This is a genomic window from Catellatospora sp. NPDC049609 (genome assembly GCF_040675365.1).
Lineage (GTDB): Bacteria > Actinomycetota > Actinomycetes > Mycobacteriales > Micromonosporaceae > Catellatospora.
The window spans coordinates 1-57,065 of the sequence record NZ_JBFAOU010000034.1 but is presented as its reverse complement, the minus strand read 5'-3'; the positions used below and the strand labels follow the sequence as shown (position 1 = coordinate 57,065).

The window sequence follows — 57,065 nt, the reverse complement described above, 5'->3', positions numbered from 1 at the left end:
TCCGACCTGGTCGTACAGCGGTGGGCGGCCGAGTTTCCGGACTCCGTCGCGGCGTGTGCCTCCTACGGCGAGGTCCGTTATCCCACGTTCCTCACTCTGAGGGGCACTTTTTACTCTTGACGACCCTAGGCAAACGTTGCCCTAGTGCACGCTCACCGTCACAACAACGTCGAACAAGGAGCGGCCCGGACCGATCTCACGAAAGCGCGGATCGGTCCGGACCGCGGCGAGGCAGGCCCTCAGCTTTACGGCATCGGTGCTGCTTCAGCCACGCCGCCACTGCTGGGCAGCGTTGCCGTTGCAGGTGTAGAGCGAGATCCGGGCTCCGTTCGCTGCGTTCCATTCGAAGTTGTCCAGGCACATGTTTCCGGCGACGTTGCGCAGCGAGAACCAGCCGCTGCCCCGGTCGATGATCTGCCACTGCTGGGCCGTCGAGTTGTTGCAGGCGACCAGGCCGACGTCGGCGTTCAGCGCCGTGCTGGCGTTGATGTCGGTCAGGCAGGTGCCGGTGTTGCGGTTGCGGATCTCGTACCAGCTGATGCCCTTGTAGTTGAATTCCCACTCCTGTGCGGCGTTGCCGTTGCAGTCGTACAGCCGGACGAGCGCGCCGGGGGTGGTGTCCAAATTGTAGTTGTCGACGCAGCGGTTGCTGTGCCGGCCGCGAATGCCGGGCGCGGTCATTCCGTTGGGCAGCGGCTGGCCGAAGAACGGGTCGCCGTTGTCGCGGAAGTAGAGCTGCTGGAAGCGGGTGTGCCGGTTCGGGTCGGTGAGCGCGTCCGGCGTCGGGGTGGCGTAGTCACGGGCGTGGTAGACCAGCACGTCCGTGGCGTTGTCCTCGGCCACGGTGAAGCTGCCGTGGCCCGGGCCGTAGACCCCGTTCGCGGTCTGGAACACCGGGTTCGGGTGTTTGTACCAGGAGGCCGGATTCAGCAGGTCTGCGGTGTCGTACGACGACAGCAGGCCCAGCTTGTACCGGGAGTCGGTCGCCGAAGCCGAGTAGGCGATGTACACGCGGCCGTTCTTGACCAGTGGCGACGGCCCTTCGACCACGCCGGCGACGCCTTCCTTCTCCCAGGCGTACGTCGGGCGCGCGATCTCGGTGACCGTGCCGGTGATGGCGGTGGGGCCGTTCATCCGGGCGATGTACATGTGGCTGTTGAAGTTCGTGGACGGGCTGTCCTGGGCCCAGGTGAAGTAGCGCACCCCGCGGTTGACGAACGTCGCCGCGTCGAGCTGGAAGGACTCCCAGCCGGTGTTGAAGCGCTGGGGCGCACTCCACGCGCAGGTCATCGGATTGGCGCAGGTGTTGCGGATCCAGTAGAGCCGCTGGTCGAACCGCGCGGTGCTGGGCGATGCCGAGAAGTACATGTACCAGGCGCCGTCGATGAACTGGATGTCCGGCGCCCAGATCCAACCGCTCAGCGGGCCGCTCGACGGCGCGGTGAACGCGTTGGCCGTCGCGGCGCTGCCGAGGCCCTGCAGGGTCGTGGCGCGCCGCAGTTCGACCCGCTTGTAGTCGGGGACCGAGGCGGTCATGTAGTAGTAGCCGTCGGTGTGCTTGTAGATCGCCGTGTCGGCGCGCTGCCGGATGACCGGGTTGTTGACCGTGATGAACTGTGCGGTGGCCGGCGGGGCGAACGCGGCCAGCAGGACGATGATCATGCCGAGCGCGACCGCGAACCTTTGCCGGACGCGGGTGAACGTTGCCATCGGTGGGCTCCCTTGGGGAGAGGTGGGAGGGGTCGCGCTCGCGGCCGGGGTGGTTCTCCGGGCGTTCTTGCGCGCGAGCGGGCGATTTTGTGACCGCTAACAGGTTCTCCGGCGGTTACGGGGATGTCAACAGCAGGTTTCGATGCTCAGGCCGCGTAGGGCGTTGCTGTGGGCGTCGTGCGTTATCAGGGTGGCAAGCTGCTGTGCACGGAACCATGGGTGTTAGCGTTCACACAGACGGGGTAGGCGGTTGGTCGGCTTGCGGGTGGCCGGTGCTGCCCTCCGGCCACATGTGATTGCACGAAGGTGTTCCAAGTGTCAATCGATCTGGATCGAGCCGAACGCGGCCCGTCGCCGCACCCTGACCAGTGGTAAAGACCGTGTGCCGTTACAGTGAGTGCGGCCCTGTTGCATCGAGTCCGGAGTGCGCTCGTTGGTCCGCGTGTTCGACCTGGAAGAGATCTTCCCGGATGTGGGCGCAGCGCGGTTGCCGCGCCGGCAGGCGGGCTCGCCGCAAGGCCTCGGGATCACCTTGGTCACCGACTACACGCTGAGTGCGCGCGGGTGGCTGCCGTCGGCGGCATTGGTGGAGTTGTTCGGTGAGTTCGGGGTGAGCAGCGCCGCCGCGCGAATGACGATCAGCAGGCTGGCCGCCAGGGGAGTGCTTGAGGGCAGGCGGGAGGGGCGGTACAGCGCTTACCGTCTCACCGACTCCGCGGCTGCGAACCTGTCGCAGGGCGGTCGTGCGATCGCGGGGTTCGGTGCCGATCCTGAACCTTGGGACGGGCGGTGGACGATGGTGGTGTTCTCCATTCCGCAAGAGGAGGCCACGCAGCGGCGCGCCGTTCGGGAGCATCTGCGGTGGCGCGGGTATGCGCCGTTCTTCGACGGGGTGTGGGTGTCGCCGCATCCGTTGACTCCAAAGGAGCGTGCCGACCTGGTGGAGGTGGCCTTCGGTGAGATGAGCGTGTTCCGTGCCGAGCACCTGGAGCTGGCGACCGGCGCCTCCCGCAACCCGGTCGACGCCTGGGATGTCGCGGGCATCGCCGCGGAGTACACCACCTTCATCCGAAGTTGGAGCGGCGTGCTTGACCGTATGACCACAGGCAGCATCCACGGTGCCGCGGCGGTGCGAGCGCGTACGGAGGTGATGGACGTCTATCGCCGATTCCCGGTGCTCGACCCTCTGCTGCCTGCCGACCTTCTGCCGCCCGGCTGGCCGCGCGCCCGGGCGCGGGAGGTGTTCGTCGCCGTGTATGACGGCCTGGCCGAACCGGCGCAGGAACATGTGCGAGGCATCGTCGCCCGTGTCGCCGGCGGGACGCACCCGCAGATCCGCGCCCACACCGTCGCCGAGATGGGCGCTGCTTTCGGCCGCGACGACGCCGACGCGGCGACCACGCGGGCCACCCAGCCGCAGTGAGCCGACCGGGTGACCTGGCGGGTTGGAGGACGGGCTCCGCCATTGCATACTCATCCCCGCGGCCTCGGCGTGATCATGTCGATGTCTCAGCGACATCCACGATCCCGCCGAGGCCGCGCACTGTCCACAGTGAATCGATGGATCGGCAGCCAATCGGCCGGGGAGGTCGAGCGACGGGCATGGGGTGCCGCCGCAGGGGATTGCCGGAGGTCGGTGTTGGTCACCGTCAGTAGACGTATGGCCAGCCGGCGGCGTCGTAGCCGATGCGGTTGATGCCCAGAAGCGACGCGCCGTTGTCGGCGTAGTAGTGGTAGACGAGGTGTTCTCCGTCGGTGTCCTGCAGCACGGCCTGGTGGCCTGGGCCGTGGATCGAACCATGGCCGGCGAGTACCTGAGTGCCGCCGCCGCTGGTGAGGGCGGTTCCGTTACGGTCGACGTACGGGCCGGTGACGCTGGTGGCTCGGCCGACCATGATTCGGTATGTGCTGGCCGCGCCCTGGCAGCAGCGGTCGAACGACATCCACATGTAGTAGTAGCCGCCATGCTTGACGACATGGGGTGCCTCGACGGCGCCGCCGGCGTTCGGGCGTGACACCAGGCTGCGGACCTGCGTGTCGGAGGTCGAGCGCAGGCCGGTGGTGTTGTCGAGGCGGATGAGCTTGAGCCCGGACCAGAACGAGCCGAACGTCAGCCACCAGTTCCCGGAGTCGTCGACGATGGGGTTGGGGTCGATGGCGTTGTAGTTGACCGCGGTCGACGACTCGATCACCAGGCCGCGGTGGGTCCAGGAACCCGACGCCCCGGTGGGTGAGGTTGCCAGGAAGATCGCCGAGCGCTGCGAGCCGAACGAGGAGGCCGAGTAGTACAGCCAGTACTGGCCGTTGCGGTAGGAGATGTCCGGTGCCCACAGGTTGCGGTCGCCGTTGGTGTAGGTCGTCGTCCAGGACGCCCCGTTCGGCCAGACCGCGCCGGCGTTGCGCCACGTGATCCGGTCGCTGGACGTCTTCAGCGACAGGTTGAAGCCGGTCGCCGCGAGGATATAGGTGCCGTCGGGCTTCTTGACCACCGTGGGGTCGTGGGTTCCCACATCACCGGCCACCCGGCCGGGCAGCGGGTACTGCGCGGGCGGCGTGCCGGGGGTGCCGGTCGGCGATGCGGTCGGCGTAGGGCCGCCGCCGACGCGTACCAGCCGGAACTGCTGGTTGGCACCGTTGGAGTCGGTGTACTGGGAGATCCGCGCGCCGTCGGCGGTGGACCACCCCCACAGGTCGAGGGCCTTACCGCTGTTTCGGTTGATCAGCTGGAGGTAGGTGGCATCGATGTCCTGGACCGAGAACTGCTGGTTGGTGCCGTTGAGGTCGGACCACTGCACGATGTCGGCGCCGTCGGCGGTCGAGCGCTCGTACACGTCGAGCACCTTGCCGCTGTGCCGTGCGCGCAGTCGGTAGAAGCCGCCGCCGGAGTCGACGAACTGGAATTGCTGGTTGGCCGCTGCGGAGTTCGGGGTGCGCTGCACCAGCGCGCCGCCATCGGCCGTCGACGAGTTGTTGATCTCCAGGGCTTTGCCGCTGTGCCGGTTTATGAGCTGGTAGTTGGCGGACGTGTCGATGGTGGCCGCGTCGGCGGTGCCGGCGATGGCGACCGTGACGCCGCCGACGGCCGTGACGATCGCGGCTAGGAGGGTTGCCGCACGTGCGCGGCGGGGGAGTCTGTCACTCATGACGGATCCTTCGAAAGGAGACGGAGGGGCGGGGTCAGCGTTCGCCGGACGGCGCGGTCAGCGTGACGCCCGTGCCGACGGGGGTGCCGAAGTCGGGGGTGTCGTCGGCGTTCCAGGTGAACTTCTGCGCCCTGGTGGAGCGGTTCATGTCGCAGCCGCCCGACGCGGAGCTGTTGGCGTGGTAGACGATCCAGTCCTCGGTGCCGTCCGGGGACTTGAAGAAGCCGTTGTGGCCGGGGGCGAAGACCCCGTTGGCGTCGCTGCGCTGGAACACCGGTGTGCTCTTCTTGGCCCAGTGGGCGGCGTTCAGCGGGTCGGTGCCGGTGAGGGTGAGCAGACCGAGCTTGCAGTCCGGGCCCCAGCAGGCGCTCGCCGAGTACACGATCATCGTCTTGCCGTTGCGGTAGAGCGGTTCGGCGCCCTCGTTGACGGCGCCGGAATGCCGCTCCCAGTCGTAGGTCGGGGAGCTGATGAACCGGCGCGCGCCGCTGGGCGTCCACGGGTTGGACAGCGGGGTGATGGACAGGCTCTGCGTCCCGTTGATCGCGCTGCCCAGCAGGTAGAGCCGCCCGTTGTGCTGCAGGATGCTGGCGTCCAGCTCCCAGGTGCTGCCGAGGTCGGCCTTGAACGTGTACGGGCCCATCGGGTCGGTCCCGGCCGACTCGAGCACGTGCAGGCGCTGGGTGGGGTTGTAGTCGGCGACGTTCTGGCCGGCCACGTAGTACAGGTACCAGCGCCGCCCGTTCGGCCCGTCCAGGAGGTGGAACTCGGGAGCCCACATGTTGCAGCATCCGTTGGGTCGCCCGGCCAGATTGAAGATGACCTGATCGCCGGCCGTGGACAGCCCGGCCGGCGTGGTGGCGCGGCGCATGGTGACGGTGGAGCTCCAGGCCGTGGTGGCCAGGTAGTAGTAGCCGTTGTGGTACTGCAGCCATGGGTCGGGGCCGTTGCGCTTGATCGGGTTGGTGAACGTGCGCGCGCCTGTGGTCGGCGTGGCGGTCGGCGTGGTGCCGCCGACACGGATCAGGCGGAACTGCTGGTTGGTGGCATTGGTGTCGGTGTACTGCGAGATGCGTGCGCCGTCGGCGGTGGACCATTCCCAAAGGTCGAGGGCCTTGCCGCTGTGCCGGTTGATCAATTGGAAGTACGTGGGGTCGATGTCCTGGACCGAGAACTGCTGGTTGGTGCCGTTGAGGTCGGGCCACTGCACCACGGAGGCCCCGTCGGCGGTCGACCCGCCGTTGATCTCCAGAGCTTTGCCGCTGTGCCGGTTGACCAGCTGGTAATAGGCCGCCGTGTCGATCGTCGCCGCATTCGCGGTGCTCATCACCGTGATCGCGGACGTGCCGGCGCCGGCCACGACGGCGGCGATCGTCAGAACGGTCCGCAGTCCACGCCGTCGTGGAGTGCCGGCCATGGGCGTGGTCGTCATGGAATGCCAACCTCTGGCTTCTGGCGGCGCGGCCGCCGATCGATGAGGGAGCAGGCGTTCGGGTGCAGTGCCCTCGCCCTCGTGGCGTCGGCGTCGGACGGCCTCGGCTGACGAGGAGCGCTGTCGCCGGTCGAAGCGCCCGGCGGGGTCATCTCGACCGCGTCGGTGCAGCGACGCGGGAACCCGTTGTCGGCCCGGCATGACCGAAGGGGCACGTGAATGGCGTGTTTCGCGAACACGACGAACTGGTGTCCGCTCGTTCGATGGTCGTGATTGTTAGCGGTAACACGCGCAGCTGTCAAGCGGGCGCCGTTACGCAGCGGCGGGACGGGAGTTGTGCCGATCGCCGGACCGTCGGAAGCTGTTCGGAGGTCCGGCTCCTGGTCGACATGCAGCTCAAGGTCGATCGGCCACATAGATAACAGATGTGTTGACAACCGCTCGCGACATCGTTATTTATTTAGTCGGGTGCTTACGTGTGTCGATCTGTCCGGGTGCGGAGCTGAGGATGCCGCTGGGTCTACGGCGGCCATCCCTCGGCCATGACGCGGTAGGTCCAAGTGATTGGCAATGGAGATCATCATGCTCTCGCACAGAAAGCGCCTCGCGTTGCTCTCCGCCTGCACGGCGGTGACGCTTGGCACCATGATGGCCACCGTCACCCGGGCGTCTGCGGCGGTGACCCGCCACGAGGCGGAAACGGCACCCGCCACCTGCGACGGAGTCATCGAGTCCAACCATGCCGGATACTCCGGCAGCGGGTTCTGCAACGCCAACAACGCCGTCGGTGCGGCGGCTCAGTTCACGGTGACGGCTGCCGCCGCCGGGTCGGCCACGGTCTTTGTGCGGTTCGCCAACGGCGCGACCGCGAACCGGCCGGCGGACCTGCTGGTCAACGGGGTGGTCGCACAATCGGCTGCCGCGTTCGATCCGACCGGCGCCTGGTCCACGTGGGCCACCAAGACGTTGACCGTCTCGGTCAACGCCGGCAGCAACACGATCCGGCTGAGCCCCACCACGGCGGCCGGCCTGGCCAACATCGACTACCTCGAGTTCGAAGCCGGCGGGGGTGAGCCTTCGTCGGGCAAGCAGATGGAGGATCTCAACCGCGGCCTGGTCAGTGTGCGTTCGGGGTCGGGCAACCTGGTGTCGTGGCGGCTGTTCGGGTACGAGTCCGCCGCAACGGGGTTCAACGTGTATCGCGGGGGCACGAAGCTGAACGCCGCGCCGATCACCAACTCCACCAACTACCTGGACGGCGGTGCGGCGGCCGACGCGTCCTACACCGTCCGCGCGGTCGTGAACGGGGTGGAGCAGGGCGCCTCCGAGCCGTCGCTGCGCTTCGCCGGGGGCAACTACCTGGACGTGCCGATCTCCCGGCCAGGCACGAATTACACCGCCGGTGACGCCAGCGTCGGCGACGCCGACGGTGACGGCCAGTACGAGATCTTCCTCAAGTGGGATCCCAGCGACCAGAAGGACAACTCGCAGGCAGGTGTCACCAGCAACGTCTACCTCGACGCCTATCGGCTCGACGGGCAGCGGCTGTGGCGCATCAACCTCGGCCGCAACATCCGGGCGGGCGCGCACTACACCCAGTTCCAGGTGTACGACTACGACGGCGACGGCCGGGCCGAGCTGGCGGTCAAGACCGCTGACGGCAGCGTTTCCGGCACCGGGCAGGTGATCGGCAACGCCAGCGCCGACCACCGCAACGCCGACGGCTACATCATCACCGGCCCTGAGTACCTGACCATGTTCAACGGCCTCACCGGCGCGGTGATGTCCACCGTCAACTTCCAGCCGGCGCGCGGCAACATCAGCGACTGGGGCGACAACTACGGCAACCGCGGCGACCGGTTCCTGGCCGGCACCGCGTACCTCGACGGGCAGCGACCCAGCCTCATCATGGGCCGCGGCTACTACGCCAAGAGCGCCATCGCCGCGTGGGACTTCCGCAACGGCCAGCTCACCATGCGCTGGAAGTTCGACTCCAGCAACGCCGGCAGCCAGTGGACCGGCCGCGGCACGCACTCGCTGTCGATCGCCGACGTCGACGGCAACGGCACCGACGAGATCATCTACGGCGGCATGACGATCAACGCCAACGGCACCGGGCGGTACACCACCAACTTCTACGCCCACGGCGACGCCCTGCACGTCAGCGACTTCGTGCCCAGCCGCCCCGGCCAGGAGATCTGGCAGATCCACGAGCAGAGTTCCGGCGCCGCCGCGACGCTGCGCGACGCCAACAACGGCTCGGTCATCATGCAGAAGAACAACAGCTGCGGCTGCGAGGGCCCAGCCCGTGGCGTGGCCGGTGACATCTACGCCGGCAACGCGGGCGCGGAGTTCTGGGGGACGGGCACCGGCCTGGGCAACCTGTTCAACTCCTCCGGCGGCAATGTCGGCCGCAACCCGAGCAGCTACAACTTCCTCGCCTGGTGGGACGCCGACCCGGTGCGGGAACTGCTGGACGGCAACCACGTCGACAAGTACGGCACCGGCGGCGACACCCGCCTGCTCACCGGCTCGGGAGCGCATTCGGTCAACGGCACCAAGTCCACCCCGTCACTGTCCGGTGACCTGTTCGGCGACTGGCGCGAGGAGATCATCCTCCCGCGCGACGACAACGCCGCCCTGCGGATCTACGCCACTCCCACGCAGACCACGACGAGGATCCACACCCTGATGCACGACCCGCAGTACCGGGTCGCCATCGCGTGGCAGAACACCGCCTACAACCAGCCGCCGCACCCGAGCTTCTTCCTCGGCAACGGCATGTCCACCCCGCCCCAGCCCAACATCTACGTCCGTTGAGATCGGCCTCGCTCGGGGCGCGGCGGTGGCAACCAGCCGACGCGCCCCGACCGGGGGCTGGTACCGGCAGGCAACCGCCGAACCCTTCGGCATCCAGGCTTCCTCCCTACGGAAGCATCCGCAGTCCTCGACCGGACCGGCCGCCTCAATCCCCACATCCGGGAACTGCCCTGACGACACCGCCGGTCTCGGCATCGCCGATGTGACCCGTCCATCTACGCCGGCCTTGGTCGCCCGACCAGCACGGGCGGGTCTCATGGCGTCACTCGTCAGATCCTGCACAGCTGAGGAAGTTCGGAGTCATCCGACCTACCGGCAGGAGTTCACCATGCCTTCCTTCAGACAACGCGTCGCGCTGGTGTCGGCCGGTGCGGCGGTCGTCATGACCGGCCTCACCGCGGTCATGACGACTGGGGCCTCCGCGGTCGGGACCCGCTATGAGGCGGAGTCCGCCCCGGCCACCTGCGACGGTGTCATCGCATCCAACCACGCCGGGTACTCCGGCAGTGGGTTCTGCAACGGCGACAACGCGGTCGGCGCGGGCGCGCAGTTCACGGCCACCGCGTCGGCGGCCGGCACGGCGACGCTGATGGTCCGGTGCGCCAACGGCACCACCGCCAACCGCGCCGCGGACGTTCTCGTCAACGGGGTCGTGGCCCACCCGGCAGCCGCTTTCAACGGCACCGGCGCGTGGGCCACCTGGATCACCATGACGCTGACCGTGTCGGTGGACAGCGGCAGCAACACCATCCGGTTGAACCCGACCACTGCCAACGGCCTGCCCAACATCGACTACCTGGAGCTCGAGGTGAACGTCTCGCCCAGCGCGACAGCCTCCCCGCCGCCCGGCCGGCTATTGGCGGTGCCAGTAGATGGTGACCTGCATCACACGCACCAACCTATGCGTCGCCTTAGCAATTGAAGAGGTGTTCAATTGCAACAGCCATTAAGCGGGTGGAGGTGCCGGGCCGTGGGTGTGCCACTCAACGAGCGCAAGTCCGAATTCTTCCGCACGATGGGCCATCCGGTGCGCATCCGCGTGCTGGAGTTGCTCGGCGACGGGCCCAAACCTGTGCGTGACCTGCTCGCCGACGTGGGGATCGAAGCCTCCAGCCTCTCGCAGCAACTCGCGGTGCTGCGCCGCGCGGGGATCGTCGTGTCCTACCGCGAAGGCTCGTCCGTGATGTACGCCCTGTCCGGGCCGGACGTGGCCGAGGTAATGGACGCCGCCCGCCGGTTCCTCACCGCGATGATGGCCGACCAGGCCGAGTTGCTCAAGGAACTGCGCGACTCCGAGCCCGCGACGGTGCCCCGATGAGCGGTGTGGCGGCGGTGTGCCGTGGCGGCTGGGGCCGGGTGTCCGCGCTGCTGCCTGTGCGAGCGGACTGGGCGACGATGCGCCGCCAACCCCGACGTGACCTACTCGCCGGGCTGACCGTCGCGGTGGTCGCGCTGCCTCTGGCTTTGGGGTTCGGCGTGTCCTCTGGGCTCGGCGCCGCAGCCGGCCTGGCGACCGCCGTCGTCGCCGGAGCGCTCGCCGCGCTGCTGGGCGGCTCCAACCTGCAGGTATCCGGACCGACCGGCGCGATGACCGTCGTGCTGGTGCCGATCATGCACCGGTTCGGACCCGGCGGTGTGCTCACCGTCGGCCTGATCGCCGGCGTGCTGCTGGTCGCACTGGCCGTGGCCCGCGCCGGCCGATATGTGCGGTACGTGCCCGCGCCGGTCGTCGAGGGCTTCACAGTCGGCATCGCCGCGGTGATCTTCCTGCAGCAGGTGCCCGCCGCGCTCGGCGTACCGACCCCGGCAGGGGAGCAGGTCACCGGCGTCGCGTGGCAGGCGGTCATCGACTTCGCCGCGCAGCCCCATGGGATCGCGCTGTCCCTGGCCCTTGGGGTGGCGGCGGTCATGCTGATCGGCGGCCGCTGGAAACCGGGTGTGCCGTTCTCGCTGCTGGCCGTCGCGGCAGTGACCGTAGTTGCGTTTATCGCGCACCTCGACGTGGCCCGCATCGGGACGCTGCCCGCGACGCTGCCGGTTCCGTCGCTCGGCTTCCTCGACCCGGCCGCCGTGCCGATGCTGCTCACCTCCGCAGTCGCCGTCGCGGCCCTCGCGGCCCTGGAGAGCCTGCTGTCGGCCACGGTCGCCGACGGCATGACCGTCGGGCAGCGCCACGACCCCGACCGAGAGCTGTTCGGCCAGGGCGTGGCCAACCTCGTCACACCTCTGTTCGGCGGAGTGCCCGCCACGGCCGCGATCGCGCGTACCGCCGTCAACGTCCGCACCGGGGCCGGCTCGCGGCTGGCCGCGCTGTCCCACGCACTGATCCTGGCCGTCATCATGCTCGCCGCGGCACCGCTGGTCGCGCACATCCCGCTCGCAGCGCTCGCCGGGGTGCTGCTGGCGACGGCGATCCGCATGGTCGAGGTGAGCTCGCTGCTCGCTTTGGCCCGCTCGACCCGCTCGGATGCAGTGCTGATGGTGCTGACGGCGGCCGCGACCCTGGCCCTGGATCTGATCGCAGCGGTCGGCATCGGCCTGGTCCTAGCTGCGTTCCTGGCGGTGCGCAAGATCGCCCGGGCGGCGACGCTGGAGCAGGTGCCACTGGACGTGGCCGACCACCACGCCGAGGAGGCGTCGCTGCTGGCCGAGCACATCGTCGCCTACCGGTTCGACGGGCCGCTGTTCTTCGCCGCCGCCCACCGGTTCCTGCTGGAGTTGACAGAGGTCGCCGATGTGCGGGTGGTGATCCTGCGGATGTCGCGGGTGTCGGCGCTCGACGGCACCGGCGCGAGCGTGCTACGTGATGCGATCGAGCGGCTCGAACACCGTGGCGTCGCCGTCTACCTGTCGGGCGTGCGGCCCGAGCACGAAAGGGCACTCGAAGCGATCGGTGTGCTGAAACGGCTGCGGGCACAGGACCGCCTGTGCCTGCACACGCCGGATGCGATCGCGTCCGCCCGTGCGCTGCTGCACCGCGACGGCGTCATCCCCAGCGCCGAACCGGCGCTGAAGGCAGCGTGAAATCGGTGCAGCCGTATAGGCTCGCGGCCTGGCACGCTTACCTGGTGATCGCCACGGACCTGCTGCCCGCGCTGCGGAGCGCAGCCACCACCGAAACAGTCGTGTCGGAGCAGTTCGCGGCGCTGAGTGAACGCATGGCTGGAGGCCACCGGTGGTGGGGCGCCGATGGGCGCCGGATGATGGCGATCGCGGCCCGTGCCGATGCGATGCACCCCTGCGGTGATCATGCGGGGGCGGCGCAGCTGGTGCGGGCGTTGGCGGTGCGGCTCTTCGCGATCTCCAGCAGCACACCGACCGAGTCGCGTGACGGCTGCGATCCGCCCTGACCAGCCCGTGCTGCAACGGCGACGTCCACGTCGCAGCGGCGACGACCGGCAACCAAATCTCCTTCACCGGCGCATGGCACGAGTCGTTCGCTATCGGCGGCGGATGCGTAGGAGCCGCTGACGGGTGAGAATCCGTTGCCCGGCAGGACGGGGCGGCCTGCGCATGGCGTCCTCGCTGGCCGGATCCACGCCCATGCGGTGGCGTATTCTGCGAACCGCAAACGAGGTCGATCAGTTGCGAGCCTGGGCCTGACACCGGTGCCAGTCAGCGCTGTTGACTCACGTGCGCTCGGTGTGGTTCAGCCACCGTGCGAGAACGGCGGCTTGGCTGCGTTCGAGGTCACGTGCCGCCGTAAGCAAGGTCATCTTGTTCTGGGCCGCCGCGTCGCGCAGCTGACGAACGGCCTGACGCCGGGCCGGGTCGCGCAACTCGGCGAGGTACCGGCGGCGGAACTCGGCATACCGCTCCGGGTCGTGGTCGTACCACTGCCGAAGCTCGGTGGAAGGTGCCACATCGCGCATCCACTCATCGAGGTGCGCGTCCTGCTTGCGTACACCTCGCGGCCAGATCCGGTCGACCAGCACTCGCAGGCCGTCCTCGGACGATGCATCGTCGTAGATTCTTCGGTACCTGACCTTCGTGTCCATCACGTCCTCCGTCCCTTCCCACGTGCTGGGTGATCGGGCCCTGGCTGTTGTCACGGGTCACGCCATTTCGCTCAAGCCTGCTGCGCGGCGGTGGTATCGAACAGGCCGGGCGACGGCGACCTTCGACGGCGCATGTTGCCGGTCATCGGCAATGACCGCCTGCCCGGCGAGAGCCGGACCGGCGCTCCAGTCGTTGCCGGCGTCGGGTCAAGCGGGCTCGATGTGTCGCATCGACCCGCCTGGACCACCTCAGTGGTGCCAGGAACGTCGTCCCCGCGTACGTCGCAGGGCGTTGTTCACCCTGAGACCGGTAGTTGCTGAGCCGGCCAGTTAAGGGCGTTGGCGCCCAGCACCGCCGCCTGCAAGGTGAACCGATGGGCCGGGTCGGCCGGGTTGTACCCGGTCAGTGACCTGATCCGGTCCAGGCGATAGGTGACTGTGCGCACCGACAGGTGCAGTCGTTTGGCAGACTCCGTGGCCACACCACCGGTCGCGAAGTAGGCATCGAGTGTGGCGAGCAACGGCGCGGCCCCGCCTCGCGCCTGGGTCAGCGGGCTGAGCACGTCGTGCACCAGGTCGACGATTGCGGGTTGGTCACGTAGCAGGACCCGGAAGATGAGCAGGTCGTGGGCGCGCACCACGGGGGTGTCGAGATGCAGCCGCTCGGCCATGGTGAGCGCTTCGCGGGCTTCTTCGTAGGAACGGGCGATGCCGTACAGGCCGGTGTGGGCCCGCCCGACTGCGACCCGCCAGGGACGTCCGCGCGGCAGCCGGTTGAGCTCGCTGTGCATGAGGCGCCCGAGGTCGTTGGCCGTGTCGGTGGCCGGTGACGTCCGTCCGGCGGTGGTGGCGTCGGCGGGTGCCAGCACGACCAGCAGGCCGTCCTTGGTCGCGACCAGAACGTCGCGGTCGCCGAGCCGGTCGAAGATCACCGCTTCGAGCGCGCTGATGGCCGCGTCGGATTCGGGCAGCCGCCGGCTCGGCGCGGCCAGCGCGACCTGATGGATGCGGGCGAGGTCGAGCCCGAACGGCTCGGCCCGCTCGACCAGGCCGCCCAGATCCGATTCCCCGCGCAGCAGGTCGTCGATCAGCTCCCGACGCAGGTTCTCCTCTCTGCGGACCAAATCGCGGCGGGCGACTGCGTACCCCTCGGCGAGCGTCGCCACGGCGAGGTCGACGACGTGCAGCACCGCCGCTGCGGCCGCGCGCACTACCTCCGAGTCGCGAGAGCGCGCCACCGCAGGCAATTCCTGCCACAGGCGGCGGGCCGCCGACAGGTAGAGCTGAACGGCGCGGCCGGCGGAGACGCCCTGCTCGGCGGCGCGGCTTCCGAGCAGACCCACGGAGTCCAACTCGGCACGCTTGGGTTGGCGCCCCGTGACCGCCGCGTCGGCCAGTAGGCGCAGATAGTCGCCGAGCAGCTCCACGGGGACCCCGCCGGCATCCCGGCTCGCGCCTTCGGCGACATTGACCAGCCAGGAGTCCTCCGAATCCGTCGACCCGGCACGCCTAGTGTCGTCAGCCACGGCCACGCCTCCAGACACAGCGTCGACGGCCTGAGACCTCCGCCGTCCTACTTCGTCATCCGTGATCATAAAGGCTCATCAGGGTATTCACGTCCGACTCGAAGTTGCCGATGATCGGCAGGTCATACAGGTCTCGCTGGGCGAATCTGCAACGCTGCTTTCTGCGCCTTGTGCCCACCGTGCGGTGATGCGACGAATACGGTGGGATGCGTGAACGTCACGCCGCTGGATCGGTTCGGAGCTCTGATCGCGGCGAAGGGCGAAGCCGTGCCGGCGCTGTCGGTCGCCAGCCCGAACCGTAGATCATGCCGTCCGAGGTCGAACTGATCGCGTCGTGGCCGTCCCGGCGAGAAGCCGCTGGACCGTGAACAGACCAATGAGGACGTCACTCCTGCACACCGCGATCAAGGCGGCAGTCTCGTCCCGTCGGCCGCAGCATGATCGCCAGTACAGTGTCGGCCGTGTCGCCGGCTGTTCGAGTGGAGCCAGTCAGCGCCAGGCGGGCGACGAGCCGGGGGGACACTGGCACTGCTGTGCGTGGCCGCGGGCCTGGGCCTGCTGCGCTTCCCGGACACGCTGTCCCGCGTGCACACGACCGCCAAGCCCCAGGTTTTCGGCCTCATCCTGGTGCTGTGGCGGTCGGCCTGCGGCTGCGCAGCATGGAGGACCTCCCGACCCTGGCACTGATCGGCCTCTTCCAGTTGGCGACCGTTCCCGTCGGCGCGCACATGGTCGGCCGCGCCGCGTACCGCTCCGGGTCGCCCGCAAAGACCTGCTCATCGTCGACGACCTCGCCGCCGACGAGCAGACCCGACGGATCCTCGGCGACTGAGGCGGCGCGGGCGTCAATGACGGCACTACCAGTTCGCGGGCGGGTCGCTGGCCGGGAAGGACTGACGCCCCCACTCGTCGACGATGTCCGCGAAGTCGGCAGTGTCCTGATCGGCGCGGACCGACGGTGTGGCCTCGGTTGCCGGTGATCTGCGGAGAGGGCCGGTGACGACGAGACGCGACCGGTCAGCGAACGTGTCGGGACCACCTACGGCGAGAGTTGCCATCTTCGCTGCCTCCGAACCCATGTGGTTGGCCGGGAACCTCGCCGCCGGCGAGGTTCCCTGTCGGCGTGGCGGCGGCGGCACGCCTCGATCGTCTACTGAAGGAGCCGGCGCTCCTCGGCGATCATGTCGTCGCCACTCATCGAAGTGGCACTGACATGACATCGCCTCAGTCGGCCGATCGAGCGCCGGCCATGGCCGTGCCAGCCACCCGGCCTGCGCCACCGCCGACAGCGGCTTGGTCGTCGAAGTCCTCGCGCCGCCCCCGGATCCGATCCACATCCCGTGAGGTGACCACGCCCAGCGGTTCGCCGAACTCGCCGGTGGCGACAAGCTGCGAGGCGCGCGTCGCGCGCATCTGCTCGGCGGCCACGGCCAGCGGGGCGACGGCGCGGACGGTCGGCACCGGCGACTTGAGCAGTTGCCATGCCTGGGTGGCCGCGGCCTTCACCGGCGTGTGCCGGTGGGGCGCGCGAGCGTTGCCGTGGACCGCCGCGATGGTGGGCAGCAGGTCGTCGGGCGATACGATGCCCACGACGCGGTCGCGCTGGTCGAGGATCAGAACTCCGCAGACATCGCGCCCCGCCAGGATTTCAATGATCTTGGTGACCGGTGTGTCCTCGTACGCGATCGCGACATCGGTGTTCATGACGTCGCTGACACGCCACTGCATCACGGCGATACCTCCTCGGGGACGTCGCCGGCCGAGATCGAGTCGGCGACGAGCAGCACTTGAACTGCCTCCAGCCTGCCCGCGCGACCCGCGCTCGGGCAGGTGAGCCGGCCGCAAAGGATCAGCCTGTTGCTTGCCGACCGTCGGCAAACGCGCCTACCGCACCGCCGCGACCATGGCCGTCGCCCGTGAGGCCAACGCCACGCGCCACGGGCGGCCCGACGGCGGCATGTAGTCCGGGTTCGGTAACGCCGGCGACAGCCGGAGCCTGGCCGACGCCCACCCGCCTGCGGTGGCGCCCGGAGAGGCGGCCTTCACCCGGGTCTGCGTCTACGCCAGGCCACGAGCTGGGAATGTCCGCTGCGGCTGCGCGACGCGGTCGCACTGTCGGCCGCCGCCGTGCTGTCGCCTGAGGACGGCAGCATCGACCCGGACGCCTTTGGGCGGCTGCGACGCGATGTCGTCGTCCAGCCGTGCTGACGATGGCGGTGGAGCCGCGGCTGGACACTTCACCAGTCATTGGCGGTAGAAGCTTTCACCAGCGTGGTCGGGATCGGTGTAGACCTTCACCGTGCCGTCGGGATACGCCGCGAAGGGCAGTATCACGCCGTCCGGGCACCGGTACAGGAACATCAGCGTCGAGCCCACGACCACGAACGAGTGCGCCCCAGCCGTCGCCTCGTCAGAGCCTGTCCGAAAGCGCGTCGACCTGGTCCGGGATCGAGGAGTCGGCCGTCAGCGCGCGTCGAGCAACAGGCAGATGCCCGCGACCGTGACGGCCGCTGCCGCCACGAACACGAGACCGGGATGGGCCTCGGTGAGCTGCACTCTGCGCAGCTGTGCCTGCCGGATCTCTGCCGCGGCGAGCACCATCAGGGCGGCTGCGCCCAGGCCGGCGCGGGCGGCGGCGCTCAACGCGGTGTCGAGCCGGAGCAGCACCCCGGCCGCAGCGACGCAGGACAGGCCGGTGCGTCGCCACGACAGCGCGGTGCGTTCGGCGGCGAGCCCGTTCATGCCCGGGTCGCCAGCAGCGCGACTGCGGCGCAGATCATTGTCGCGATGACGAACAGTGGCAGGGCGGTGTGCGGTAGGGGCTCGTTGCGGCGAAGCGCCCGTTGGACGGTGCGCCAGCGGGGGTAGCTGAGCGCAGCGAGCGCGGCGCCGCAGGCCAGAAGTGCCGTGCCGACGCCGGCTTCGACATGGCCGGTGAGCTGCCACAGCGCGACTCCGCCCGCCATCAGTGCCAGCGCCGATCTCAGGTATGCCAGCAGCGTTCGTTCGTTGGCGAGCGTGAACCGGTAGTCGGGTTCCTCGCCGATCTCCTCTGGTCGGGGCACGCGTTGACGGTAGGCGACGGCGTGGGGCTGCCTGCCACCGGGGTTAATCATTCACGGCAGAAACTCATGTTAAGAAAATTAATCACGGCATCCTCTGGTCAAACAGCTGGTCATGTTGCTACGGTCCCTCCGCGGCACCCGCCAAGTGCCGCCCGCCTGAAGGGAAACCGCCCCGTATGCCTTCTTCGCCCGTCTCCGTCTCCCGCCGCGCCCTGCTGGCCGGCGGCCTCTCCACTGCCTTCCTGGCCCTGACCGGCTGCCGGTCGGCCGTCGACGAGCCCGCCACCACCGGCACCGGCGGCCCGGTCCGCGGTGGCACCCTGCACCTGGCCGCCAGCGCCGACGCCCAGCCGGGCGCGGTCATGGCCAACCGGGCCGGTAACTGGATGTGGCGCCGGCTGGTGTTCGAGCCCCTCGCCGAGCTCGACGACCAGCGCCGCCCCCAGCCCGTCCTGGCCAAGAACTGGACCTACAACGCCGAACGCACCCAGCTCGTCGTCGACCTGCGCGACGACGTCGTCTTCCACAGCGGCCGACCGATGACCGCGGAGGACGTCGTCTACTCCCTGGAGCAGGTCAAGGACGCCAAGAACGCCTCCCAGCTGCGCGCCGTCGCGCTCAAGCTGACCGTCAAGGCCACCGGCGCGCACCAGGTCACCATCACCATGGACAAGCCCAGCGACAGCCTGTTCGACCTGTTCCACCTCACCGCGATCGTCGACAAGGACACCTTCGGCAAGATCGCCGACGGCAGCACGGTCGTCGGCACCGGCCCGTTCGTGTGGAAGCAGTGGCGGCCCAAGGCCGGCATCAGCCTGGAGCGCAACCCGAAGTACCGCATCGCCGACCGGCCCTACTTCGACAAGGTCGAGGTCGCCGTCATCAGCGACGCCACCGCCCTGCAGTCGGCCCTGCGGGGCGGGCGTGCCCACCTCGCCAACGGCCTCACCAGCACCGACATTGCCGCCCTCAAGGTCGACTCCGCCTACGCGCTGGAGAACGCCGGTGGGGTGTTCTACCCGCTCGGCCTGAACGTCACCGCCGCGCCCTTCGACAAGAAGGAGGTCCGCCAGGCCGTCGGCTACGCGCTGGACCGCGAACGGATCAAGGCGCAGGTGTTCGGCGGCGACGCCAACGTCTCCGACCTGTGGTGGACCGCGACCGAGAACGGCTACCCGAAGGACCTCGCGGCCCACTACAGCCTTCAGCTGGACAAGGCCAAGGCGCTGGTCGAGCAGGCCGGGGCCAAGGGCGCGAAGGTGCCGATCGCGTTCGCGAACCTGCCCACCATGAAGAGCCTGTTCGAGATCGTCCGGTTCAACCTGGAGCAGATCGGCCTCGCGCCCGAGGCCGTCGCGCTGGACACCGCCGAGTTCGACGCCCGCCAGGTCGCCGGCACCCTCGGTCCGGCGTTCCTGCTGCTGCACGGCATGGTCGGCTTCTCCGCCGCCACCATCGTCGACGCGATGCCGTCGCTGCGCACCGGCAACCCGTCCAAGTTCGCCGAGCCGCGGTACGACACCCTCAAGGCCGCCCTGCAGCAGGCCGACGAGAACGCCCGCCCCAAGGCCCTGACCGACCTGTCGACGTACCTGCTCGACAGCGCCTTCAGCCACGTCACCGCCGTGGCCCCGCAGTACCACGTCCGCAGCGCGAAGCTGTCCGGCGTGACCACCGTGCCGCTGGGCTGCGTCGTGGCCACGGACGCGTACCTGGCGGCCTGACATGCTGACGTTCCTGCTGCGGCGGCTGCCGTCCCTGGCCGGGGTGCTGCTGGCCAGCTCCGTGATCGCGTTCGCGCTGCCGCGGCTCGCGCCCGGCGACCCTGCAGTCACCATCGCCGGACCGGACGCGCCACCGGAGGCCGTCGCCGCGGTACGGGACGCCCTCGGCCTGGACCAGTCCCTGCCCAGCCAGTACCTGAACTGGCTGGGCGGGGTCCTCACCGGCGACCTCGGCGCCTCGTTCACCACCGGCCGGCCCGTGGCCGAACTGCTGGCCGACCGCGCCGCCAGCACCGTCGAGCTGGCCGTCGTCGCCGCGCTGCTGATGAGCCTGCTCGGCATCGGGCTCGGCGTGCTCGGCGGCAACCGCCGCAGCCCCGCCGTGCGCGCCGCCGTCGACGGTGTCAGCAGCGCCCTGCTGGCCGCCCCGCCGTTCCTCACCGGCCTGCTGCTGGTGCTCGCCCTGGGCATCGCGTTCCCCGTGCTGCCCGCGGGCGGCGAGGTCTCGCTGCTCGACGACCCCGTCATCGGCATCCAGTACCTGATCATGCCCGCGGTCGCGCTGGCGCTGCCGCAGGCCGCCGCGATCGGCCGCCTGGTGCAGACCGAGATGCGCCGCAACCGCGGCGAGGAGTTCGTCGACCTCGCCACCGCCAAGGGCCTCAGCCCCGCCCAGGTCACCCGACGGCATGTGCTGCGCACCAGCCTCGGCACCGGCGCGGTGGCGATCGGGCTGCGCCTGGGCGAGCTGCTGGCCGGCGCGATCGTCGTCGAAGCCGTGTTCGCCCGCAACGGCCTGGGCACCCTCGCCGTGACCAGCATGGCCAGTCGCGACTACCTCGTCGTGCAGGTCCTGGTGCTGCTCGCCGTCGCGGTCGCCGCCGTCATCCAGATCCTCACCGAGCTGGTCCTGGCCTGGCTCGACCCCCGCGTCCGGCTCGGAGCGTCATGACCGCCCTCACCACTGACCGCCCGCGCAGCCGCTACCTCGCGGCCCTGCGCACCCCGCGGGGCCTGACCGGCACCGCCCTGGTCGGCATTCTCTGCCTGGCCGCGCTGTTCGCCCCGGTGCTGGCCCCGCAGGGCTACGACGCCCAGGGCAGCGGCTCGCTGCAGCCCGGCGCATGGCCCGCCCTGTTCGGCACCGACGAGCTCGGCCGCGACATCCTCGCCCGCGCCCTGTACGGCCTGCGCACCGACCTGGCGCTGGTCGGCCTGGCCGTGCCCGTCAGCGCCGTCGTCGGCACCCTGCTCGGCCTGGCCGGGTTCCTGCACCGGGGCCTGGGCACGTTCCTGCAGCGCTGCCTGGACGTCGTGCTCGGCTTCCCCAGCCTCATCCTCGGCATCAGCATCGCATTGGTGCTCGGCGCGGGCTGGTGGGCGCTGTTCGTCGCGATCGTCGTCTACGGCCTGCCCGCCTTCGGCCGCCTGGCCCGCGCCGGGCTGCTCACCCAGGCCCAGCGCGAGTACGTGCACGCCGCCCAGGTCATGGGCGTGCCCCGGACCACGATCATGGTGCGGCACATCCTGCCGCACGCCCTGGACCCGGTCATCGTGCAGGTCGCCGTGGGCATGGTCGGCGGCATCTTCCTCGAATCCTCGCTGAGCATCGTCGGCCTGGGCATCCAGCCACCCGAGCCGTCGCTGGGCGCGCTGCTCAACACCGGCATGCGCTACATGACCACCCAGCACCTGTACGTCCTCGGCCCGGCGCTGCTCCTGCTGCTGCTGGCCTGGGGCCTGACCCTCATCTCCGACGCGCTCAACGAGGCGGTGCACCGGTGACCACCCCACTCCTCCAGGTCCAAGGCCTGCGTACCCGGTTCGGCGACACCACGGCCGTCGACGGCGTCGACCTGACCGTGCGCCGCGGCACCATCCTCGGCATCGTCGGGGAGTCCGGCTCCGGCAAATCCGTCACCGCCCGCTCGGTCATGCGCCTGCTGCGCAATCCCGGCCGCGTCGCGGGCGGCTCGGTCCACTTCGACGGCGAGGATCTGCTCGCCATGCCCGAGCGGCGCATGCGGCGGCTGCGCGGCGGCCGGATCGCGATGGTGTTCCAGGACCCGCAGTCGGCGCTCAACCCCGTGCGCACCGTCGGCGACCAGATCGCCGAAGCGCTCACCGCCCACGGCGCCACCCGCACCGCCGCCCGCACCCGTGCCGCCGAGCTGCTCACCCTGGTCGGCATCCCCGACGGCGCCAACCGGCTCGACGACTACCCGCACCAGTTCTCCGGCGGCATGCGCCAGCGTGTCGTCATCGCCATCGCCCTGGCCAACGAACCGGACCTGCTCATCGCCGACGAGCCCACCACCGCTCTCGACGTCACCATCCAGGCGCAGATCCTGCGGCTGCTGGCCCGGCTGCGCGACGAACTGGGCGTCGCGATCGTCGTCATCACCCACGACATGGGCGTGGTCGCCGAGCTGTGTGACGAGGTCGTCGTCATGTACGCGGGCCGCGTCGCCGAGCACGGCACCGTCGAGCAGGTGCTGGCCGCGCCCCGGCACCCGTACACGGCGAACCTGCTGCGGGCCATGCCCCGGCTGGACGCCGTGCCGACCGCGCGGTTGACCGCGATTCCCGGCGCGCCCCCGGACCCGGCCGGCCTGCCCACCGGATGCGTGTTCGCGCCCCGCTGCGCCCAGGCCACCGACGTCTGCGCACAGCAGCGCCCGGCGCTGCGCGCCGTCGACGGCCGCGAGGTCGCCTGCTGGCACGCCGCCGACGTGGCCGTCGTCGCTGCCCCGGCCCTTCCCGCGCCCCGCCCCGCGGTCGGCGATACCGTGCTCGCCCTCGAGGACCTGCGTGTCGACCTGGCCGGACGGCGTCGCCTGTGGCGTCCAGCGGCGCCGGTGTACGCCGTCGACGGCGTGAGCCTGCACGTCGCCGCGGGAGAGACGCTCGGCCTGGTGGGGGAGTCTGGCTGCGGCAAGTCCTCCCTGGCCAAGGCCATCGTCGGTCTCCACCCCATCACCTCCGGGACGGTTCGGATCGACAGCACGCCCGTCGACCCGGCCCGCGGCGGTGTGCGCGGCGCGGTGCAGTACGTGTTCCAGGACCCGTACGCCTCGCTGAACCCCCGCCGCACCGTCGGGCAGTCCATGGCCGAGGCGCTGCGCGCCGGTGGTGTGCCCGCCGAGCACGCCAGGGAACGGGCGGCACAGCTGCTGGCCACCGTCGGCCTGGCCGCCGCGCACCTGGACCGCTACCCGCACGCGTTCTCCGGCGGCCAGCGCCAGCGCATCGGCATCGCCCGCGCACTGGCCACCAACCCGCGCGTGCTGCTGTGCGACGAACCCGTGTCGGCACTCGACGTGTCAGTGCAGGCACAGGTCATCAACCTGCTCGCCGACCTGCGCGACGAACTCGGGCTGGGCTACCTGTTCATCGCCCACGACCTGGCCGTCGTGCGGCACCTGGCCGACCGGGTCGCCGTCATGTACCTCGGCCGCATCGTCGAGACCGGACCCGCCGACCGCGTGTACGCCGACCCGCAGCACCCGTACACCGCCGCGCTGCTGTCGTCCTCGCCCGAACCCATCCCCGGCCTGCGCCGCGAACGGATCGTGCTGACCGGCGACCTGCCCAGCCCGAAGAACCCACCGACCGGCTGCCGGTTCCGCACCCGCTGCCCGATCGGCCCGCTGCACCGCCCCGACCGGCAGGTGTGCGTCGACGTCGACCCGCGGCTGAGCACTGACGCGCACACCTCCGCCTGCCACTTCCCGGGAGAGCTGCGGTGAGCGCCCGCGCCCGGCTGCGGGCGATGTACGCCTTCGATCGGTCGCTGACCGACGCCGACGCTACGGCCCGGCTGCTCGACCGGGCCGCCACGGCGGGGATCACCACCCTGATCACCAAGGCCGCCGCGGTCACGCCGGCCCTGGCCGAAGCCTGCCACCGCGCCGGGCTGAACATACTCGGCAGCGTCGCCTGCTTCAGCGACCACGCCGACCCGCGCCGGCGCGACGACCTGCGCCCCGTCGACGAACGCGGCGGCTGGGCGCCGATGGAGTGGTACACCGGGCTGACCCCCACCGACCCCGACTACGTACGAGAGCTCCTCGACCGGTGCGCCGCGCTGGCGACCGGCCCGGTGGACGGGCTGGTGCTGGACTTCCTGCGCTGGCCACTGCACTGGGAGCTGGAACTGCGGCCCGGCGCGGCACCGCGTCGCACCTCCTTCGACCCGGCGACCCTGGCCGCGTTCGCGCGCGACACCGGCCACGACGTGCCCGCCGAACCGTGCGATGCGGCGCGGCTGCTGCTCGGGCCGCTGTACGAGCCGTGGCACACCTGGCGCGAGCAGGTCGTCACCGGGGTGGCGGCCGGTGTCGCCGCCGCGGTCCAAGCCGCTCGGCCGGGTCTGCCGCTCGGCATGTTCCTGGTGCCCGGCGACGCGTGGCAGCGCCGCATCGTCGGGCAGGACGTCACCGCGCTCGGACAGCACGTCGACGGCTTCCTGGTCATGACGTACCACGCGATCCTGCGGCAGCCGCCGTCCTGGATCGGCCGCACCGTCGCCGACCTGTCCGCCCATACCACCCGGCCGGTCGTGCCCATGGTGCAGACCACCGCCGACCCTGGCCTTTCCCGCGGCGCCGACTGGGGCGACCCCCTGGACGCGGCCGCGTTCGCGCAGGCACTGGCGCAGGTGGACGGTCCACTGTGCCTGTTCCCCGCCGAGGGGATGGATGATCCACGGTGGCGCGCACTCGCCGCCACCGACCGAAGGAGCCTGTCATGACCGTAGACGTTCTGGTCCGCCTGCGCGGGATGCTGTCCGGGCTGCCCCGCGCCGAGCAGGCCATCGCCCGCGTCGTGCTCGACGACCCCGGCACCGCCGCCGAGCTGACCATCTCCGAGCTGGCGCAGGCCGCCGGGACCTCGGAGACCACCGTCACCCGGTTCTGCCGCAACATCGGCCTGCGTGGATACGCCCAGTTGCGGCTGCACCTGGCCGCCGAAGCCGAGCGCCAGCGCGCCGACGCCCGCCCCGACGTCAACCTCGCCGGTGACATCACCCCCGCCGACACCACCGCCGACATCATCCGCAAGGTCGGCTTCGCCGACGCCCGCGCCGTCGAGGACACCGTCGCCCGCCTCGACATCGACGCCCTCGACCGGCTCGTCGCCGCCATCGACACCGCCGGGCGCACCGACGTGTACGGCGTCGGCTCCAGCGCCACCGTCGCCGCCGACGCGGCGCAGAAGCTGCTGCGGATCGGCCACTACGCCGCCGCCTGGTCCGATCCACACGCCGCCCTGATGAGCGCGTCGAGCCTGCGGCCTGGCGACGTCGCGGTCGCGCTGACCCACTCCGGACGTACCCGCGACATCCTCGACGTGCTCGCCGAGGCCAAGCGGCGCGGCGCGACCGTCGCGGTGATCACCAGCAACCCCGAGTCCCCGGCCGCCGCGCAGGCCGACGTCGTGCTGGTCACCGCCGCCCGGGAGACGACCTTCCGCAGCGGCGGAACCGTGTCGCGCACCGCGCAGCTCACCGTCGTCGACTGCCTGTTCGTCCTGCTCGCCAAGCAGCGCTACGAGGAATCACTGGAGGCCATGGAGCGCGCGCACGACGCGGTGCGCGGCCGTGCCCTGCCCATGGAAAGGGATCCACGTTGACATCCTCCCCGCCCACAGCACGAATCCTCAACGGACACCGGCGAGCCTCGCGACATGGGTGGACGCCGGTCTGCCTCGACAGCGGATCGGTTTTGCCTGTCCTGCTGCGCAGGGGTTCCGTTTCCTCTCCGGCCTGAAGGCCGGAGTATCCACGGAAGGAATCTGATGAGCACCACCGCTGGCGCCGTGCGCGTCGCGTCGCCCACCGAAGGCCGCAACCCCCGCACCACCGACCTGGACCAGCTGGGCACCCTCGAACTGGTCCGGGCCCTGCACGACGAGGACGCCCGGGTGCCCGCCGCCGTGGCCGCAGCCCTGCCGCAGCTGGCCGAAGCAGTCGACCTCGTCGTCGCGGCGCTGCGTCGCGGCGGCCGGATCCACTACTTCGGCGCCGGGTCCTCCGGCCGCTTCGGGGTCCTCGACGCCGCCGAGGTCCCGCCCACCTACGGCCTGCCCGCCGACCGGTTCGTCGCCCACCTCGCCGGCGGGGTCCAGGCGATGACCTCCGCTGTGGAGAGCGTCGAGGACCACGAGGACGCCGGGCGTGCCGCCGCAGCGGAGATCGGCCTGGTGGACGTCGCGGTCGGGCTCACCGCCAGTGGCCGCACCCCCTACGTCGCCGGGGCGCTGGCCGCCGCCCGCGCCGCCGGAGCCCGCACCGTGCTCATCAGCGGCAACCCGGCCGCGCCCCTGGCGGCGCTCGCCGACGTCCACATCGCCGCCGACACCGGACCTGAGGCGGTCATGGGCTCGACCCGCATGAAGGCGGGCACCGCGCAGAAGCTCGTCCTGCACACGCTGTCCACCGCCGCCATGGTCCGGCTCGGACGCACGTACTCCAACCTCATGGTCGATGTCGTGGCGACCAACGCCAAGCTGCGCGGCCGGGTGCTGACCATCCTGGTCGCCGCCACCGGAGTCGACGAGCAGACCGGCCGCCGCGCGCTGGCCGACTCCGGCGGCGACCTGAAGACCGCGATCGTCGCCGTGCTCGGCGACCTCGACCCGGTCACCGCCCGGATCCGCCTCGACGAAGCCGGCGGCCACGTCCGCCAGGCCATCGCCGCACGGCCGTGACCGGCTACATCCTCGGCTTCGACATCGGCGGCACGGGCGTGCGGGGCGCACTGGCCCGCATCACCGCCGACGGGGCCGAAACCCTCGCCACCCGCACCGACCCCACCCCGATCCGGATGGGTCCCGACGGCGTCGACCCCGAACAGGTCGGCCGTGCCGTCACCTACGTCACCGCCGCGCTGCTGCCCCCGGGCTCGGCTGCGCAAGCCGTCGTGCTCGGCTGCACCGGCGCGGCACTGCTCGGCACCGGGCTGCGCCACCGGCTCGCGGCCACGATCACCGCCGGGCGTCCCGCCCCGACGGTGCTGCTCTGCTCCGACGTGCTCACCTCCCACATCGGCGCGCTCGGCACCGGCGGGGGAGCGGTCGTCGCCGCAGGCACCGGCGCGATCGCACTGGGCAGCGACGGCAACGGGGCCTGGCGGCGGGCCGACGGATGGGGCACCCTGCTCGGCGACAGCGGCGGCGGCGCCTGGATCGGCCGCACCGGCATCGACGCCGCGCTGCGCGCCCACGACGGCCGCCCCGGCGGATCACCGGCCCTGCTCGACGCGATGCACACCCGCTACGGCAGCCCGGCCGAACTCGTCCACGCCGTCACCAGCCGCCCCGACCGGGGCGCGCTGCTGGCCGGATTCGCCCCCGACGTGGCCGCCGCGGCGGCCGCCGATCCGATCGCGTACCGCATCATGCGCACCGCCGGACGGCACCTGGCCGACACCCTGCTGGCCGCGCTGCCACCCGGCGCACCACCACGCGCCGCCGCTGTCGGCAACCTGCTGCACGCCGGACCGCCGCTGACCACGGCCCTGGCCGAGCGGCTGGCCGCTCGAGCCCCCCACCTCCGCCTGCTGACCCGGGCAGGAACCTCACTCGACGGCGCGGTCACCCTCGCCGCCGCCGCCGTACACCAGGCGCTGCCCCCAGGCGCCGACCTCGAACGGCTCACCCCCGCTGCTCACCCCGCCACCCCCCAGACGGCCTGACCGCCGCCCACCCCAGGAAGGGAGTGATCCTCCGACATGGCCGTTGGCAGGATCCACACCACCCGGCACGCCGCACGCGTCGCCGCGATCAGCACACTCGCCCTCACCGCCACCCTGCTCACCGCGATCCCGGCCCACGCCGCCAACCCCGAACCGGTGCTGGTCCCCAGCCTGCGCGAGTGGACCGGCGGCACCGGCACCCTCACCCTCACCACGGCCACCCGCATCGTCGTCGACCCCGCCGACGCCGGCGCCGCCACCTCCGGCGTCACCGGCCCGCTGCTGTCCACCCGCACCCTCAGCGAGGTCGCCACCGAGGTGCGCGACGACTTCGCCGCCGTCACCGGCCTCAGCCCGACCGTGGTCACCTCCGCCACCGCCAACCCCGGTGACATCGTGCTGCGCCTGGACCCCGACGTGGCGCTGGGCACCGAGGGCTACCAGCTCACCGTCGGGAGCACCGCGACGCTGTCCGCCCCGACCTCCACCGGTGTGTACTACGGCGGGCGCACCCTGGCCCAGCTGCTGCGCCTGGACCCCGCCCACACCGGCCTGCCCGCCGGCACCGCCCGCGACTGGCCGTCGCTGGCCTACCGCGCCGAGCACTTCGACGTCAGCCGCCGCTACATGAGCGTCGCCGAGATCACCGATGAGATCCGGCGCATGTCCTGGAACAAACTGAACGTGCTGCAGCTGATGTTCAACCAGGCCAACGCGTTCCGGCTCTACCACCCGTCGTATGCGGCCGCCGCACCCACCGACCCGGCGCAGCGCTACAGCCAGGCCGACATCAACACGATCCTGCAGGTCGCCGCCGAGCACCACGTCACCGTCGTGCCCGAGATCCAGAACCCGACCAAGATGGCCCCCGTCGCAGGTCTCGGCGGGGTCGACCGGTCCCTGAACAGCCAGTGCGGCGACCCGCAGACCCTCGACTTCACCGACCCCGCCGTCGTGACGTGGATGCAGCAGATCGTCACCACCTTCGCCGCCTGGTTCCCCGCCACCTACATCCACCTCGGCAACGACGAGGTCCCCGCAGCCCTGGCCACCTGCCCCTACCTGCAGGCCAAGATGACCGGCGGCCTCACCACGCTGGCCGACCTGCAGGAGGTCTACATCGAGCAGCTGCGCCAGACCGTCGTCGGCCTGGGCAAGAAGGCCATGATCTGGGTCAACAACGCCGACATCCAGCCCGCCGCCGACGTGCTCATCATGAACTTCGGATCGACGTCGGTGTCGTCGACGATGCGCTCGCTGGGCTACGACGTCGTCGAATCGTCGTACAAGACCGGGCCCTACGACCGGTTCTACATCTCACCCGCCGACTACGAGTCCAAGGTCGTCGCCCGCGGTGAGATGTATGCCTGGACGCCCGTGGCCCACGCCCGCAACGCCGGCCAGGTCCTGGCCGCCTGGGGCGACGACCTGTTCTTCAGCGAGACCGGCTACTACCTCGACATGTTCGACGGCCGGCGCTCCGAACTGGCCGAACGCACCTGGAGCGCCGACCCGGCGACACTGACGTTCGCGCAGTTCACCGCAGCCGTCGCGGCACTGGGCGACGCGCCCGGCGCGACACCACGCACCCACCCGGCGGCCACCACCAACGCCCAGCCCATCCACCGCTACACCTACAACGCCGCCTACACGCCCACCGCCGCCACCCACTACCCCGGACACTGGCAGCTCAGCATCGCCGACACCGTCGGCACACTGCACGGCAACGGCTGGCTCTACCGGCCGACCTACCCCGCGACCGGCCGCACCGGCAACGGCCTGCAGTTCACCGCGGGCACGTCGCAGACGCTCAGCCTCGGCGGCCGGGCCATCCCCGGACCGTGGACGTTCAGCACCTGGATCAAACGCACCGCCGACAGCACCAACACCGTCCTGATCCGCGACATGGAGCAGGCGATCAAGGTCGAGGAGAACGGCAGCAACCACCAGGTCGGCATCACCCGCTACGGGGTCGGCAACCACCCGTTCACCTACGCGCTGCCGCTCAACCAGTGGGTCCACCTGACCATGGTCGGCACTACCACCGGCACCAGCCTCTACGCCGACGGTGTGTTCCAGCAGACCATCCCGCAGACCATCGCGCTGCCGCTAGGGGGCCTGGGCGGCAAGCGGCCGTTCTCCGGGGTGCTCGACGACACCGCCGTCTACCGTCAGGCGCTGACCGCCGGCCAGGTGTCCGACCTGTACGCCGCCGCCGTCGGCAATGACCTGGCCCTCGGTCGGCCGGTCATCGTGTCGAGCACCTACCGCGTCGGCGTCGAGGCGGTCAACGCTGTCGACGGCGACTCGGCCACCCGCTGGTCCAGCGACCGCAGCGACCCGCAGTGGATCTACGTCGACCTCGGCTCGACCCGTACGGTCAACCGGGTCCGGATCAACTGGGAGGCCGCCTACGGCAAGTCCTACGAGATCCAGGTCTCGGACGACGCCGTCAACTGGACACCGATCTACTCGACCACCACCGGCGACGGGGGAGTCGACGACCTGACCGGCCTGTCCGGCACCGGCCGCTATGTGCGCATGTACGGCACCCAGCGGGGCACCGTCTACGGCTACTCCATCTGGGACTTCAACGTCTTCGGCGCCTGACGGTAGGCGCTCGCCCCGCCCGGTTCGCTACTGAACCGGGCGGGGCGCGAAGACTGACTGCACGTCAGTTGTTCACACGTAACGAGCAGAAGATGAAAAGAAGCTTCGGCGACGCCTGGTCAGCGCGGTGATGATGTTGCTACGGTCCTCTGGCGACGTCGCCGGCGGTGCCCCGCTGCAATCCCTGCGGCCGTCCGCCGTCCCTGCCCGGATCGCGCTGTCGGCCGAGTAGCGCCAGGAGGAGGCACCTGAGGCCATGCCACACGATCACGACGCGGTCGGCGGCATCGCCCGGCCGCTCCGGGAGGATCCACCCACACCTCGGCCGCCGGCCGCTGCCGCCGGAGTCGCTGAGGTGGCCCCGATCTTGGATGTGCTCGGGCTGGAGCCGTTCGAGGAGGGTGTCTACCGCCGGCTCATCCGGCTGCCGTCCGAGACGGTCGAAGGGCTGGCTGCGGCGTTGCAGGCCGACCTGTCCCACGTTCGTGACGTGCTGAGGTCGCTTCAGCACAAGGGCCTCGTCGCACAGTCGGCCACCTCTGCCGGACACTTCACGGCCTCACCCCCGGATCTGGCGCTCGGCTCGCTGCTCGTGCAGCGCCAGGACGACATCCGTAAGGCGCAGCTCGAAGTGAGCCGGCTGACCGAGCAGTACCGCAACAACACTTCCGAACGCGCCGACACCGACGTCATCGACGTCGTACGGGGCGCGCAGGCGGTCGCCCAGCGCTTCGCCCAGCTGCAACGCGGTGCTACACGGGAGGTTCTCGCCCTGGTGAAGGCGGCCGTCGCGATGGTGGCCGTGGAGGACAACATCGACGAGGAGGCCGCCGTATACCGCGGCGTCACCTACCGCGTCGTACTGGAACGGGCCGCTTTCGAGCGGCCGGGCTTCGTGGACCGGGTCGTCGAGTCCGTCAACGCGGGCGAACACGCCCGCGTCGTCGCGGAGGTGCCGCTGCGCATGCTGATCGCCGACCGGGCGCTGGCGTTGGTCCCGCTGGCGTCGCGCGCATCGGACGCCCCCGCCGCCCTCCTGGTGCATCCGAGCGGTCTGCTCGAGGCGCTGATCACACTGTTCGAACTGGTGTGGGCGCAGGCGAACGAGATCGTCCCGACCGCCGAAGGGGTCAGCGAACTGGCGGCGGACCGGATCGACGAGGTCGACGCCCGCATCCTCACCCTGCTGCTGACGGGCCTCACCGACCAGGCCATCGGCGGCCAGCTGGGACTGTCGCTGCGGACCGTGCAGCGCCGGGTCAGCAATCTGATGGACCAGGCGGGGGTCGCCACCCGCTTCCAGCTGGGCCACGTGGCCGGCCGCCGCGGCTGGATCGAAGCCTGAGCGACCACGCCCCGCGGGCGCGCGGCGGCATCGCATTTACGCCATGACACGTATCCGCCAGGGTGAACAGGTTCTCCTGCCGGCCGCACGGCTGCAAGATCTTCTCCAGTCAACCACCCCCAGGAGAAGGAGCACCCGTGCCCCGCTTACCAGCCGGCCGGAAATCCGTCGCCGTGTCCATCGCGCTGATCGGCGCAGTCGCGGCGGGCACCGCCGGCGTCTTCGCCGTCCCACCCGCCGCGGCGGAGACCAGCCCCACCACCGACAAGCTCGGTGATCACGACCGGGCACTGATCGCGCAGTACGCCCGCCAGCGCGCCACGCGTGCGCTGCCCGACGGCGCCACCCAGCCGATGCCCGACTTCGTCACACTGATGCTCGCGGTCCGGGACGGACAGGCACAGCAGGTCGCGGCCGAGCTCGCCGAACTCGGCGCCATCGTCACCGCGACGACGCCCGCGATCGGCTACGTCAAGGTGAACGTGCCGTTCGCGGACATCGAACGCGCCGTCGGGATCGACGAGGTCATCGCGGCCGACGTCGACGAGCTGCTCCGGCGCGAGCCGGTCGGCGACCACAGCACGGCGACTGCGGGCGGCCCGACCGGCAGCCTGCCCGCCGCACCGTCGGCGGCCACCCCGGACGAGAACCCGTACCTGCCGACGGCGGAGACCGGGTCGGTGAAGTTCAAGACGCAGCACCCGACCTACGACGGCCGCGGCGTGACCATCGGCATCATGGACAGCGGAGTCGACCCGACCCACCCGGCGCTGGCCACCACCACGACCGGGGAGCGCAAACTCGTCGACTCGGTCGTCGGCACCAGCCCGTCGAACCTCATCGACACCCTGCTCGACGACACCTGGCGATACCTGTCGCCGACGACCCGGGTGACCGGGCCGACGTTCACCGACACCGTCATCCGCCGCACCTGGACCGGGCCTGCCGAGAGCGGTCTGCGGATGAGCGTCAAGAAGGTCTCGGTGTCCAGCATCAGCGGCAGCCACCTCGGTGTGCTGTACCGCGAGTCCGACGACGCCGTCTGGGTCGACACCGACCAGGACTTCGACTTCACCGACGAGGAGCTGATGCGGCCGTTCGCCGTGGCACGGCAGATCGGCCACCTCGGCGTCGACGACCCGGCCACCCCCGTCAACGAGCGGGTCCCGTTCACCGTCGACCTGGAGAAGGGCCTGTTCCCCACCACGCCGGCGTGCCGGGAGGCCGGCTGCCTCGGCGTGAACATCAACTGGATCGCCGAGGGCCACGGCACCCACGTGGCGGGCATCGCCGCCGGGCACGGCCTGTTCGGCGGAGCCATGAACGGCCAGGCGCCCGGGGCGAAGCTGGTGTCCATGCGCGCCTGCCACCTCCTCGGCTGCTCCACCGCGGCGCTGACCGACGGCATGGTGCAACTGGCCACCGTGCACGACGTGGACGTCATCAACATGTCGATCGGCTCGTCGCCGACCTTCAACGACGGGCACAGCGCGCGCGAGCTGCTGTACAACCGGCTCATCGACGAGACCGGCGTGCAGATCTTCATCTCCGCGGGCAACTCCGGCGCGGGCACCAACACCATCGGCGACCCCACCGGCGCCGACCGGGTTGTCAGCGTTGGCGCGTCGGTGTCGAAGGCGACCTGGTGGGCCAACTACGGCTCGCAGGTCACGACCCCGAAGGGCATCTTCCCGTTCTCCTCGCGCGGCCCGCGTGAGGACGGCGGTTTCAAGCCCGACATCACCGCCCCCGGGGCGGCCGTGTCCAGCACGCCCGACTGGATCGCCAGCAGCTCCCCGGCCGACACCGGCTACACGCTGCCGCCGGGCTACTCGATGCTCAACGGCACGTCGATGGCCGCCCCGCAGGCGACCGGCGCGGCGGCGCTGCTGCTGTCGGCCGCCAAGCAGCGCGGCATCGCGGTCACCGCAGCCGACCTGCGCAACGCGATCTACGCCACGGCCGACTTCACCGACGGGGTGGAGGCCATCGCCCAGGGCCGCGGGCAGCTCGACGTCCGCCAGGCCTGGACGCACCTGTCCCACGGCGTGGCCGCGGACGCCGTGACCGTCGACGCGCCGGTCTGCACCATCCTGTCGCACCAGCTGGCCACGCCGCACCGGGGCAGCGGTCTGTTCAACGGCTGCGCCCCGAGCGCCGGCGGTCAGGTCGTGGGCGAGTCCCGCACCTACGACCTCATCCTGACCAGGACGGGCGGCGCCGACACGACGGTCACCTACGCGCTGTCGCTGCAGGGCGCCGACGGCACGTTCACCGTGCCGGCACAGGTGGCGCTGGAGAAGAACGTCCCGACCACCGTCCAGGTGACCGCCACCCCCGGCACGCAGGGCGTGCATAGTGCGGTGCTGGTCATCGACGACCCGGCGACCCGGGCGGTCGAGCAGCACGCGATGCTGGCCGTCCGGGCCGCCTCGCCGCTGACGGCCGGTACCACCTGGTCGGTGCAGGGCACGGTCGACCGCAACGGCACCATCGTGTACGCGGTGGCCGTCCCGGCCGGCACGAAGGCGCTGACGGTGAACCTGTCGGGTCTGGCCGCGGACAGCCAGACCCGCTGGTGGGCGTTCAACCCGAACGGCGTCAGCGGGGAGCGGTCAGCCGCGGGCACCGTCTACTGCTACGCCGGCTACCTCGACGGCAACGGCTGCGACCCGGCCGCCCGCACCTACACCAACCCGCTGGCGGGCGTGTGGGAGTTCGTCGTGGAGTCGCGCCGCACCAGCCCGCTGGCGGCGAACCCGTTCCAGCTCCAGGCATCGATCACCCAGTGAACATCGGGCCGGTGTGGCAGGCCGTCGGCGGCCTGCCACACCGGCCCCTGCCGTCGATCGGAAGGAAACCCCGCACATGCCCACCCCCTCGCTCTGGCGGCGCGCCGCCACCCTGAGCCTGCTCGGCGCGGTCACCCTCACCGCGTCCAGCCTGCCGATCCTGCCCGCCGCGGCGGGGGACACCGGCCTGACCCGCGCGACTCCCGCCGCGACGGAGATCCAGGTGACCCTGGTCAGCGGCGATCGGGCACTGGTCGGGACGGACCCCGCTGGCCGTCCGACCGCGACGGTGCTGCCCGGCCCGGAACCTGACCCCCACGGTTACGTCACGCGCGTCTTCCAAGGCGACGTGTACGTCCTGCCTGCGGCGGCCCTCCCGCTGATCGATTCCGGTCGCCTGGACGAGGAGCTGTTCAACGTCACCGGACTGGTGCGGCAGGGCTACGACGACCGCAGCACCGACCGGCTTGCCCTGCTGGCGACCTACGGTGGCACCGTCTCTCGGACCGGGCGGGCGCCGCAGGCCCCCGACGGCGCCGACGTCGTCGCGACGCTGCCGGTGGCCGACGCGGTCGCCCTGTCCGCGGGCAAAGCGGACGCCGCCCGGCTGTGGCGGGACCTGATCGACGCCGACGGTCCGCGCATCGTCAAGCTGTGGCTCGACGGGCGGGTCACCGCCACGATGGCCGACAGCACCGCGCAGATCAACGCCCCCAAGGCCTGGGCCGCCGGGCTCGACGGCACCGGAACCACGGTGGCGGTGCTGGACAGCGGCTACGACGCCACCCACCCGGACCTGGCTGGGCAGGTCACCGACGCGAAGAACTTCACCACCGACACCGGCGGGCCGGTGGACCTGCACGGGCACGGCACCCATGTCGCCTCCACCGTCGCGGGCACCGGTGCGGCCTCCGGCGGCGCCGAGAAGGGCGTCGCACCGGGTGCGAAGCTGGTGATCGGCAAGGTCCTCGACCGGGCGGGCAACGGCCAGGAGTCGTGGATCATCGCCGGTATGCAATGGGCCGTCGACAAGGGCGCCGACGTCGTCAACATGAGCCTGGGCGGAAACATCGGCACCGACTGCACCGACCCGATCGGCGTGGCCGCCCAGCGGCTCACCGCGCAGTCGAAGACCCTGTTCGTCCTCGCCGCCGGCAACGCCGGCCCTGGCACCGGCACCCTCGGCTCGCCCGCCTGCGCCGACGGGGCGCTGACGGTTGCCGCGGTCGACGCGTCGGGTGCCACGGCACCGTTCTCCAGCCGCGGGCCGGTCACCGGCAGCCACCGGGTGAAGCCGGAGATCGCCGCGCCCGGCGTCGATGTCGTCGCCGCCCGCAGTGGCGGTGGGACGGCCGACCCGTACACCGCCATGTCCGGCACCTCCATGGCCGCGCCGCACGTCGCCGGTGTCGCCGCGCTGCTCACCCAGCGCCACCCCGGCCTGAGCGCGCAGCAGCGAAAGGCCGTGCTCGTGTCGTCGGTCGCCACCGGCGCCACCGGCGGCGTATACGAGCAGGGTGCCGGCGTCGTAGACGCGCACCGCGCCGTCACCGCGCAGGTGTACGGCCCCGGCACGGTAGACGCGGGCTCCTTCGCCTGGCCTCACCAGCACCAGCAGCCCGCCACCACGGTGGTGACGCTGACCAACGACGCGTCCCGGCCGGTCACCTTCACGCTGTCCATCGAGGGCGCCACCGGCGAGGACGGCACACCGCTGGCCAAGCGGACCCTCACCGCGGGCCTCGACACGGTCACCGTGCCGGCCAACGGCACCGCGGACGTCCCCGTCATCCTCGACCCGGCGGTCAGGCAGACCCCGGCCGCCTACGGGATGATCGGCGGGCGGCTCGTCGCCCGCGCGGGCGACGGCACCACGGTCACCACCGCCATCGGCGCCTGGCTCGCGCCCCGCACCGTCACCGTCGGTCTCCACCTGCTCGACCGCCGCGGCCAGGCCCCGGCCACACCCTCGTTCGTCGACGTCATCGACATCGACCGGCTGACGGCGCAGCGGTTCACCACCTTCACCACCGACCCGGTGCTCCGCCTGCGCGAAGGCCGCTACTCGATCGCGGCGGTCATCGCCAGCCGCGACGACGGCACCACCGGCGAGGCCGGTCTGGTCCAGTCGGTCGCCTTCATGGGCGACCCGGACCTGGTCGTCAACCACGACGACATCGACCGCACCATCACCTACGACGCCCGCACGGCCGTCCGCCAGCAGATCGACGCCGCCCGCCCGGTCGAGGCGCAGAACATCACCGTGCAATACGGCCGCTGGTGGGACAACGCCTACCTGGCCGCGGGGTACAGCGGCGGCAAGTCCGTCGACGAGGTCTACATCGGGCGGACCGCGCCGGTGCACTCCGGCGGGTTCGAGCTCGACCTGCTCTACCGCATGTACGCCCCCGAACTGGACCTGCGCACCGGCGCCGGCCTCACCCTGCGGCCGGAGTACCTCGGTGCGCCCTTCACCCAGCCTGCCGCTCCGGTCAAGTTCGACGGCACCGGCTCGGCACCGCTGACGTCCGCCGGTGCGGGCACCGCCGCCGAGCTCGCCGCCGCCGAGGTGGCGGGCAAGGTGGTGCTGGTCCACAATGCGGCGAACCCGACCGCCGTGCTGTCGGACGCGGCCGCGGCCGGGGCGACGGCGGTGCTGTTCGGCCAGGACGCCGCCGGGCGCTGGAACACGGTCGCCGCCGGCAACACCATCCCGGGTCTGACCGTCAGCAACGCGGAGTCCGCGGCGCTGCGCCAGGCGCTCACCGCCGGGCCGGTGACACTGACGTGGAACGCCGTGGCCGCCAGCCCCTACGTGTACAACCTGGCGTTCGCCGACGAGCGCAAGACAAACCCTGACCCGGTGCGCCGCGTCCGCGACCGGGACCTCGGCCGCGTCCAGGAGACGGTGTTCTCCATGCGTACCGACCGGGCGGTGTTCGAGGTCCTGCAGGCCTACCGGCCGTCGTTCCCGGCGGTCGCGGCGATGGCATCGGTGCCGCAGCGGGCCCCTCTCACCCGCACCGCCTACTTCACCGCCGACCAGCCGTGGCGGCAGCTGATCGGCGGAGCGGGAGTGTTCGACGAGTACATGACCGATGTACCCCGCACCTACGCCGCCGGGTCGGTGCGCACCGCGAACTGGTACCGCGGACCGGTGCGCTCCACCGGCACCCGCCGCGCCGACCTGTCACCGGAGCGCATCGGCGAGCGGCAGGAGAACCTCATCGGCATCGCGATGCTGCCGTTCGGCGACAGCGACCCCGACCACTACAGCGGCGGCGGCGGCTTCGGCGACGCGGGCAACGTGCAGGTGTTCCGCAACGGCGAGCAGATCGGCTCCTCACCGTTCGCGGCCGGCGCGTGGTCGGTGCCCGACGAGGCCGCCGACTACGAGCTGCGGGTCACCACCATGCGGTTCAATCCGGGGCCGCCTTACCACCCGAACTGGAACCTGTTCCACCGCACGGAAACCTCGTTCCGGTTCCGCTCCGAGCGCCCGGACGACGGCGGCGTGTACGCGCTGCCGCTGCTGGTGCCGACCTACGACATCGCCGTCGACGAGCGCAACCTGACGCCGGCTGCGGCCGACTTCAGGATCGGCTTCGGAGCCACGGGGCAGCGCGACTACGACGAAGGCGACATCGTCGGCGCGAGGCTGTGGGCGTCGTTCGACAACGGAGCCACCTGGATCGAGCAGTCGGTGACGGGCAACGCGACTGCGTTCACCGCCGTCGTCGACCAGTCCGCCCAGTCCGGCAAGGACGTCTCGCTGCGCGTCGAGCTGACCGACCGGCACGGCAGCAGCGTCCAGCAGACGATCATCAAGGCGTACGGGGTGCGATAACAGTCTGACCTCGCCATCGGGTCCCGGCGCGCATGAGGACCCGATGCCGCACTGCATCACTGGAGGATGCCGTCGGGCGGGCCGTTCGCAAACGGCCCGCCCGGTGAGCGGCTACTGAAGGCGGCAACTGCTGCCGAGGCGGCGGTACCTGACGCCCAGCCGATCCCCACAACTCCTGCCAGCGACTCAGCGACCGTTACGACACCGGAGACGTGGGCCGAGGCTCGACCAGGGCGCAGAGGACGTGCCGGGCAATCCGCATCACGCCGGCAAGCGTGCCCAGGAGGCCGCGGTTGAGGCCGGGCCAGTCTCGTACACCATCGTCCCGGCAACGCAGTTCTTCGACTTTCCGGCGACGGTCGCCGGTTGGGTCGAACGCGACGGGGCCGCGCAACTGCCGCCGCTGCTTCTGCAACCGATCGCGCCCGCTGATGTCGCTGCAATCCTCGCCCGGGTCGCCGTAGGCGGCCCGCAGGGCCGCCACCGAGACATCGCCGGGCCCGAGCCGCAAGACCTTATCGACATGGCCCGGCGCACGCTTGATGTCCAAGGCCGAAGCATCCGGCTCGTGCTGCGCCCCGGCCACGACGAAGAACAGAGCCGTGCCGGTGATGCCGCCGGCCAGCAACGGTTGGGCGCGGTGCCGGCTGCGGTCGCCGTCGGGGCCATGCGCTGCGGGTCTGGTCTGGGTGAGCTGGTCGGTCATCGGGAGCCTCCGAGTCGGTAGTGCAGGTGCACGACGCCGGTGTCGAAGGTGGCCGAAGCGTGCAGGGTCATGTCGATCCGTTTGCCGTTGGCGGGGAACAGCCGGGTGCCCTCTCCGAGCACGACGGGGAACACCATCAGGTGCAGGTCGTCGATCAGCCCGGCCTCCAGAAGCGTCTGCACGATCGAGATGCTGCCCGAGGTGTTGATGTTGCGGCCCGGGATCTGCTTGAGCTCGCCAAGTCGCTGCACGAGGTCGCCGTCGAGGACTTCGCTGTTGGCCCAGCCGGCGGCGGTCAGCGTCGTGGACGCCACGAGCTTGCGGATGCCGTTCATGGCCTCGGCCATCGGCCCGGACTGGGTCGCCCAGTAACCGGCGAACTCTTCGTAGGTGCGCCTGCCCAGCAGCATGGTGTCCGCGTCGCCGATCAGGCCGCCGATGGCCGCGGTCGCCTGGTCGCTCATGTGCTGGAACGTCCACTGCTCCGGGGCGCCCACCACGCCGTCGGCGGAGATGAACAGCCCGGCAACGATCCTGCGGTTGGTCACGTCATTGTCCTTTACTCGGGAAGGGGTGACACCAACCACCCTCGCCGAGCGCCCGGAAACGATCAAGAAAGGTTCGGGCTACGTTCGTTGCCCCACAGACAACGATCGGAACGAGGAATGCTGGAACGGGTCGAACTCGAGGTGCTGCTCACCCTCGCCGAGCAGCTGCACTTCACCCGCACCGCCGAACAGCTGCGGCTGTCCACCGGCCAGGTCAGCCGGATCGTCAAACGCCTCGAACGCCGCATCGGCGCCGACCTGTTCGTGCGCACCAGCCGCACCGTCACCCTCACCCCGATCGGCGCCACCCTGATTGAACACCTCACCCCGCACGTCGCCGGCCTGCAGGCCGCATTACGCCGGGCCAGCGCCGCCGGCCGCGGCGTCAGCGGAAGCCTGCGTGTCGGGTTCGTCGGCGCCGCCGCCGGACAACTGCTGCTGCGTACGGTCGCGCTGCTCGGCGCACGCCACCCGGACTGCGAGATCCACATCCAGGAGGCCCAGGTCCACGACGCCTGCCAGCGGGTCTTCAACGGCAGCCTCGACGTCCTCATCACCGCACTGCCGGTCTCCGGCGTGGACGTGGGCCCCGTGCTGCTGTCCGAACCGCAGCTGCTGGCCGTCCCCGCCGGGCATCCGCTGGCCGGCGCCTCCGAGGTCAGCCGGGAAGTGATGGCCGACCACCCGGTCATCCAGATGCCCGACACCATGCCCGAAGAGAGCAGGCGCTACCGCATCCCAGCCACCACGCACAGCGGCCGCCCGGTACTGCTGGGGCCCAAGGCCGACACGTTCCCCGAAATCCTGGCCCTGGTCGCCGCCCACCGGGGTGTCTTCCCGGTCGGCGAGCATGCGGCACGGTTCTACCCCAGACCCGACATCGCGTACCTGCCGATGCCCGACGCCCCGCCCGTGCGGTGGGCGCCGGTGTGGCTGCCCGGCAACGACAGCGGCCTGGTGCGCGCATTCGTCGACTGCGCCACACGAGCCTCCGAACCGTAACCGACGAGGTCAAGCCAGGCACCCGATTCGATCGCCTGACCTTGTTCCCGTCCTCGGCTTGCCGCGATCGGCCCCTACGGCCTCCGTTCGGATCACCTCAGGGTGACAGCCGCTTCTCCGCCGACCGAGCGACGTTGACCGCCCGGCTGGCACAGGGTCCGTGTCGAATCCCGGAGCCTGCCGCTGCCCGGCCACGCCTGCTCCAGTTTTCGGGTGCACCATGGTCGGGTGAACTTTCCGGAACTACAGCAGCGCCTGCGCGACGCGGGCCACGACCCGTTCCAGGCCTACGCGGGTCGCTACGACACGTTACGAGGCGACGGTCGTACCGCATCCGGCACGAACGGGGTCTGTCACGGCGCGTGGAACCTGCTGATCGGGGATGGCCTGTTCACCGTCACCGTCCGCGACCTCAACCGTCCCGCCTCCTACCACCCGGACACGCACGGCCCGGAGCCGGTCGTCTTCGGCCGCGAGGCCGCCGCCTGCGATCTGCTGTGGGACATCGTCAGCCGGCTCGACTCGGCGGGCAGCGTCCAGGCGGTCACCTCCGCCGAACTCGACCCCGTCGCACGTGACTGGCTGCACGAGTGCGGCTGGCACCCACCGGTGCAGCTGTACGGCAACCCGTTCGTCGCCACCCGCGACCGCCAGTCCTTCCGGATTGCACAGCGCGCCGGACGGTTCGAACTGCACCTGCACGACCACTCGGTGCCCAAACTCGGCGCACCGGCGTACGCCGCCGACTGCCTGGCCGACGTCACCCGCATCCTGATGACCGAGGTCGGCAACCGTTCTGCCCCGCGCCCGACGGGCTGGCCGAACGCCGTGTTCCGGGTCGGCTGGGCCGACGAGGTCGCCCTCGCCGTGCTGCACGCCATGGACTTCGCGGCGATCCGCCAGGCCTACCGCACGCAGCGCCCCGGCCCGCCACTGCGGATCATCGCCGAAGGGCCTGACCTGTCCCTGGTCACTCCCGACCTGGTCGAGCGGGCCGAGCGCAACGGATACCCCCTGCACCGCTACGTGAACACCACCGAGTCGGCAGGCTTCGGCAGCGACGAGCGTTACGTCATCCGACGCCACCACGACCCGCTGCGCTACACCCTGGACCGCTACGGCGAGCGCAGCAACCGCCCCACCACCGTGCTGACCACCGAGGGCCTCGCACCCATCCACGCCTACCTCGAACAACGGTTCGGCCGCTGAACAGACCATGGCAGGCGTGGTCGCAGCACCGGCCGCAGCCGCGGCAGGCCCGAGGGCCGCTGACCTCACGCCGTCCCAGCAACTCCAGCATCCGGTCCGACGGCTGAAGGAGGGTGGCGGAGCTTAGACCTCGCCGTTCTGGTCAGTGTCTGGGATGGGCCGGCCGCGGCCGAGCATCGCGCGGACTATGCCACGCTGCCGGCAGGAGAGATGAGCACGTCGCTGGTCAGGTCGCCGAGGAATGCATCGGCGTCCAGGTCCAGGGCGAGGTCCTCGTCTCCGCCGTGAGACATGCCACCGAGCCGGCTGACTTCGACATACCAGGCCGAGAGGCCGTCGCGTACGCCGTTGGGGGACATGACGGTTCCGCCGAGATGTTCTTGGTGAAACCGGTCGTATTGGTCAGGAACATCGGTGTAGGAGTCGGCGTCCTGCGGTCGCACGCCGGCGTTCGGGTCGAAGTGGCGCGGGTACAACCACAACGAGCCGAACAATCCGTACCGCTGCATGGTGTCCGTGGCGTCGCGCTCGCCGTCGGCGAGAACCGGCGCGGCGGCAGGACGCGGCACGCGTGGTCCCTGGAATTCGGCTTCGGTGAGCCACACCATGGCGAAAAGATGATCGACGCCGTCGTCGGCCAGCTGGAGGCGGGGATGCCTGACCGACTGCGCCAGTTGCTCCCAGAACGGGTGGTCGTCGCCGAGGTCCCCGGCTTGCCCGCTGGTCAGGTACGGCATCGGTGCCCCGAAGTACTCGTCGTCGTCCCACTGGAAGACGGCCACGGCCACCAGATCGCTGCCCCGGCGCCGGTAGGCCTCGGGCAGCCACAGGGTGAAGCAGTGCATCATCGGCTGGCCCGTGCGCGGAGAGCGCGGCCAGCTGCGCACGTCGATGCCCGGACCCTCAGGGCCCGCCCAGCCGGCTGGCACGGCGTCGAAGCGGCCGTCAGCTCTCGGATTGCCGCCGACCCTGATATCGAAGGCTTGCACCAGCACGGGCCGCCCGTGGGCGTCGGCGGAGACGCGGTGAGGCTGGAATCCCGGCGGCGGTGGTGTCCGTCCCGAGTCGAGCGTCGCCTGACCCGAGCCGGGGCAGTCGCCGGTGCCCGCCTGCCGCCGGTGTGGCGGCATGGGCCAGCCGTACGGGGTGACCGCGGAGATCTCCGCGCAGACCGGGCACGCTCCGGCGGGCGGCGGTGGTGGCACAGGGCTGGACATGGGGGCACCGGTTTCTCGATCTGAAGGGATGTGGCGTGGCACGCGTCGCTGGTGCGGCCGGTCAGCCGGCGGCGGGGCCGCGGCGGAACTTCTCCTTGGGTGTGCGGTTGCCCGCCCGGAACGCTTCGAGCGCGACGTCCGGCGACACGGCTGACGCGGCGAAGAGCACGCTTTCGTCCGGCGCGACGTAGATGGTGGCGCCGCCGCGCACGGCGTGCACGACGCGGACGCCGAGACCGTCAGGCAAAGGCATGACGTTGAGCGCCGCGTTTTCCGTCAGCTGTGCCATCAGTTCCCGGCCGATCTGGGCCAGCCGCTCGTTGAGGCCGGCGGCCGGCGGCACCTGCGCCGTGGCGAACTGCAGCGGCCTGCGCACCTGCGGTTGGCCGGCCAGCTGTGCGATGACCGCCAGGTGCTCGTACAGCCCGCCCAGCTGCAGGTGGCTCGCGTCGGGCGAGCCCCCCAGCGCCAGCAGCGGCGCGTAGCCGAAGCACTGCTCGAATCCGGGCACGCCGTCGCGGTCACGTGCCGCCGGGTAGGGCTGCCACTCCCAGGCGGCCTCGCGCTGCGCCGTGTCTTGCAGCAGCGCGACGAGGGACGCGAAGGACTGTCCCTGGACGACGTCGATCGACCCGAAGCGGGACTTCACCATTAGGTAGAGGCCGTTGACGTGGCAGATGACGTCACCGAGTCCGGTGGTGAACAGGACGGTCGCGCTGTCGGGCAGGCCGAAGACCCCGGCGAGCATCGTGGCTGCGCGGGCCGGGTCGACGAAGCGGAAGTACCCGTCGCCGACGAACCCGGCACCGTGCGAGCGCCACAACTGCACCGCGTCGGCGGGGACCTGCGCGGCATACCGGCTGATGGTCTCGTCGGCTATGGGCGCCACGGGGTGGAACTCAGAGAACATGGTCGACAACACCCTTCTGCGTGTCGCGGAAGTGTAGCCACAAGCCTGTCTTGCCGAGCCGCCGCTGTTCGCCCGCTGACGGCGCTACCGGACCTTCGGCATGATGATCCGCGGTTGGCCGGCCGGAGCCCGGGAGCTGCGCCCTGGTGTCCGCATCGACCTAGGCGGCGAGGCCGACGGCCCAGACGCCGACCATGACGACCAGCGGGACGAGAGCCGTGACAGGGAGAGCGCGGTGCAGCCGAGCGTACGGCGGCGCGAGACCGAGCGGCGCCTCGGCTGCCACGCTGTCGGCAACCGCGGAGTCGAAGGTGGGTGCGGCCGTGGTGTCGTTCAGGGCCTCCAGCCGCGCGTAGAGCGCAGCTGCGGTCTCGTTCATCCACTGCCACGTCTGCGGGTCACAGCAGGAAAGCGACCGTAGGTGCGAGTAGACGAAGAGGCGATCCGCGACGACCTCCACGTCGAAAACGGTCTTCGCAGGCCCGACGAACCGGGCGACCATCTCCGGCGTGAACAGGGAACGGGCCCAGCCTTCGGCCTCGGACGGGCAGAAGAGCCCGAACGCCTCCCCGAACGGGCCACCCAGCGGCATTCCTGTGTCATTGGCGGGTCGGGCGGGCACGCTTGACCCGAGCAGCCGTCCGTCGTTGGCGCGGGCGTGGAGCACCACCTGCGGCATCGGTCGGTCGAGCGTGAGGGCGAAGTAGGACAAGGTGAGCGACTCGCCGGCGCGCCCCTTCGGGATCCAGGCGGTGTAGTTCGCCACCTCCAGCGGACGAGGGCCGAAACGGCGCAGGCGTGCCGAGGAACGACGCAGTGTGCCGCGCCGGAAGGGGAGACCCGGCAGGTCGGGTTCCTTGACCTCGGGCGTGAAGTCGAACCCGTTGGCGGTCGCGAACCGGTGCAACCGAAACAGCTCCTCCCGGATGCCCTTCCTCACGTGCGCGACCCAGATGAACATGGTGGCGACGAGGCAGGCCGCCGTACCGACCGACAGGAGCAGGGCATGGTCGCGCAACGGCCCGTTCGGTGCCGGTGCCCCCAGCGTGAGGAGGATGAGGGCGAGGAGGACGAGGGCCGCGACGGCGGCTGTCGTGACCGCGTAGAGAACGAGCAGGCCCACCCAGACGTTCCACCGGGAGCGGTGTCCGAGCACGCGAGCGGTGAAGTCCCTCAGCTGGGGGCGGGTGGACGCCACGGTGAGGGGTGTCGTGTCGAGCCCCACGTCAGATGTCACCTTCACCGGCCGGCCCCTTGGCCGACGACGGCGGAGAGGCCGCCCCGCGCCCGTCGGATCCCGCCCAGGCCGGCCGGGCGAAACGACCCGACCGGCGCGCTCGCGTGAGGGTCGTGGTCGAGCGGTCGGACACCCGCCCGAGTGCGTCCCGACGCAGCGCGGCTCCAATCCCACGGTCGTGGCGTCCCGCGGCGGCAAGACGGATCGTGTCCTGGCGCCGGTGCAAGGCGCGTGGGCCGCAGATCCGGCTGCCGGCGGTGCCGGCCAGCTGCAGGTGTTCACTCATGATCGGCACGACGCCACGATACGTGAGCACTTCCAGATGATCTGGTCGGCCGGCGTTCCGAGAACCGGATAGAGGTACACGCCGACCTGCGGGGCTATTGACACGGCAAGCGTGGAGCGCGTCGATCGAGTAGGCCAAGTCGTTGCTTGTGGTGCAAGGTTCCGGCCTGTGCTTAACGTTGGCGGCGACGAGCCGACTAGCGCAGGACCTACTTCGTACCGTAATTGCGTGCGCGTACGCCGCTGTCCGCGGGACCGCTGGGGGTGACCAGCCCGCAGCCCCACCACGGCCGACCATGTACGCGCCGAACTCGGCGACGCCGTCGACTTCGTCCTGGACGGCGGTCCGTGTCAGGTCGGCGTCGAGTCGACCATCGTCGACGCGACCGGCGACACCCCGAGCATCCTGCGGCCCGGTGGGGTTACCCGTGAGGACATCGAGACGGTGCTGGGCCGGCCGCTCGCCGCGCCCTCGGCTCACCCGGTCCGGGTGCCGGGGCAGCACCCGTCACACTACGCACCGCGTGCGCGGGTCGTGCTCGTCGAGCCGGAGAAGGTTGTCGTCGAGGCGGAACTCGCTCAGCAGCTCCGCCACCGGGTCGGGGTGTTCCTGCCGCCGGGGGCCGCGGCTGCCGCGGTGAAGACGCACGCCACGGTCACGGTCCCCGGCTCACCGGCCGCATACGCGCGCGGCCTGTACGGCTTCCTGCGCGAGCTCGACCAGGCAGGATGCGACCTGATCATCGCGTCGTTGCCGGCCGAGCAGGGGCTCGGAACAGCGATCGCCAACCGGCTGCGCCGCGCCGCCGGACCCCGGCCGGGCGAATGACCCGACCTGCCCGCAGGCGGCACGCCAGGCGTGCTTGACACCGCACGGCGCCGGCGTGGACGGGGCACGAAACGGATCTCGCCTGCGCCGGCCCGACCGGCTGCCCCTCAGGCCGCGGCCAGGACCGGGTCGGCCGTTCGTCTATCTGCTCTTGGGGGTCAACATCGCGCGGGTGTGCCTGGCGACCGCCCGCCTGCGCTCGATCGGGACCATGTGTGTTTCGCCGGGGAACGCGACGAGCGACGCGTGCGGCACGAGGGTGGCGGTGCGCTCCGGCACCCGGCCGAACACCTGGTCGCGTGTGCCGCTGATGATCAGTGTCGGTGCCGAGATGCGGGACAGCGACGCCTCGTCGACAGGTGAGTCGAGGACGACGCGCAGGCCGCGCACGATGACCTGGGGATCGTTCATGCCTTCTGCGGCGCGACCGCGGCGGGTGCGCAGCCGGAGGCGTAGCAGCCAGTTCAGCCACGGGCGTCGGAACATGCCGACGAACTCCTCACCTAGTGAGGCGAAGTCTCCGCGAACCGCGTGGTCGAGCTGGCGGCGCATGAGCTGTGACCCTTCCGGTGAGAACCGGTGTGCGCTGGCCAGCAGCACCAGCTCCGAAACCAGGCCGGGGTGTTCGGCGGCCACCTGCAGGGCGATGATGCCGCCGTACGAGACGCCGACAAGCTGCACCGGCGCCCCGAGCTCGGAGATGATCGTGGTTATGTCGGCGACGACCGTCGCGAGGCTGTGGTTTTCGGTGGGCGCGGGGTCGTAGCCGAGCAGGATGAAACTGCGGTCGGGCGGCAGGATCGAGGCGACCCGGCCGGCGTCGCGCGCGATGCGCTGCGGGGTGGGCCGCTGCATGAACGCCTGGCCGCCGGCGAGCACGAGGATCGGCTGGTCACCGTGGCCCATCCGGGCGTAGGGGATGCGGCTGAGGAACGTGCCGGTCTCGATCGTCACAGCCGCCGATGATAGCCGCGGTCGGGGGCAGGTCCGGGAAGAGCACCGTGGTCCGGCCGGCGCACGGAGACGGCATACGGCTGACCAACACGTGATACTGTACGGCCTGTAACATCGGTGTCTGTCGATAGAAAAGTCCGTGTCTGGGACGCCCGTGAACTGGCATCCCACGTGCAATGGTCCAGGGACAACCGGGCCCTTTTCCTATCCCCGACTTCGCATTGCGCGGGTGACGGCTTCGATGCCGGTGCCGGGGATGCCGCTACGGCCTTGGCGTAGCGCTGTTGGCAGAATGCTCGCCGCATTCGGCTCGGCAGACTACGCCGCAGACACCGCCCCTACCGAAAGTTGGCTTCGATCCAAGCCCGGACCGCATTGGCTGCTTTTGCCGCGTCGATGAGGACTACCGTGCAGTCTTCAATGCGCGAGACTTCAGTAGCCCCGGCAGCAACAGCTTGATCGGCGAGTTTGGCGACGATGGAGTCGCCCATCTCCAGATCATCACGGTCCCAGTACGGCAGGGCTCCGTAGAACGTGTCGAGGGTTCGGTACGAGGCCCACACCACCTCATCGCCTTCGCGTACCGGCATCTGATAGTCGCGGTAGCGCTTGCCCTGCACGTTCGCCGTCGCCTCGGCGTGGTGACACAACGTCAGGGACTTCAAAGGCGCACCAAGCATCAGGACTTGGCCACCCAGCCTGACCAGCCCGCCCAACGGGCCGAACGGGCCCCACGGGTCGCCGTCGTCGGGATCGGCCAGCAGCTCGGAGCTCCTGGGGCCTAAAGCGACGAAGCTCACCTCGGGATGCGAGCTTCGTTCGGCGGCAGGCCACGTACGTAGCCGCTCCGGGAACCGTCCGAACTCACGTCGCGAAGCCGAGATACGGGGATCGAACGGTGGCTGGTCCCGATATGCCTGGCGCCAGGATTCGGGCCAGCCGGCGACATGGTAAGGGCTGTCTTCCCAGCCGGACAGTGCCATCAATGTGCCGGTCGCTCCGATGGCGTCACGGAGGGCGTGCACGACGGAGTCCATGCCGCCGACCACCCACCCGAAAGCCGACAGCCTGACGTGGACCATCAGCACTCCACCTTCGACCACACCGATCTGCCGTAGGTGACTGGCGATTCGGGTGCGCGTGACAGGTGCGTAGCCATGCCGACTGAGTAGGTGATTCGGGACCAGCACGTAGCAATCCTGCCAGTCGCTTCTCCTGCCAGCTCGCCACACCGCAGGCAGCGCACGCGGCCGACACGCTGGCCCGTCTCGTCAACGGCCGAACGCCGCGGCCATTCGTCGTGAACAGCCGGAAGGCGAAGGACCCCACCACGGCCGGGGTGCGATGCCGAGCCGGGCCTGTACGGCGTGGGCGTACTCGTGGCCGAGCAGGGAGAACACGAACGCGCCGGGCTTGACGTGTGCGGGCTGGATGATGCCGCCAGCTCCGCGAGTAGGCGGGCGGGCCGAGCAGGCCGGTCGCGTCGAGGCCGGTGTAGCCCACGGCGTTGCCGCGGGCGGCGTACGAGGTGTCGGTGCGCCAGGTGCCCGATCACCCACTGTGGCCCGGCCATCCGGCTCGCCAACTGCTGCTGCTGCCCTGGAACGGCTCCGACTCCGCAGCTGGATGAACTACGTCGCCGATCAGCTCGCTCACCTCGACCGTGACGCCTCCGCTTCGTAGGCCGGTGTGCAGACAGGACAGAACGCGATCATGGCAACGGGTACTCCAGCCAGACGACCTTACCGTCGGCCGTCGGCTGCACGCCCCAGCGCTGCGACAGGCGGTGCACGAGCCCGAGCCCGAAACCGCCGTCGACGTCCGGCCTGCGTGGCCGCGGCGCAGCGGTGCTGCGGTCGGCGACCGCTATGCGCAGGACCCGGTCGCTGCGTTCGACGGTCATCGCCACGGCGCCGCCGCCGTGCAGCACGGCATTGGCCGGTCGGCCGGCCGATGTTTCGGTCGAGCGGGAGGAGAAATCCGTCTCGTCTGCATCCACGGTGTCGGCGCGCTCGATCGAGATGGTGCACAGCATCGGGGACATGTTCGTCGACGATCCCCGCTTCGCCGCCATGTACGACGACGAGGCGGGGGCGCGGTTCGTCCGCGACGCGCTGCACACGTACGCACATACCCGGATGTAGCCTGCGTGGTTCGCAGCCCGGCTGCGGCGAGGGCAAGTGCGCCGCCCTGACTGGACCCGGCGACGGCGATGCGCCCGGCGTCAACGCCCGGCCGCCGCCGTGGACACTCGCCAGCGGGTCCGGCGCGCGGGGCGAGCCGGACCCGTCCGCCGTCAGACCTGCCGGATGTGGACGGCGAGGTCGCCGAACGCGGTCGCGGTACGGCCGTCGGCGGTGTACGCGGTGAATCCCGGACGCTTGGTCAGCGTCACCGCGAAGCGCGGATCCTGCTGCCGGGTGCGGCCCACGGCGTCCGCGTCACGGGAGCCCGCGAGGGCCAGGGCCAGGGCGGTGGCCGCGTCGTCGCCGAAGACGTCGTCGCTGCCGGCGACCTGGCGAGGCCCGTTGGGGCGCAGCTCGTGCAGGGTGCTCGGGACGCGGACGCGCCAGGTGGCGGGGGTGTAGCCGAAGCCGGCGGTGAGGTGGCTCCAGCGGACCCCGTCGCGCAGGTCGAGCAGGTTGACGCCGCCGGTGCCCAGCACGTGGCCGCGCTCGTCGCGGCCGCCCGGATCGGTGACCAGCAGCGCGGTGTTCGGGTCGAGGCCGTAGACCCGGTCATGGCCGGTGTCCGCGGCGAGCTGGACGGCGCGGCCGAGGCGGCCGTACGCGGAGAAGTGCGTGTCGATGAGCCCGGAGGTGAGGAACCCGAACCCGCCCGCTGGCCAGTAGCCGCTGGTGTTCGGGTCGTCGAAGTAGCCGGGGCGCGCGCCGTCGCGCAGCGCCTCGTAGCTCTCGCCGCCGGTGACCATGTCGGCGCCCTGCTGGATCTGGGCACCGGCGCTGCTTCCGGCGACCACCGCGCCGGCGCGGTGGCGGCGGCGGATGGCGGCGAGCACCAGGGTGTCTGTATGGGCGTCGCCGTGCAGCAGCGTGGTGACGTAGCGGAACTGGTCTCCGCCGCCGAAGAAGAAGCCGGTGCAGCTCGCGGCCAGGGCCGCGACGGCGGGGTCGTCGGCCGCGGCGACGCGGTCGAGGTCGACGGGGATCCAGACGGCGTCGCCCGCGCCGTGGGAGCGCAGCAGATCGGCGTAGTACTGGCCGTTGGTCTGGCTGTTGACCGCGTCGGGGGAGCCGGCGTCGGGGTCCTGGCTGGGCGGGATGGAGGCGGCGGTGAGCACGCCGATGCGGGCCGTGGGGCCGCCGGCGCGGCGGACTATCTCGCCGTAGATCTCGGTGTTGTCATCGGCGAGGGAGCCGCCGACGAGGATGAGCGGGCCGCGGCACACCTTGGCGGAGGCGCGTGCGGCGGGGCCGAAGGCGGTGAGGGCGGCGGCGCCGAGGGCGCCGGCGAGCACGGTGCGTCTGCGGGTCATGGGGTGCCTCCCGGGGGTGGGAGGCTCCGCCCGCCGCCGCGTGGTGGGAACTTGTGGTTTCCAACGGCGGGCGGAGCCGGACTGGGTGTCGGCGCCAGATGGGCGACGCGACAGCACGTTACAAGAGGACGTACTGCTAGTCCAGATGTAATGCGTGTTACAAAGCGGTAATAGAAACTACAGATGTACAAGAATCAGCCTCGGCTGTACTGTGCGATACATCACAGCGTGGTGGGTTCCGTCGAGGAGGATCTATGCCCCCCATCTCCCGCCTGGCAGCCGCGACCACCGTCGCCATGCTGGCAGGCACCCTGATCGGCACCCCGGCGCACGCCGCCGTGACCCGGGTCCGCCAGGGCAGCGCCACCGACGTCAGCCGCACCGCCTGGTCCGGCCCGGCGTACACGATGAACGGCTCCGGCGCGGTCGTCACCGCGACCATGACCAGGGCGATCGACGCGATCCGCGCCGGCAGCGGCAGCCTCGACGTCACCGTCGTGGCCGGATCCGCGCCCAGCTCGGGCAGCAAGACGCCCGAATGCGACACCATCATGGGGTTGGCAGGCGTCAACTCCTGCACCACGCTGACCCTCACCGCCACCAACGACGGCAACAACAGCCAGGTCAACACCGACATCCGCAACGCCGAGTTCGTCTACTTCGCCGGTGGGGACCAGTGCCGCTACGCCAACTGGAAGGGCACCGCGCTGCGGGCCTCGGTCCAGTCGGTGGTCGCCAAGGGCGGCGGTGTCGGCGGCGGCAGCGCCGGGCACCACATCAACAGCGACGTCGTATATGACGCCTGCTCCGGCAGCGTGCTGTCCGCCGAGGCCCTCGCCGATCCCTACGACAGCTACATCAGCTTCACCACGGGCATGTTCGAGTGGCCGAACTATGCCAACACCATCAACGACTCGCACTTCGTCGCCCGCGACCGGATGGGGCGGCTCATGGCATTCGTCGCCCGGTCCATCAAGGACGGACTGGTCAGCGGCGGCGCGGCCTGGGGTGTCGGGGTCGAGGAGGGCGCGTCGCTGTTCATCGACGCCGCCGGCAAGGCGACGCTGACCGGCCCGAGCGCATACGTCGTGCTCGGCGACCACCAGCCCGAACGCGCCGTGTCGGGGCAGCCGCTCAGCTTCTCCAACTTCAAGATCTGGAAGCTGGCCGGCGGCCAGACCTACGACTTCGCCAACCGGCCGAGCTGCGGCTACTACCTGCGCAGTGTCACGAACGGGGTGGCCGAGTCCAACCTGTACAACGGCACGCCGCTCACCTCCTGCCCGCCGCCCGGCGGCGGGGGCGGCTCCACTTTCGCCGAGGCCGAGCCCAACGACTCCCGCTCGACGGCCAACAGCATCGCGTCGCTGGCCTACCCCGCCACCGTGACCGGGAACATGGCCGGCAGCTCCGACCGGGACTACTTCGCCACCACCCTGGCCTCCGGCCAGACCGTCACCGTCACCTGCGCGATCCCGTCGGCCTACGACGCCGACCTGTACCTGCTCAGCTCCTCCGGCAGCACGCTGGTGCGCTCGGTGAACGACGGCGCGGGCACCGACGAGTCGCTGACCTACACCCGCACCGCCGCTGGCAGCGCCACCGTCTACGTCGAGCTGGAGGCCTACTCCGGCTCCGGCTCGGCGGTGTACTCCTGCACCGTGGCCAAGTGACCGACGGCCCCCGTCCGGCGCGCGCCGGGCGGGGGCCCCTGCCTGACCGTGGCTACGCTGTCGGCGGAGGTGGCAGATGACCGCAGTCGAGCACGGCGTCGCCGGGATGATCCACGCCCGGCTGGGCGAGTGCAGCCCGGCGGAGCGCCGGGTGGCCAGGGTGCTGCTGGCGGCGTACCCCGCGGCGGCGCTGGAGACCGTGGCGGTGCTGGCCGAGCGCGCCGGGGTGAGCGGGCCGACGGTGCTGCGCTTCGTCAACCGGCTGGGCTTCCGTGGCCACCCCGAGTTCCAGAAGGCGGTGCGCGACGAGCTTTCCGAACGCGACACCTCGCCGCTGTCGGCCTACACCGCCGAGCCGCCCGCCGCTCCCGGCGGGGCGCTGGAACGCGCGCGGCGGGTGCTGCCGCAGGCCGTGGAGGCCACCCTGGCAGAGCTGCCCGAGTCCGAGGTCGAGGCGGCGGTGCGGCTGCTTGCGGACCCGCAGTTGCGGGTCACCGGCCATGGCGGGCGCTTCTCCGCGCTGCTGGCCCACTATCTGGTGATGCACCTGGTGCAGATCCGAGGCAACAGCCGCCTGCTTCCCGCGGGGCAGGTCGAGCGAGCCGGACTGCTGGCCGAGCTGGGCCGCAGGGACCTGCTGGTGCTGTTCGACTACCGCCGGTACGAGCAGCCCACGCTGCGGCTGGCGCAGGCGGCCAAGGAGCACGAGGCGAAGATCATCCTGTTCACCGACCGGTGGCTGTCGCCGGTCGCGGGCGTCGCCGACGTGGTGCTGCCCAGCAGGGTGGACTCTCCGTCGGCGTACGACAGCTTCGTGCCCACCGTGGCGGTGCTGGAGACCCTGATCGACGGGGTGATCGCGCGCCTGGGCCCGGCCGCCGGGGAGCAGCTGACCTCCATCGAGGCGGCTGCTCAGCGCTACGGCCTCCTCGGATGATCTTGTTACATCAAAACGTAACTTCACATTCCATGTAACGCCTATTACAGTCCCCGGTACTGAGCATCAGTAACCGGGAGGACTTCATGCGTTCGCGCTTCGCCCTGTCCAGCACCGCGCTCGCGGCCGTCGCGCTCGCCGCGGCCGCCTGCGGCTCCACCGACACCCCAGCCACCGGCAGCTCGCCGGCCGCCGCGAATGTCACCGTGACCATCAACGGCGTCGGCGACGTCACCACCGACGCCAAGGTCGCCGCCACGCTGCCCGCCGACTTCCGCGACAAGGGCGCCGTCACCATCGCCACCAACGCCCCGTACGAGCCGTTCATCGACTTCAAGACCGAGGGCAACACCACCGAGTTCAAGGGCCTGGACTACGACCTGCTCACCGCCGCCGCCGCGCGGCTGGGCCTGCAGGCCCAGTGGAGTCAGCAGCCCTTCGACGGCCTGGTGCCGGGTCTGCAGGCCGGCAAGTACGACGCCATCGCCGGCGGTATCACCGACAAGAAGGAGCGCCAGCAGGTCGCCACCTTCGTCGACTACAGCGCCTCGGGCACCGGCTTCCTCGTCGCCAAGGGCAACCCGCTGGCCATCAACGACGTGACCGGCCTGTGCGGGCGCACCGTCGGCGTGCAGAAGGCCAGCAACCAGGCCAAGCACCTGACCGAGTACAGCAAGAGCAGCTGCGCCGGCAAGGCGATCACCGTCAAGGAGTACCCGGAGAACCCGCAGGCCGTGCAGGCCCTGCTGGCCGGGGCCGTCGACGCCGTCGCCGCGACCAAGGTCAACCTCGTCGACACCGAGCAGCAGCTCAAGGACAAGGTGCAGCTCGCCGCCGACGCCGCCAACCCCAACGGCTGGCTGGCCAGCCCCAACGGGTTCGGGTTCCTGAAGTCCCGCGCCGACCTGGCCAAGGCGTTCCAGGCCGCCGTGCAGTCCCTCATCGACGACGGCACCTACGCCAAGATCCTCGCCCAGTACGAGCAGAAGGAGATCGGCCTGGTCAACGCGACCATCGACCAGGCCATCGACTGACCGCCCACCCACGGGTGGCGGGCACGGTCGCCCGCCACCCGCGCTCTCACCGAGGGAACCCCCGCCCATGACAACCGACACCCCGTCGCCGATCAAAGCCGTGCCGGTACGCCACCACGGCCGCTGGATCGCCGCCGTCCTCGTGCTGCTGCTGGCCTACCAGATCGGCTCGGCCCTGCTCAGCAGCCCCAACCTCGAACCGCACACCATCGGTGAATACCTGTTCAAGGACTTCGTCCTCGAAGGCGTGCGCACGACCCTGCTGCTCACCGCCATCGCGATGCTGCTGGGCACCGCCGGCGGCGTCCTGCTCGCCGTCATGCGCCTGTCGGCAAACCCCGTGCTGCGCGTCAGCGCCGCGGTGTTCGTGTGGTTCTTCCGCGGCACCCCGCTGCTGGTCCAGATCGTCTTCTTCGGCTTCCTCGGCGCGCTGCTGCCGCGGCTGACCGTCACCGTCCCGTTCACCGACATCGCGATCTTCGACCAGCCCACCAACGCGGTCATGGTGGGCATCGTGCCCGCGGTGCTGGCCCTGTCGCTCAACGAGATGGCGTACGCCGCCGAGATCGTGCGCGGCGGCATCCTCGCCGTCGACAAGGGACAGACCGAGGCCGCCCACGCGCTGGGCATGAAACCCGGCCTCACCATGCGCCGCATCATCCTGCCGCAGGCCATGCGCGTGATCGCCCCGCCCATGGGCAACGAGGTCATCACCATGCTCAAGTCCACCGCGCTGGTGTCGGTCATCGCGGGGCGCGACCTGATGACCGCGGTGCAGACCGTGTACGCGCAGAACTACAAGGTGATCCCGCTGCTGGCCGTCGCCGCGATCTGGTATCTGGCCCTGGTCAGCGTCCTGTCGGTGGTGCAGTGGTTCGTCGAACGGCGCTTCGGCCGTGGCCACCGCGCCACCAGCGGAGGAGGGATGTTCCGGTGACCGCGATGATCAGAGCAGAGGGCGTACGCAAGAGCTTCGGGCAGCTGGAGGTGCTGTCCGGCATCGACCTGCAGGTGAACGCCGGCGAGGTGTGCTGCCTGCTCGGCCCGTCCGGGTCCGGCAAGTCCACGTTCCTGCGCTGCGTCAACCACCTGGAGACCGTCACCGCCGGACGCCTGTGGGTCGACGGGGACCTCGTGGGCTACCGCCAGCGCGGCGACCGCCTGCACGAGCTGCGCGAACGCGAGGTCGCCGAGCGCCGCCGCGACATCGGCATGGTGTTCCAGCGATTCAACCTGTTCCCGCACCTGACCGCCCTGGGCAACGTCATGGAGGCCCCGGTGCACGTGCTGCGCGAGCCGAAGGCGGCCGCCCGGCAGCGGGCACTGGCACTGCTCGACCGGGTCGGGCTGGCCGACAAGGCCCACGCGTACCCGGCGATGCTCTCCGGCGGTCAGCAGCAGCGGGTGGCCATCGCCCGGGCGCTGGCCATGCGGCCCAAGCTGATGCTGTTCGACGAGCCCACCTCGGCGCTGGACCCCGAGCTGGTCGGCGAGGTGCTCGATGTCATGCGCGACCTCGCGGCAGACGGCATGACCATGATGGTGGTCACCCACGAGATGGGCTTCGCCCGCGAGGCCGCCGACACCGTCGTGTTCATGGACGGCGGCGTCGTCGTCGAGACCGGCACACCCGAGCAGGTCCTCGGCGATCCGCGGCACGACCGCACCCGCGCGTTCCTGGCGAAGGTCCTGTGAAAGCCGCGGCACTACGAGCGGCGGCCGCGTCCCGGTATCCGGCGTTCCTGTCCCGGCTCGCCGAACTCGTCGAGGTCGACTGCGGGTCGCGCCAGGTCGCCGGTCTGCGCAAGGTCGCCTCCCGGTTCGCCGGATACGCCACCGACGCCGGACTCGACGCCACGCTCGTGCCGGTCCACGACGACACCGGTGTGCCGCTCGGCGATGCCGTGGTGGGGCGGCTGTCCGGCCGTGGCACCCGGCGCATCCTGCTGGCCGCGCACCTGGACACGGTGTTCCCGCCGGGCACCGCCGCGGCGCGGCCGCTGACCGTCGACGGCGGCACCGGCCGCGCGTACGGGCCCGGCGTGTGCGACGACAAGGGCGGGCTGCTGGCCGGGCTCGCCGCGATCGAGACCCTGATCGCGCTCGGCGTCGACGGGTTCGGCGAGCTGGTGCTGGTGGCCACGCCCGACGAGGAGATCGGCTCGGTCGGCAGCCGCCCGCTGCTGGCCGAACTGGCCGCCCAGGCCGACGCGATCCTGTGCCTGGAATGCGCCCGCGACAACGGCGACCTCGTGTCGGCTCGCAAGGGCGTCGCCGACGTCGAGATCGACCTGCACGGCCGGGCTGCCCACGCCGGCATCGAACCCGAACGCGGCGCCAACGCCGCGCTGGCCGCCGCGCACCTGACTGTGGCCCTGCAAGGGCTAGCGGGCGTCAACGTGGGCGTGCTCCGGGCCGGGACACAGCCCAACGTCGTGGCCGACCGGGCCCGGCTGGTGGTCGATGTGCGGGCGGCCGACCCGGCGGCGTACGAGGCGGCGCTGACCGACATCGCCCGGCTGGCGGGCAGCCCGCTCGTCGACGGGGTCACCGCCACCGTGCGGGTCGTGGCCCCGACACCGCCGTGGGCTGGCGGACCCGGCACGGCGGCGCTGTTACGCGCCGCCGAGCAGGTCGGCGACGAGCTTGGCCTGCCTGTCACCCACGCCGCCACCGGCGGGTGCGCCGACGCGAACCTGCTGGCCGAGTCGGGTGTGGCGGTGCTCGACGGGCTCGGGCCGGTCGGCGGCGGCGACCACGGCCCTGACGAGTGGCTCGACCTGAACTCGGTCGTGCCCCGGGTCGCGTTGCTGGCGGGTCTCATCGACCGGATCAGCTGACACTGTCGCGACGGGTTCCTCGTCATCGACATGATCGCAAGCATCATCGACCGCGACGCGCCCGCACGGCTACGTCCAGCAGCGAGTCACTCGCGTCCATCTGATCGGTTCGTCAAACCGATGTTGTAGGGCGCGATGGCACCACCCTCCGCTCAGAACCCGGGACTGCAGGTGACCCCGCCTGCAGCCCCGGGTTCAGTGTCCTTTCCGCACCATCGTGGGGCTCGCGTCGTGAGGCCGCCGTCGACGGCAGACAAGCGCGCAGCAGTTTGCTGTGTCGGGCACGGCGGCGCGACACAGCAAATGACCCGACGCCCAGGCTTCTGGCGCTAACGATCTTGTGCGCAATAGTTGAGGTCGCGTGATGGGCCGCTCCGGGGCGTTTCACCAGGTGATGGTGCGGTCGGAGACCAGGGCGGCGACGGCGTCGACGGTCTGCGGGAGCAGTTCGCGTCGTCCGGTGAAGCGCTGCAGGACCC

45 protein-coding genes and 4 pseudogenes are annotated in these 57,065 nt (G+C 70.8%); 31 read left to right on the top strand and 18 right to left on the bottom strand.

Annotation, left to right across the window (positions count from 1 at the left end; all coding sequences use genetic code 11):
• Positions 1-264: 264 nt before the first annotated feature.
• Complete coding sequence (locus AB0J67_RS12930) at positions 265-1,710, bottom strand: family 43 glycosylhydrolase (RefSeq protein WP_363480631.1); 1,446 nt, start codon at positions 1,708-1,710, stop codon at positions 265-267.
• Between the two features lie 442 nt (positions 1,711-2,152).
• Between AB0J67_RS12930 and AB0J67_RS12925 the strand changes: the two genes are divergently transcribed.
• Positions 2,153-3,133, top strand: coding sequence for a PaaX family transcriptional regulator C-terminal domain-containing protein (locus AB0J67_RS12925; protein WP_363480628.1), 981 nt, complete (start codon positions 2,153-2,155; stop codon positions 3,131-3,133).
• A gap of 226 nt (positions 3,134-3,359) precedes the next feature.
• On the opposite strand, the gene AB0J67_RS12920 is transcribed toward AB0J67_RS12925, so the two are convergent.
• Both AB0J67_RS12920 and AB0J67_RS12915 read right to left on the bottom strand, forming a co-directional pair.
• Positions 3,360-4,853, bottom strand: a complete 1,494-nt coding sequence (locus AB0J67_RS12920) for a family 43 glycosylhydrolase (RefSeq protein ID WP_363480625.1) — start codon at positions 4,851-4,853, stop codon at positions 3,360-3,362.
• A gap of 34 nt (positions 4,854-4,887) precedes the next feature.
• Positions 4,888-6,285 (bottom strand): family 43 glycosylhydrolase, encoded by a 1,398-nt coding sequence (locus AB0J67_RS12915; RefSeq protein WP_363480622.1) that lies wholly within the window; start codon positions 6,283-6,285, stop codon positions 4,888-4,890.
• Between the two features lie 582 nt (positions 6,286-6,867).
• Here AB0J67_RS12915 and AB0J67_RS12910 point away from each other — a divergent pair.
• The 5 genes from AB0J67_RS12910 (at position 6,868) to AB0J67_RS12890 (ending at position 12,455) form a co-directional block, all read left to right on the top strand.
• Positions 6,868-9,105, top strand: a complete 2,238-nt coding sequence (locus AB0J67_RS12910) for a carbohydrate-binding protein (protein WP_363480619.1) — start codon at positions 6,868-6,870, stop codon at positions 9,103-9,105.
• Between the two features lie 256 nt (positions 9,106-9,361).
• On the top strand, positions 9,362-10,027 hold the full coding sequence (locus AB0J67_RS12905; protein ID WP_363480616.1) for a carbohydrate-binding protein: 666 nt from the start codon (positions 9,362-9,364) through the stop codon (positions 10,025-10,027).
• Between the two features lie 48 nt (positions 10,028-10,075).
• On the top strand, positions 10,076-10,423 hold the full coding sequence (locus tag AB0J67_RS12900) for a metalloregulator ArsR/SmtB family transcription factor (protein WP_363480613.1): 348 nt from the start codon (positions 10,076-10,078) through the stop codon (positions 10,421-10,423).
• Positions 10,420-12,129: a SulP family inorganic anion transporter gene (locus AB0J67_RS12895; protein WP_363480610.1), complete on the top strand. Its 1,710-nt coding sequence runs from the start codon at positions 10,420-10,422 to the stop codon at positions 12,127-12,129. The genes AB0J67_RS12900 and AB0J67_RS12895 overlap by 4 nt, the downstream gene beginning before the upstream one ends.
• Entirely contained in the window at positions 12,126-12,455 is a 330-nt protein-coding gene (locus AB0J67_RS12890) for a hypothetical protein (protein ID WP_363480607.1), read from the top strand. Before AB0J67_RS12895 ends, AB0J67_RS12890 begins: the two co-directional genes overlap by 4 nt.
• 279 nt (positions 12,456-12,734) lie before the next feature.
• On the opposite strand, the gene AB0J67_RS12885 is transcribed toward AB0J67_RS12890, so the two are convergent.
• Together AB0J67_RS12885 and AB0J67_RS12880 are read right to left on the bottom strand one after the other, a co-directional pair.
• Positions 12,735-13,103, bottom strand: coding sequence for a DUF488 family protein (locus AB0J67_RS12885; protein ID WP_363480604.1), 369 nt, complete (start codon positions 13,101-13,103; stop codon positions 12,735-12,737).
• A gap of 296 nt (positions 13,104-13,399) precedes the next feature.
• The gene (locus tag AB0J67_RS12880) at positions 13,400-14,629 is read right to left on the bottom strand and encodes a helix-turn-helix domain-containing protein (RefSeq protein ID WP_363480601.1); all 1,230 of its coding nucleotides are present in this window, start codon (positions 14,627-14,629) and stop codon (positions 13,400-13,402) included.
• Positions 14,630-15,166: 537 nt separating this feature from the next.
• Here AB0J67_RS12880 and mnhG point away from each other — a divergent pair.
• Positions 15,167-15,609: pseudogene (gene mnhG, locus AB0J67_RS12875) on the top strand (monovalent cation/H(+) antiporter subunit G).
• A 244-nt stretch (positions 15,610-15,853) separates the two neighbouring features.
• Here the strand turns inward: mnhG and AB0J67_RS12870 are convergent.
• From AB0J67_RS12870 to AB0J67_RS12855, 4 genes are all read right to left on the bottom strand, one after another.
• Positions 15,854-16,357 (bottom strand): CBS domain-containing protein, encoded by a 504-nt coding sequence (locus AB0J67_RS12870; protein WP_363480640.1) that lies wholly within the window; start codon positions 16,355-16,357, stop codon positions 15,854-15,856.
• Between the two features lie 516 nt (positions 16,358-16,873).
• Complete coding sequence (locus AB0J67_RS12865; protein ID WP_363480598.1) at positions 16,874-17,005, bottom strand: hypothetical protein; 132 nt, start codon at positions 17,003-17,005, stop codon at positions 16,874-16,876.
• Between the two features lie 87 nt (positions 17,006-17,092).
• Positions 17,093-17,371: a DUF202 domain-containing protein gene (locus AB0J67_RS12860; protein WP_363480595.1), complete on the bottom strand. Its 279-nt coding sequence runs from the start codon at positions 17,369-17,371 to the stop codon at positions 17,093-17,095.
• On the bottom strand, positions 17,368-17,694 hold the full coding sequence (locus tag AB0J67_RS12855) for a DUF202 domain-containing protein (RefSeq protein WP_363480592.1): 327 nt from the start codon (positions 17,692-17,694) through the stop codon (positions 17,368-17,370). The genes AB0J67_RS12860 and AB0J67_RS12855 overlap by 4 nt, the downstream gene beginning before the upstream one ends.
• A 176-nt stretch (positions 17,695-17,870) precedes the next feature.
• Between AB0J67_RS12855 and AB0J67_RS12850 the strand changes: the two genes are divergently transcribed.
• The 13 genes and pseudogenes from AB0J67_RS12850 to AB0J67_RS12790 form a co-directional block, all read left to right on the top strand.
• Entirely contained in the window at positions 17,871-19,418 is a 1,548-nt protein-coding gene (locus AB0J67_RS12850; RefSeq protein ID WP_363480589.1) for an ABC transporter substrate-binding protein, read from the top strand.
• Position 19,419: 1 nt separating this feature from the next.
• Positions 19,420-20,370 (top strand): ABC transporter permease, encoded by a 951-nt coding sequence (locus AB0J67_RS12845; RefSeq protein WP_363480586.1) that lies wholly within the window; start codon positions 19,420-19,422, stop codon positions 20,368-20,370.
• On the top strand, positions 20,367-21,203 hold the full coding sequence (locus AB0J67_RS12840) for an ABC transporter permease (RefSeq protein WP_363480583.1): 837 nt from the start codon (positions 20,367-20,369) through the stop codon (positions 21,201-21,203). Before AB0J67_RS12845 ends, AB0J67_RS12840 begins: the two co-directional genes overlap by 4 nt.
• Positions 21,200-23,167: an ABC transporter ATP-binding protein gene (locus AB0J67_RS12835; RefSeq protein ID WP_363480580.1), complete on the top strand. Its 1,968-nt coding sequence runs from the start codon at positions 21,200-21,202 to the stop codon at positions 23,165-23,167. The genes AB0J67_RS12840 and AB0J67_RS12835 overlap by 4 nt, the downstream gene beginning before the upstream one ends.
• Positions 23,164-24,171: a hypothetical protein gene (locus AB0J67_RS12830; protein WP_363480577.1), complete on the top strand. Its 1,008-nt coding sequence runs from the start codon at positions 23,164-23,166 to the stop codon at positions 24,169-24,171. The genes AB0J67_RS12835 and AB0J67_RS12830 overlap by 4 nt, the downstream gene beginning before the upstream one ends.
• Positions 24,168-25,052, top strand: coding sequence for a MurR/RpiR family transcriptional regulator (locus tag AB0J67_RS12825; RefSeq protein ID WP_363480574.1), 885 nt, complete (start codon positions 24,168-24,170; stop codon positions 25,050-25,052). The genes AB0J67_RS12830 and AB0J67_RS12825 overlap by 4 nt, the downstream gene beginning before the upstream one ends.
• A 165-nt stretch (positions 25,053-25,217) precedes the next feature.
• Complete coding sequence (gene murQ / locus AB0J67_RS12820; RefSeq protein ID WP_363480571.1) at positions 25,218-26,129, top strand: N-acetylmuramic acid 6-phosphate etherase; 912 nt, start codon at positions 25,218-25,220, stop codon at positions 26,127-26,129.
• On the top strand, positions 26,126-27,115 hold the full coding sequence (locus AB0J67_RS12815) for a BadF/BadG/BcrA/BcrD ATPase family protein (protein WP_363480568.1): 990 nt from the start codon (positions 26,126-26,128) through the stop codon (positions 27,113-27,115). Before murQ ends, AB0J67_RS12815 begins: the two co-directional genes overlap by 4 nt.
• Before the next feature lie 36 nt (positions 27,116-27,151).
• Positions 27,152-29,725, top strand: a complete 2,574-nt coding sequence (locus AB0J67_RS12810; RefSeq protein WP_363480565.1) for a family 20 glycosylhydrolase — start codon at positions 27,152-27,154, stop codon at positions 29,723-29,725.
• Positions 29,726-30,098: 373 nt separating this feature from the next.
• A complete protein-coding gene (locus tag AB0J67_RS12805) occupies positions 30,099-31,070 on the top strand; it encodes a helix-turn-helix domain-containing protein (RefSeq protein WP_363480637.1) in 972 nt (323 codons plus the stop codon).
• 137 nt (positions 31,071-31,207) lie between these two features.
• Complete coding sequence (locus AB0J67_RS12800; RefSeq protein WP_363480562.1) at positions 31,208-33,862, top strand: S8 family serine peptidase; 2,655 nt, start codon at positions 31,208-31,210, stop codon at positions 33,860-33,862.
• Positions 33,863-33,938: 76 nt separating this feature from the next.
• Positions 33,939-37,709 (top strand): S8 family serine peptidase, encoded by a 3,771-nt coding sequence (locus AB0J67_RS12795; RefSeq protein ID WP_363480559.1) that lies wholly within the window; start codon positions 33,939-33,941, stop codon positions 37,707-37,709.
• A 259-nt stretch (positions 37,710-37,968) separates the two neighbouring features.
• Positions 37,969-38,280 (top strand): annotated as a pseudogene (locus tag AB0J67_RS12790) (NmrA family transcriptional regulator); the annotation flags it as partial.
• Between the two features lie 131 nt (positions 38,281-38,411).
• On the opposite strand, the gene AB0J67_RS12785 reads toward AB0J67_RS12790, so the two are convergent.
• Positions 38,412-38,963: a dihydrofolate reductase family protein gene (locus AB0J67_RS12785; protein WP_363480556.1), complete on the bottom strand. Its 552-nt coding sequence runs from the start codon at positions 38,961-38,963 to the stop codon at positions 38,412-38,414.
• A 117-nt stretch (positions 38,964-39,080) separates the two neighbouring features.
• On the opposite strand from AB0J67_RS12785, the gene AB0J67_RS12780 reads away from it, so the two are divergent.
• Together AB0J67_RS12780 and AB0J67_RS12775 are read left to right on the top strand one after the other, a co-directional pair.
• On the top strand, positions 39,081-39,965 hold the full coding sequence (locus AB0J67_RS12780; protein WP_363480553.1) for a LysR family transcriptional regulator: 885 nt from the start codon (positions 39,081-39,083) through the stop codon (positions 39,963-39,965).
• 228 nt (positions 39,966-40,193) lie between these two features.
• Positions 40,194-41,174, top strand: coding sequence for a hypothetical protein (locus AB0J67_RS12775; protein ID WP_363480550.1), 981 nt, complete (start codon positions 40,194-40,196; stop codon positions 41,172-41,174).
• A gap of 185 nt (positions 41,175-41,359) precedes the next feature.
• Here AB0J67_RS12775 and AB0J67_RS12770 read toward each other — a convergent pair whose 3' ends face one another.
• From AB0J67_RS12770 to AB0J67_RS12760, 3 genes are all read right to left on the bottom strand, one after another.
• Entirely contained in the window at positions 41,360-42,169 is an 810-nt protein-coding gene (locus AB0J67_RS12770; RefSeq protein WP_363480547.1) for a hypothetical protein, read from the bottom strand.
• A gap of 283 nt (positions 42,170-42,452) precedes the next feature.
• Positions 42,453-43,301: a T6SS immunity protein Tdi1 domain-containing protein gene (locus tag AB0J67_RS12765; RefSeq protein WP_363480544.1), complete on the bottom strand. Its 849-nt coding sequence runs from the start codon at positions 43,299-43,301 to the stop codon at positions 42,453-42,455.
• Between the two features lie 160 nt (positions 43,302-43,461).
• Positions 43,462-44,526 carry a hypothetical protein gene (locus AB0J67_RS12760; protein ID WP_363480541.1) on the bottom strand — a complete coding sequence of 355 codons (1,065 nt, stop codon included), beginning with the start codon at positions 44,524-44,526 and terminating at the stop codon, positions 43,462-43,464.
• Positions 44,527-45,112: 586 nt separating this feature from the next.
• On the opposite strand from AB0J67_RS12760, the pseudogene AB0J67_RS12755 reads away from it, so the two are divergent.
• Together AB0J67_RS12755 and AB0J67_RS12750 are read left to right on the top strand one after the other, a co-directional pair.
• A pseudogene (locus tag AB0J67_RS12755) lies at positions 45,113-45,229 on the top strand (Sua5/YciO/YrdC/YwlC family protein); the annotation flags it as partial.
• Complete coding sequence (locus tag AB0J67_RS12750; protein ID WP_363480634.1) at positions 45,227-45,652, top strand: Sua5 family C-terminal domain-containing protein; 426 nt, start codon at positions 45,227-45,229, stop codon at positions 45,650-45,652. The pseudogene AB0J67_RS12755 and the gene AB0J67_RS12750, both read left to right, overlap by 3 nt.
• A 141-nt stretch (positions 45,653-45,793) precedes the next feature.
• Here AB0J67_RS12750 and AB0J67_RS12745 read toward each other — a convergent pair whose 3' ends face one another.
• From AB0J67_RS12745 to AB0J67_RS12735, 3 genes are all read right to left on the bottom strand, one after another.
• Positions 45,794-46,606 (bottom strand): alpha/beta hydrolase, encoded by an 813-nt coding sequence (locus AB0J67_RS12745; RefSeq protein ID WP_363480538.1) that lies wholly within the window; start codon positions 46,604-46,606, stop codon positions 45,794-45,796.
• A 338-nt stretch (positions 46,607-46,944) separates the two neighbouring features.
• Positions 46,945-47,796, bottom strand: coding sequence for an AAC(3) family N-acetyltransferase (locus tag AB0J67_RS12740; RefSeq protein ID WP_363480535.1), 852 nt, complete (start codon positions 47,794-47,796; stop codon positions 46,945-46,947).
• Between the two features lie 521 nt (positions 47,797-48,317).
• On the bottom strand, positions 48,318-48,650 hold the full coding sequence (locus tag AB0J67_RS12735; protein ID WP_363480532.1) for an ATP-binding protein: 333 nt from the start codon (positions 48,648-48,650) through the stop codon (positions 48,318-48,320).
• Here AB0J67_RS12735 and AB0J67_RS12730 point away from each other — a divergent pair.
• A complete protein-coding gene (locus AB0J67_RS12730; RefSeq protein WP_363480530.1) occupies positions 48,649-48,750 on the top strand; it encodes a hypothetical protein in 102 nt (33 codons plus the stop codon). The genes AB0J67_RS12735 and AB0J67_RS12730 overlap by 2 nt on opposite strands.
• Before the next feature lie 16 nt (positions 48,751-48,766).
• Here AB0J67_RS12730 and AB0J67_RS12725 read toward each other — a convergent pair.
• Positions 48,767-48,829 (bottom strand): annotated as a pseudogene (locus tag AB0J67_RS12725) (hypothetical protein); the annotation flags it as partial.
• Positions 48,830-48,902: 73 nt separating this feature from the next.
• On the bottom strand, positions 48,903-50,102 hold the full coding sequence (locus tag AB0J67_RS12720) for a cyanophycinase (protein WP_363480527.1): 1,200 nt from the start codon (positions 50,100-50,102) through the stop codon (positions 48,903-48,905).
• A gap of 254 nt (positions 50,103-50,356) precedes the next feature.
• On the opposite strand from AB0J67_RS12720, the gene AB0J67_RS12715 reads away from it, so the two are divergent.
• The 6 genes from AB0J67_RS12715 to AB0J67_RS12690 all read left to right on the top strand — a co-directional run bounded on the left by AB0J67_RS12715 (position 50,357) and on the right by AB0J67_RS12690 (position 56,586).
• Entirely contained in the window at positions 50,357-51,775 is a 1,419-nt protein-coding gene (locus tag AB0J67_RS12715; protein ID WP_363480524.1) for a pre-peptidase C-terminal domain-containing protein, read from the top strand.
• Between the two features lie 76 nt (positions 51,776-51,851).
• Positions 51,852-52,712 (top strand): MurR/RpiR family transcriptional regulator, encoded by an 861-nt coding sequence (locus AB0J67_RS12710; protein ID WP_363480521.1) that lies wholly within the window; start codon positions 51,852-51,854, stop codon positions 52,710-52,712.
• A gap of 86 nt (positions 52,713-52,798) precedes the next feature.
• The gene (locus AB0J67_RS12705) at positions 52,799-53,746 is read left to right on the top strand and encodes an ABC transporter substrate-binding protein (protein ID WP_363480518.1); all 948 of its coding nucleotides are present in this window, start codon (positions 52,799-52,801) and stop codon (positions 53,744-53,746) included.
• Positions 53,747-53,813: 67 nt separating this feature from the next.
• On the top strand, positions 53,814-54,683 hold the full coding sequence (locus tag AB0J67_RS12700; RefSeq protein ID WP_363480515.1) for an amino acid ABC transporter permease: 870 nt from the start codon (positions 53,814-53,816) through the stop codon (positions 54,681-54,683).
• Positions 54,680-55,441, top strand: coding sequence for an amino acid ABC transporter ATP-binding protein (locus AB0J67_RS12695; RefSeq protein WP_363480512.1), 762 nt, complete (start codon positions 54,680-54,682; stop codon positions 55,439-55,441). The genes AB0J67_RS12700 and AB0J67_RS12695 overlap by 4 nt, the downstream gene beginning before the upstream one ends.
• Positions 55,438-56,586: a M20/M25/M40 family metallo-hydrolase gene (locus AB0J67_RS12690; protein WP_363480509.1), complete on the top strand. Its 1,149-nt coding sequence runs from the start codon at positions 55,438-55,440 to the stop codon at positions 56,584-56,586. Before AB0J67_RS12695 ends, AB0J67_RS12690 begins: the two co-directional genes overlap by 4 nt.
• Positions 56,587-57,065 lie beyond the last annotated feature (479 nt).

What these genes read in the sequence shown, in the direction of transcription:
- murQ (WP_363480571.1), top strand. Translation starts at nt 25,218, where the DNA reads ATGAGCACCACCGCTGGCGCCGTGCGCGTCGCGTCGCCCACCGAAGGC.
- AB0J67_RS12795 (WP_363480559.1), top strand. Translation starts at nt 33,939, where the DNA reads ATGCCCACCCCCTCGCTCTGGCGGCGCGCCGCCACCCTGAGCCTGCTC.
- AB0J67_RS12895 (WP_363480610.1), top strand. Translation starts at nt 10,420, where the DNA reads ATGAGCGGTGTGGCGGCGGTGTGCCGTGGCGGCTGGGGCCGGGTGTCC.
- AB0J67_RS12705 (WP_363480518.1), top strand. Translation starts at nt 52,799, where the DNA reads ATGCGTTCGCGCTTCGCCCTGTCCAGCACCGCGCTCGCGGCCGTCGCG.
- AB0J67_RS12915 (WP_363480622.1), bottom strand. Translation starts at nt 6,285, where the DNA reads ATGACGACCACGCCCATGGCCGGCACTCCACGACGGCGTGGACTGCGG.
- AB0J67_RS12780 (WP_363480553.1), top strand. Translation starts at nt 39,081, where the DNA reads ATGCTGGAACGGGTCGAACTCGAGGTGCTGCTCACCCTCGCCGAGCAG.
- AB0J67_RS12840 (WP_363480583.1), top strand. Translation starts at nt 20,367, where the DNA reads ATGACCGCCCTCACCACTGACCGCCCGCGCAGCCGCTACCTCGCGGCC.
- AB0J67_RS12720 (WP_363480527.1), bottom strand. Translation starts at nt 50,102, where the DNA reads ATGACCCGCAGACGCACCGTGCTCGCCGGCGCCCTCGGCGCCGCCGCC.
- AB0J67_RS12850 (WP_363480589.1), top strand. Translation starts at nt 17,871, where the DNA reads ATGCCTTCTTCGCCCGTCTCCGTCTCCCGCCGCGCCCTGCTGGCCGGC.
- AB0J67_RS12885 (WP_363480604.1), bottom strand. Translation starts at nt 13,103, where the DNA reads ATGGACACGAAGGTCAGGTACCGAAGAATCTACGACGATGCATCGTCC.
- AB0J67_RS12905 (WP_363480616.1), top strand. Translation starts at nt 9,362, where the DNA reads ATGGCGTCACTCGTCAGATCCTGCACAGCTGAGGAAGTTCGGAGTCAT.
- AB0J67_RS12730 (WP_363480530.1), top strand. Translation starts at nt 48,649, where the DNA reads ATGTTCGTCGACGATCCCCGCTTCGCCGCCATGTACGACGACGAGGCG.
- AB0J67_RS12825 (WP_363480574.1), top strand. Translation starts at nt 24,168, where the DNA reads ATGACCGTAGACGTTCTGGTCCGCCTGCGCGGGATGCTGTCCGGGCTG.
- AB0J67_RS12845 (WP_363480586.1), top strand. Translation starts at nt 19,420, where the DNA reads ATGCTGACGTTCCTGCTGCGGCGGCTGCCGTCCCTGGCCGGGGTGCTG.
- AB0J67_RS12710 (WP_363480521.1), top strand. Translation starts at nt 51,852, where the DNA reads ATGACCGCAGTCGAGCACGGCGTCGCCGGGATGATCCACGCCCGGCTG.
- AB0J67_RS12765 (WP_363480544.1), bottom strand. Translation starts at nt 43,301, where the DNA reads ATGTTCTCTGAGTTCCACCCCGTGGCGCCCATAGCCGACGAGACCATC.
- AB0J67_RS12700 (WP_363480515.1), top strand. Translation starts at nt 53,814, where the DNA reads ATGACAACCGACACCCCGTCGCCGATCAAAGCCGTGCCGGTACGCCAC.
- AB0J67_RS12870 (WP_363480640.1), bottom strand. Translation starts at nt 16,357, where the DNA reads ATGCAGTGGCGTGTCAGCGACGTCATGAACACCGATGTCGCGATCGCG.
- AB0J67_RS12920 (WP_363480625.1), bottom strand. Translation starts at nt 4,853, where the DNA reads ATGAGTGACAGACTCCCCCGCCGCGCACGTGCGGCAACCCTCCTAGCC.
- AB0J67_RS12860 (WP_363480595.1), bottom strand. Translation starts at nt 17,371, where the DNA reads ATGAACGGGCTCGCCGCCGAACGCACCGCGCTGTCGTGGCGACGCACC.
- AB0J67_RS12810 (WP_363480565.1), top strand. Translation starts at nt 27,152, where the DNA reads ATGGCCGTTGGCAGGATCCACACCACCCGGCACGCCGCACGCGTCGCC.
- AB0J67_RS12735 (WP_363480532.1), bottom strand. Translation starts at nt 48,650, where the DNA reads ATGTCCCCGATGCTGTGCACCATCTCGATCGAGCGCGCCGACACCGTG.
- AB0J67_RS12715 (WP_363480524.1), top strand. Translation starts at nt 50,357, where the DNA reads ATGCCCCCCATCTCCCGCCTGGCAGCCGCGACCACCGTCGCCATGCTG.
- AB0J67_RS12910 (WP_363480619.1), top strand. Translation starts at nt 6,868, where the DNA reads ATGCTCTCGCACAGAAAGCGCCTCGCGTTGCTCTCCGCCTGCACGGCG.
- AB0J67_RS12930 (WP_363480631.1), bottom strand. Translation starts at nt 1,710, where the DNA reads ATGGCAACGTTCACCCGCGTCCGGCAAAGGTTCGCGGTCGCGCTCGGC.